General features: G+C 67.2%; 50 protein-coding genes and 6 tRNA genes (2 of these 56 only partly in view). 42 read left to right on the forward strand and 14 right to left on the reverse strand.

Annotated features, from left to right (window positions below; all coding sequences use genetic code 11):
* Nucleotides 1-679, forward strand: partial view of a bacteriohemerythrin gene (locus C8261_RS05215; protein ID WP_107492605.1) — the end only. It extends 923 nt beyond the left edge of the window; only the last 679 of its 1,602 coding nucleotides appear in the window; its start codon lies beyond the left edge, outside the window; its stop codon occupies nt 677-679.
* Here the strand turns inward: C8261_RS05215 and C8261_RS05220 are convergent, their stop codons facing one another.
* Complete coding sequence (locus C8261_RS05220) at nt 680-1,477, reverse strand: outer membrane protein assembly factor BamD (protein ID WP_107492606.1); 798 nt, start codon at nt 1,475-1,477, stop codon at nt 680-682.
* Between C8261_RS05220 and rluD the strand changes: the two genes are divergently transcribed.
* Nucleotides 1,464-2,447 (forward strand): 23S rRNA pseudouridine(1911/1915/1917) synthase RluD, encoded by a 984-nt coding sequence (gene rluD / locus C8261_RS05225; RefSeq protein ID WP_107492607.1) that lies wholly within the window; start codon nt 1,464-1,466, stop codon nt 2,445-2,447. The two genes, C8261_RS05220 and rluD, sit on opposite strands and share 14 nt — an antisense overlap.
* Complete coding sequence (gene pgeF, locus C8261_RS05230) at nt 2,444-3,199, forward strand: peptidoglycan editing factor PgeF (protein WP_107492608.1); 756 nt, start codon at nt 2,444-2,446, stop codon at nt 3,197-3,199. The genes rluD and pgeF overlap by 4 nt, the downstream gene beginning before the upstream one ends.
* Before the next feature lie 13 nt (nt 3,200-3,212).
* On the opposite strand, the gene C8261_RS05235 is transcribed toward pgeF, so the two are convergent.
* A complete protein-coding gene (locus C8261_RS05235) occupies nt 3,213-3,443 on the reverse strand; it encodes a hypothetical protein (RefSeq protein WP_107492609.1) in 231 nt (76 codons plus the stop codon).
* Between the two features lie 81 nt (nt 3,444-3,524).
* Here C8261_RS05235 and C8261_RS05240 point away from each other — a divergent pair, with 81 nt between their 5' ends.
* The 13 genes from C8261_RS05240 (at nt 3,525) to C8261_RS05300 (ending at nt 12,324) form a co-directional block, all read left to right on the forward strand.
* Nucleotides 3,525-5,267: a PHA/PHB synthase family protein gene (locus C8261_RS05240; protein ID WP_107492610.1), complete on the forward strand. Its 1,743-nt coding sequence runs from the start codon at nt 3,525-3,527 to the stop codon at nt 5,265-5,267.
* A gap of 105 nt (nt 5,268-5,372) precedes the next feature.
* Complete coding sequence (phbB, locus tag C8261_RS05245) at nt 5,373-6,113, forward strand: acetoacetyl-CoA reductase (RefSeq protein ID WP_107492611.1); 741 nt, start codon at nt 5,373-5,375, stop codon at nt 6,111-6,113.
* Nucleotides 6,114-6,327: 214 nt separating this feature from the next.
* Nucleotides 6,328-7,068: a beta-ketoacyl-ACP reductase gene (gene phbB, locus C8261_RS05250; RefSeq protein WP_107492612.1), complete on the forward strand. Its 741-nt coding sequence runs from the start codon at nt 6,328-6,330 to the stop codon at nt 7,066-7,068.
* A gap of 126 nt (nt 7,069-7,194) precedes the next feature.
* Nucleotides 7,195-7,776 (forward strand): polyhydroxyalkanoate synthesis repressor PhaR, encoded by a 582-nt coding sequence (gene phaR / locus C8261_RS05255; RefSeq protein WP_107492613.1) that lies wholly within the window; start codon nt 7,195-7,197, stop codon nt 7,774-7,776.
* A 74-nt stretch (nt 7,777-7,850) separates the two neighbouring features.
* Complete coding sequence (gene rimO, locus C8261_RS05260; protein WP_107492614.1) at nt 7,851-9,194, forward strand: 30S ribosomal protein S12 methylthiotransferase RimO; 1,344 nt, start codon at nt 7,851-7,853, stop codon at nt 9,192-9,194.
* Nucleotides 9,191-10,108, forward strand: coding sequence for a patatin-like phospholipase family protein (locus tag C8261_RS05265; RefSeq protein ID WP_107492615.1), 918 nt, complete (start codon nt 9,191-9,193; stop codon nt 10,106-10,108). Before rimO ends, C8261_RS05265 begins: the two co-directional genes overlap by 4 nt.
* A gap of 59 nt (nt 10,109-10,167) precedes the next feature.
* On the forward strand, nt 10,168-11,526 hold the full coding sequence (locus C8261_RS05270) for an FAD-binding oxidoreductase (RefSeq protein WP_107492679.1): 1,359 nt from the start codon (nt 10,168-10,170) through the stop codon (nt 11,524-11,526).
* A gap of 91 nt (nt 11,527-11,617) precedes the next feature.
* A tRNA-Ala gene (locus C8261_RS05275) sits at nt 11,618-11,693 on the forward strand.
* Between the two features lie 13 nt (nt 11,694-11,706).
* Nucleotides 11,707-11,782, forward strand: a tRNA-Glu gene (locus tag C8261_RS05280).
* A 64-nt stretch (nt 11,783-11,846) separates the two neighbouring features.
* Nucleotides 11,847-11,923 (forward strand) — tRNA-Asp (locus C8261_RS05285).
* Between the two features lie 101 nt (nt 11,924-12,024).
* Nucleotides 12,025-12,100 (forward strand) — tRNA-Ala (locus tag C8261_RS05290).
* A gap of 9 nt (nt 12,101-12,109) precedes the next feature.
* Nucleotides 12,110-12,185, forward strand: a tRNA-Glu gene (locus tag C8261_RS05295).
* Nucleotides 12,186-12,247: 62 nt separating this feature from the next.
* Nucleotides 12,248-12,324, forward strand: a tRNA-Asp gene (locus C8261_RS05300).
* A 34-nt stretch (nt 12,325-12,358) separates the two neighbouring features.
* Here the strand turns inward: C8261_RS05300 and C8261_RS05305 are convergent.
* The 4 genes from C8261_RS05305 to C8261_RS05320 all read right to left on the reverse strand — a co-directional run bounded on the left by C8261_RS05305 (nt 12,359) and on the right by C8261_RS05320 (nt 20,453).
* Nucleotides 12,359-12,961, reverse strand: coding sequence for a biliverdin-producing heme oxygenase (locus C8261_RS05305; RefSeq protein ID WP_107492616.1), 603 nt, complete (start codon nt 12,959-12,961; stop codon nt 12,359-12,361).
* A 6-nt stretch (nt 12,962-12,967) separates the two neighbouring features.
* Nucleotides 12,968-14,437: a GAF domain-containing protein gene (locus C8261_RS05310; RefSeq protein WP_107492617.1), complete on the reverse strand. Its 1,470-nt coding sequence runs from the start codon at nt 14,435-14,437 to the stop codon at nt 12,968-12,970.
* Between the two features lie 44 nt (nt 14,438-14,481).
* Nucleotides 14,482-19,008 (reverse strand): EAL domain-containing protein, encoded by a 4,527-nt coding sequence (locus tag C8261_RS05315; RefSeq protein ID WP_107492618.1) that lies wholly within the window; start codon nt 19,006-19,008, stop codon nt 14,482-14,484.
* A gap of 128 nt (nt 19,009-19,136) precedes the next feature.
* Nucleotides 19,137-20,453: a TAXI family TRAP transporter solute-binding subunit gene (locus C8261_RS05320; protein WP_107492619.1), complete on the reverse strand. Its 1,317-nt coding sequence runs from the start codon at nt 20,451-20,453 to the stop codon at nt 19,137-19,139.
* Between the two features lie 165 nt (nt 20,454-20,618).
* On the opposite strand from C8261_RS05320, the gene C8261_RS05325 reads away from it, so the two are divergent.
* Entirely contained in the window at nt 20,619-21,473 is an 855-nt protein-coding gene (locus C8261_RS05325) for a 3-hydroxybutyryl-CoA dehydrogenase (protein WP_107492620.1), read from the forward strand.
* Nucleotides 21,474-21,548: 75 nt separating this feature from the next.
* Here C8261_RS05325 and rho read toward each other — a convergent pair whose 3' ends face one another.
* Both rho and trxA read right to left on the reverse strand, forming a co-directional pair.
* Nucleotides 21,549-22,811 carry a transcription termination factor Rho gene (gene rho, locus C8261_RS05330; RefSeq protein WP_107492621.1) on the reverse strand — a complete coding sequence of 421 codons (1,263 nt, stop codon included), beginning with the start codon at nt 22,809-22,811 and terminating at the stop codon, nt 21,549-21,551.
* 148 nt (nt 22,812-22,959) lie between these two features.
* Nucleotides 22,960-23,286 carry a thioredoxin TrxA gene (gene trxA / locus C8261_RS05335; RefSeq protein WP_107492622.1) on the reverse strand — a complete coding sequence of 109 codons (327 nt, stop codon included), beginning with the start codon at nt 23,284-23,286 and terminating at the stop codon, nt 22,960-22,962.
* 500 nt (nt 23,287-23,786) lie between these two features.
* Here trxA and fdxA point away from each other — a divergent pair, with 500 nt between their 5' ends.
* From fdxA to C8261_RS05455, 24 genes are all read left to right on the forward strand, one after another.
* On the forward strand, nt 23,787-24,110 hold the full coding sequence (gene fdxA / locus C8261_RS05340) for a ferredoxin FdxA (protein WP_107492623.1): 324 nt from the start codon (nt 23,787-23,789) through the stop codon (nt 24,108-24,110).
* An 88-nt stretch (nt 24,111-24,198) separates the two neighbouring features.
* The gene (locus C8261_RS05345; protein WP_107492624.1) at nt 24,199-24,651 is read left to right on the forward strand and encodes a CBS domain-containing protein; all 453 of its coding nucleotides are present in this window, start codon (nt 24,199-24,201) and stop codon (nt 24,649-24,651) included.
* Nucleotides 24,652-24,846: 195 nt separating this feature from the next.
* A complete protein-coding gene (locus tag C8261_RS05350) occupies nt 24,847-26,526 on the forward strand; it encodes a long-chain-fatty-acid--CoA ligase (RefSeq protein ID WP_107492625.1) in 1,680 nt (559 codons plus the stop codon).
* Between the two features lie 282 nt (nt 26,527-26,808).
* Nucleotides 26,809-28,476 (forward strand): acetolactate synthase large subunit, encoded by a 1,668-nt coding sequence (gene ilvB / locus C8261_RS05355; RefSeq protein ID WP_107492626.1) that lies wholly within the window; start codon nt 26,809-26,811, stop codon nt 28,474-28,476.
* Between the two features lie 2 nt (nt 28,477-28,478).
* Complete coding sequence (gene ilvN / locus C8261_RS05360; protein ID WP_107492627.1) at nt 28,479-28,796, forward strand: acetolactate synthase small subunit; 318 nt, start codon at nt 28,479-28,481, stop codon at nt 28,794-28,796.
* A gap of 79 nt (nt 28,797-28,875) precedes the next feature.
* Nucleotides 28,876-30,006 carry a chorismate synthase gene (gene aroC, locus C8261_RS05365; protein WP_107492628.1) on the forward strand — a complete coding sequence of 377 codons (1,131 nt, stop codon included), beginning with the start codon at nt 28,876-28,878 and terminating at the stop codon, nt 30,004-30,006.
* 19 nt (nt 30,007-30,025) lie between these two features.
* A complete protein-coding gene (locus C8261_RS05370) occupies nt 30,026-31,192 on the forward strand; it encodes an MFS transporter (RefSeq protein WP_107492629.1) in 1,167 nt (388 codons plus the stop codon).
* Complete coding sequence (locus C8261_RS05375; RefSeq protein WP_107492630.1) at nt 31,192-32,013, forward strand: M48 family metallopeptidase; 822 nt, start codon at nt 31,192-31,194, stop codon at nt 32,011-32,013. Before C8261_RS05370 ends, C8261_RS05375 begins: the two co-directional genes overlap by 1 nt.
* A gap of 75 nt (nt 32,014-32,088) precedes the next feature.
* Entirely contained in the window at nt 32,089-33,495 is a 1,407-nt protein-coding gene (leuC, locus tag C8261_RS05380) for a 3-isopropylmalate dehydratase large subunit (protein WP_107492631.1), read from the forward strand.
* A gap of 22 nt (nt 33,496-33,517) precedes the next feature.
* On the forward strand, nt 33,518-34,156 hold the full coding sequence (leuD, locus tag C8261_RS05385) for a 3-isopropylmalate dehydratase small subunit (protein WP_107492632.1): 639 nt from the start codon (nt 33,518-33,520) through the stop codon (nt 34,154-34,156).
* A gap of 39 nt (nt 34,157-34,195) precedes the next feature.
* Entirely contained in the window at nt 34,196-35,248 is a 1,053-nt protein-coding gene (gene leuB / locus C8261_RS05390) for a 3-isopropylmalate dehydrogenase (RefSeq protein WP_107492633.1), read from the forward strand.
* A gap of 26 nt (nt 35,249-35,274) precedes the next feature.
* Complete coding sequence (asd, locus tag C8261_RS05395; protein ID WP_107492634.1) at nt 35,275-36,408, forward strand: aspartate-semialdehyde dehydrogenase; 1,134 nt, start codon at nt 35,275-35,277, stop codon at nt 36,406-36,408.
* Between the two features lie 203 nt (nt 36,409-36,611).
* Entirely contained in the window at nt 36,612-39,797 is a 3,186-nt protein-coding gene (locus C8261_RS05400; RefSeq protein ID WP_107492635.1) for a FimV/HubP family polar landmark protein, read from the forward strand.
* A gap of 110 nt (nt 39,798-39,907) precedes the next feature.
* Nucleotides 39,908-40,504: a CbiQ family ECF transporter T component gene (locus C8261_RS05405; protein ID WP_107492636.1), complete on the forward strand. Its 597-nt coding sequence runs from the start codon at nt 39,908-39,910 to the stop codon at nt 40,502-40,504.
* Nucleotides 40,498-41,295 carry a tRNA pseudouridine(38-40) synthase TruA gene (truA, locus tag C8261_RS05410; RefSeq protein ID WP_107492637.1) on the forward strand — a complete coding sequence of 266 codons (798 nt, stop codon included), beginning with the start codon at nt 40,498-40,500 and terminating at the stop codon, nt 41,293-41,295. Before C8261_RS05405 ends, truA begins: the two co-directional genes overlap by 7 nt.
* Nucleotides 41,296-41,919 carry a phosphoribosylanthranilate isomerase gene (locus C8261_RS05415; protein ID WP_107492638.1) on the forward strand — a complete coding sequence of 208 codons (624 nt, stop codon included), beginning with the start codon at nt 41,296-41,298 and terminating at the stop codon, nt 41,917-41,919.
* Nucleotides 41,906-43,117, forward strand: coding sequence for a tryptophan synthase subunit beta (trpB, locus tag C8261_RS05420; protein WP_107492639.1), 1,212 nt, complete (start codon nt 41,906-41,908; stop codon nt 43,115-43,117). The genes C8261_RS05415 and trpB overlap by 14 nt, the downstream gene beginning before the upstream one ends.
* 46 nt (nt 43,118-43,163) lie before the next feature.
* Entirely contained in the window at nt 43,164-43,979 is an 816-nt protein-coding gene (gene trpA, locus C8261_RS05425) for a tryptophan synthase subunit alpha (protein ID WP_107492680.1), read from the forward strand.
* Nucleotides 43,976-44,848 (forward strand): acetyl-CoA carboxylase, carboxyltransferase subunit beta, encoded by an 873-nt coding sequence (gene accD / locus C8261_RS05430; RefSeq protein WP_107492640.1) that lies wholly within the window; start codon nt 43,976-43,978, stop codon nt 44,846-44,848. The genes trpA and accD overlap by 4 nt, the downstream gene beginning before the upstream one ends.
* A gap of 21 nt (nt 44,849-44,869) precedes the next feature.
* Nucleotides 44,870-46,162, forward strand: coding sequence for a bifunctional tetrahydrofolate synthase/dihydrofolate synthase (gene folC / locus C8261_RS05435; protein ID WP_107492641.1), 1,293 nt, complete (start codon nt 44,870-44,872; stop codon nt 46,160-46,162).
* 12 nt (nt 46,163-46,174) lie between these two features.
* Nucleotides 46,175-46,870: an SPOR domain-containing protein gene (locus C8261_RS05440; RefSeq protein WP_107492642.1), complete on the forward strand. Its 696-nt coding sequence runs from the start codon at nt 46,175-46,177 to the stop codon at nt 46,868-46,870.
* A gap of 10 nt (nt 46,871-46,880) precedes the next feature.
* A complete protein-coding gene (locus C8261_RS05445; protein WP_107492643.1) occupies nt 46,881-47,372 on the forward strand; it encodes a CvpA family protein in 492 nt (163 codons plus the stop codon).
* 11 nt (nt 47,373-47,383) lie between these two features.
* A complete protein-coding gene (gene purF / locus C8261_RS05450) occupies nt 47,384-48,919 on the forward strand; it encodes an amidophosphoribosyltransferase (RefSeq protein ID WP_107492644.1) in 1,536 nt (511 codons plus the stop codon).
* 8 nt (nt 48,920-48,927) lie between these two features.
* Nucleotides 48,928-50,097, forward strand: coding sequence for an O-succinylhomoserine sulfhydrylase (locus C8261_RS05455; protein WP_107492645.1), 1,170 nt, complete (start codon nt 48,928-48,930; stop codon nt 50,095-50,097).
* A gap of 36 nt (nt 50,098-50,133) precedes the next feature.
* Here C8261_RS05455 and C8261_RS05460 read toward each other — a convergent pair whose 3' ends face one another.
* The 5 genes from C8261_RS05460 to C8261_RS05480 all read right to left on the reverse strand — a co-directional run bounded on the left by C8261_RS05460 (nt 50,134) and on the right by C8261_RS05480 (nt 54,559).
* On the reverse strand, nt 50,134-50,904 hold the full coding sequence (locus C8261_RS05460; RefSeq protein WP_107492646.1) for a UDP-2,3-diacylglucosamine diphosphatase: 771 nt from the start codon (nt 50,902-50,904) through the stop codon (nt 50,134-50,136).
* Nucleotides 50,904-51,398, reverse strand: a complete 495-nt coding sequence (locus tag C8261_RS05465) for a peptidylprolyl isomerase (RefSeq protein ID WP_107492647.1) — start codon at nt 51,396-51,398, stop codon at nt 50,904-50,906. Before C8261_RS05465 ends, C8261_RS05460 begins: the two co-directional genes overlap by 1 nt.
* A gap of 70 nt (nt 51,399-51,468) precedes the next feature.
* Nucleotides 51,469-52,044, reverse strand: a complete 576-nt coding sequence (locus C8261_RS05470) for a peptidylprolyl isomerase (protein ID WP_107492648.1) — start codon at nt 52,042-52,044, stop codon at nt 51,469-51,471.
* 29 nt (nt 52,045-52,073) lie between these two features.
* Nucleotides 52,074-53,318, reverse strand: a complete 1,245-nt coding sequence (locus C8261_RS05475) for a L,D-transpeptidase family protein (protein WP_235864843.1) — start codon at nt 53,316-53,318, stop codon at nt 52,074-52,076.
* Nucleotides 53,315-54,559, reverse strand: coding sequence for a YybH family protein (locus C8261_RS05480; protein ID WP_107492650.1), 1,245 nt, complete (start codon nt 54,557-54,559; stop codon nt 53,315-53,317). Before C8261_RS05480 ends, C8261_RS05475 begins: the two co-directional genes overlap by 4 nt.
* A gap of 205 nt (nt 54,560-54,764) precedes the next feature.
* Between C8261_RS05480 and cysS the strand changes: the two genes are divergently transcribed.
* Nucleotides 54,765-56,147, forward strand: coding sequence for a cysteine--tRNA ligase (gene cysS / locus C8261_RS05485; protein ID WP_107492651.1), 1,383 nt, complete (start codon nt 54,765-54,767; stop codon nt 56,145-56,147).
* A 48-nt stretch (nt 56,148-56,195) separates the two neighbouring features.
* Here the strand turns inward: cysS and C8261_RS05490 are convergent, their stop codons facing one another.
* Nucleotides 56,196-56,445, reverse strand: the final stretch of a protein-coding gene (locus C8261_RS05490; RefSeq protein WP_181358850.1) for an ABC transporter substrate-binding protein. The gene runs 887 nt beyond the window's last position; 250 of the gene's 1,137 nt are visible here — the last part of the coding sequence; its start codon lies off the right edge, out of view — the gene reads right to left on this strand; it ends in the stop codon at nt 56,196-56,198.

Raw genomic sequence — 56,445 nt, forward strand, 5'->3', positions numbered from 1 at the left:
CGGGCAGACCGTACTGTCGCGTCATGCGCTCTTTGCCGGGCTGGAGGAGGACGAACGGGTGGCCGTGGAGGCTGCCTCCCGCCTCATCCGCTGTCGCAAGGGTGAGGTGTTGTGCCGTCCCGGTGAGCCGGCGGCGGATCTGCACGTGGTGATCAGTGGCCAGGTCAGTCTGGTGCTGGGCAACACGCGCGGTGCCGAGAAGGTGCTGCGCATCGTCACCGCCGGCGAAGTGTTCGGCGAGGTCGAGGCGCTTACCGGCGCCTCCTGCCAGGCTGTCGCCCAGTGTGTCTCGCCAGCCGTGCTGCTGGCCATTCCGGTTGCCGTGCTGCGTGAACTGCACGCCCGCAGCACCCCCTTTGCCGCTGCCGCGCTGGCCCATCTTGGGCGCAGGGTCAACGAAGTGCTGGGGGAGATCGCCGCGCTGACCCTGAATACGGCGATGGAGCGCATCATCGATCTGCTCCTTGCACACGCGCGGATCAACGACCGCGGCGCGCTGGAGGCCCTGCTGCCGGCGCAGAAGCAGGTCATCGCCTCCTATCTGAACCTCACCCCGCCGACCCTGTCGCGGGCTTTCCAGCAACTCACCGACGCCGGCCTGATCTCCGTCAGCCGGCGCTACGTGAGCATCCCGGATCGCGACGCGCTGCTGCGCTACCGCGCCCAGGCCGCGGGCTGATCACCAGATCTGCCACCACGGCCGCTTGTCGGCCGGGCCGCCGGCGAGATAGACGCTGTCGGGGAAGTTGCTCAGCAGCACCCGGCTGGTGTCGTCGCGCAGGTCGTTCATGCCGAGGCGGTCGTAGCTCTGCATGAGCAGGAACAGCGCTTCCTCGACCGCCGGCGCCTGCGGGTAGTTGGCGATAGCCGCCTGCGCGCGGTTGATCGCCGCCACATAGGCACCGCGGTGGAAGTAGTAGCGCGCCACGTGCACTTCGTGCCCGGCCAGTGAATTGACCAGATACTGCATGCGCTGGCGGGAATCGTCGGCGTAGCGGCTGTCCGGGAAGCGCGTCACCAGCTCACGGAAGGTGTCGAAGGACTCGCGCGCGCCCTTCGGGTCGCGTTCGGAAAGATCCTGGTTGGCGAGGGCGCCGAGCAGGCCGAGATCCTCGTTGAAGGTCACCAGCCCCTTCAGGTAGTAGGCATAGTCGACGTGCGGATGGTTGGGGTGCAGGCGGATGAAGCGGTCCGCGGCAGCGAGCGCCAGCGCCGGTTCATTTGACTTGTAGTAGGCGTAGGCGATCTCGATCTGCGCCTGTTGCGCGAAGCGCCCGTAGGGGTAGCGTGCCTCCAGGGTCTCGAACAGCTTGATGGCGCGGTCGTAACCGCCTTCGGTCATCGACGCCTTCGCTTCCGAGTACAGCTTCTGGGCGTTCCAGCCCGCCGTCTCGTCGATCTGCTCGGGCAGCAGCCCGCAGCCGCCAAGCAGCAGGGCGCCAATAACCGCTAAACTGCGCAGGGTGAACCTAGCCATCGAAAGCTCTCGCGAAAGTGAACGCGCTGATTATAGCCCACAGGATGCCCGCCCTTTGCGCAGTGAATTGACGATACCCGACGACTGTGCCGGGCTGCGCCTCGACCAGGCGCTGGCGCGCCTGTTTCCGGAGCACTCGCGCAGCCGCCTGCAGGCCTGGATGAAGGACGGCCGGGTGGTCGTGGAGGGTGCGCAGGCCGACGCCAAGAGCAAGGTCCGTGGCGGCGAGCAGCTCAGCATCGAGGTGCCGGCGCTGCCCCAGGAGCAGGCCGAAGCCGCCGAGGACATCCCCTTGCGCGTGCTTGCCGAGGACGACGCCATCCTGGTGATCGACAAACCCGCCGGGCTGGTCGTCCATCCGGGCAGCGGCAACTGGCAGGGCACCCTGCTCAACGCGCTCCTCCATCACGCCCCGCAGTTGGCAGCAGTGCCGCGTGCGGGCATCGTGCACCGCCTCGACAAGGACACCTCCGGCCTGCTGGTGGTGGCCAAGACGCTGACCGCGCAGACCGATCTCATCCGTCAGTTGCAGGCGCGCACGGTGAGTCGCCGCTATCTGGCCCTGGCCCACGGCGTGGTGAGCGGCAGTGGCGTGGTGGATGCGCCCATCGGCCGCCACCCGGTGCAGCGCACGCGCATGGCGGTGGTCGGCGGTGGGCGCGAGGCGGTGACCCACTACACGGTGCGCGAGCGCCTGCCGGGGTGCACCCTGCTGGAGTGCCGTCTGGAAACCGGGCGCACCCATCAGATCCGCGTGCACATGGCGCATCTCGGCCATCCTCTGGTCGGCGACCCCGTGTATGGCCCGCGGCGCTGCGCCGATGCCCTGCTCGCGGCCTTTCCGCGTCAGGCCCTGCATGCCTGGCGGCTGGGCTTGATCCACCCGCTGAGCGGCGCCGAGATGAGCTGGGAGGCGCCACTGCCGGCCGACTTTGCGCGCCTGCTCGATGTTCTGCGGGGCGCCCGGTGAGTGCCGCGATTCCCCTGCTGCTGCCGGAATGGAGGGCGCCGGCAGGTGTACGGGCGTTCACCACCACCCGCGTCGGCGGCGTCAGTGCCGCGCCCTTCGACAGCTTCAATCTCGCCACCCATGTCGGCGACGCGCCGCAGGCGGTGGCGGAGAACCGCCGCCGCCTGCGCGCGCTGCTGCCGGCGGAACCGCTGTGGCTGGAGCAGGTGCATGGCTGCGCGGTGGCCGATGCGGCGTCGACGGCCCCAGCCCCGGTGGCCGATGCAGTGATTGCGCGGGCGCCCGGTGCGGTGTGTGCGGTGATGACCGCGGACTGCCTGCCGGTACTGCTGTGTGACGACGAGGGCAGTGTCGTCGCCGCTGCCCATGCCGGCTGGCGCGGGCTCTGCGAAGGCGTGCTGGAGGCCACCGTGGCACGCATGGCGGTACCGGCCGCAGGCCTGCAGGCCTGGCTGGGGCCGGCGATCGGGGCGCGCGCCTTCGAGGTCGGCGACGAGGTGCGCGCCGCCTTCCTCGTCCGTGACGGCGCCGCCGCGCAGGCCTTCAGCGCCGGCCCGGTGCCCGGCAAGTGGTTTGCCGACCTCTATCTGCTCGCCCGCCAGCGCCTTGCCGCTGCGGGTGTGCTGCGGGTCAGTGGCGGGCAGTGGTGCACCCACGCTGATCCCGCGCGCTTCTATTCCTTTCGCCGTGACGGTGCCTGCGGGCGCATGGCAACGCTGATCTGGCTGGCGGAGCAGCGCCGCGGGCGATAACTCCTGTGTCGGGCTATTGATCGGCGCCGGATTCGGCTCTATCGTTGTGCCTGTCCTGTGCCGATGCAGGCATGCTGCGCCGCGCGGCGGCGCGGCGGCGTGCGGGGGTGCCGAACAGCCACAGGTAGAGGGCCAGCGGGCCGATACCGAAGAACAGGAAGGTCAGCACGCCGCCGACTGCCGAGGGATTGGCGACGGCGACGATGATGGCTACGTAGAGCCAGGCGATGGCGATGATATACATGGGCGCCGATTCTAACCCTGATCGGCGCTGCAGACCGCCAGGGCATGCTGCCCGGCGGAGACGATGCCTGAGGAGGGCTTGATGTCGGAAAGCGGTGATCAAAAGCAGGGCGCCGGTGTTCAGGGCCTGGCCCAGCTTGGCCAGGCCATGGCGCAGAATTTCTTCCAGATGCTCGCCACCCAGCATGCGGCGATGCTCGATTCCAGCGGCAAGGCGGCGCCTGCGCTGCCGCTGCCCGATGGCGAGCGTCTGGCCAGTCTGCAGAAGGAGTTTGCCGAGCGTCACGCCGCCTTGTGGTCGTCGATGATGGCGCGCAAGCCTGGCGAGGAGGCTCCCGCGGTGGTGGCACCGGAGCCTGGCGACCGCCGCTTCAGCGCCCCTGAATGGTCGCAGAGCCCGGTTTTCGACTACATCCGCCAGGCCTACCTGCTCAATGCCGGCCTGCTGCGCAAGGTCGCCGACGACATGCCGATCGCCGACGGCCGTGCCAAGTCGCGCATCCAGTTTCTCACCCGCCAGTACATCGACGCCCTTGCGCCGACCAATTTCGCCGCCACCAATCCGGAGTTCATCAAGCTGGCGGTGGAGACCAAGGGCGAGAGCATCACCCAGGGCGTGCGCAACATGCTCGCCGATCTCGAGAAGGGACGCATCTCGATGACCGACGAGACGGTCTTCGAGGTCGGGCGCAATCTTGCCGTGACTCCCGGCGCAGTGATCTACGAGAACGACCTGATGCAGCTCATCCAGTACGCGCCGCTGACCGACAAGGTCGCCCAGGTGCCGCTGCTGATCGTGCCGCCGTGCATCAACAAGTTCTACATCATGGACCTGCAGCCGCACAACTCGCTGGTGCGCTACGTCGTCGAGCAGGGCTTCACGGTCTTCCTGGTGTCGTGGAAGAACCCCGGGCGCACCGAGGCCCACGCCACCTGGGACGAATACCTTGAAAAGGGTCCGCTGGCCGCGCTCGACGTGGTGCGCTCGGTGACCCGGGTCAAGAAGCCCAACGTGCTGGGCTTCTGCGTCGGCGGCACCATCCTCACCTCGGCGCTGGCAGTGGCACGCGGGCGTGGCGAGGATCCGGTCTCCAGCCTCACGCTGATGACCACCCTGCTGGACTTTGCCGATGCCGGCGAGCTCGGCTGCCTGGTCGACGAAGCCAGCGTCACCGCCCGCGAAGCGGCGATCGGCAAGGGCGGGCTGCTCAAGGGCCAGGAGCTGGCCAACGTCTTCTCCGCGCTGCGCGCCAACGATCTGGTGTGGCAGTACGTGGTCGGCAACTACCTGAAGGGCAAGAAGCCCGAGGCCTTCGACCTGCTGTACTGGAACTCCGACGCCACCAACCTGCCGGGGCCCTTCCTGACCTGGTACCTGCGCAACATGTACCTGGAGAACAATCTGCGCGTGCCCGGCCGGTTGAAGATGCTCGGAGTGAAGGTCGATCTCGGCAAGGTCGATGCGCCGGCCTACCTCATGGCAGCGCGCGAGGACCACATCGTGCCGTGGAAGAGTGCCTACCTGTCGCGCAACCTGCTCGGTGGCGATACCACCTTCGTGCTTGGCGCCAGCGGCCACATCGCCGGGGCGATCAACCCGGCGAGCAAGAACCGCCGCAGCTACTGGGTGAGCGAGGGCGGTGCCGCCGATCCCGACGAATGGCTCGACGGCGCCAGCGAACAACCCGGCAGCTGGTGGGTGCACTGGACCCAGTGGCTGCGTGCGTACGGCGGCAAGCAGGTCGCTGCGCGCGGGCGGCTGGGGAGCACGAAGTACGAAGCCATCGAACCGGCCCCCGGGCGCTACGTCAAGGCGCGCGCCTGAACGGCCGGATCGCCATCAGGCCGGCGGCAGTGGTCGGGGGGAAGCCGCCGTGCCTTCAGCAAGCCCTCCACAGAGACAGACAATACAACGGGAGAGGAGAAAAAGATGTCCAGAATCGCACTCGTGACCGGTGGCATGGGCGGCCTGGGGGAGGCCATCTGCATCAAGCTTGCGGCCCTCGGCTATCGTGTCGTCACCACCCATTCGCCGGGCAACACCAAGGCTGCCGAATGGCTGCAGACGATGAACAACATGGGCTACGGCTTCAAGGGCTATCCCTGCGACGTGGCCGATTTCGAATCCGCCAAGGCGTGCGTGGAGACCGTCACCCGTGAGGTGGGGCCGGTCGACGTGCTGGTCAACAATGCCGGCATCACCCGCGACATGACCTTCAAGAAGATGACCAAGGCAGATTGGGATGCGGTCATCGGCACCAACCTCGACAGCGTCTTCAACATGACCAAGCAGGTCATGGACGGCATGGTGCAGCGCAAGTGGGGGCGCGTCATCAACGTGTCCTCGGTGAACGGCCAGAAGGGCGCCTTCGGACAGACCAACTACTCCGCCGCGAAGGCCGGCATGCACGGTTTCACCAAGGCGCTGGCGCTGGAGGTGGCGCGCAGCGGGGTGACCGTCAACACCATCTCGCCGGGCTACATCGGCACCAAGATGGTGATGGCCATTCCGCAGGAGATCCTCGACTCCAAGATCCTGCCGCAGATTCCCACCGGGCGGCTCGGCAAGCCCGAGGAGATTGCCGGTCTGGTGGCCTATCTGGCCTCCGAGGAGGCCGCCTTCGTCACCGGCGCCAACATCTCCATCAACGGCGGCCAGCACATGTTCTGAGCCGCGTTGCAGCACCGCCACACAGGCGGCCGGCCCGCGTTTGCGGGCGGCCGCCTGTGTTCTTTTTTGCGACGCAACAAGCTGAAGCGAAAGTGTTTATAATCCAGCGCACGCGCCGGCTTGCAGCGGCGTCGCAGCGTTCTCGTGGAGGTGTCGCCGGGCGTGCCCGGCACTCACCGGAACTTCAAACCAACTGCAGCAAGAGGATTCGATAATGACTCAGAAAGTCGCACTCGTGACCGGCGCCATGGGCGGCCTCGGCACCGCCATTTGCCAGTCGCTGGCCAAGGATGGCATGAAGGTCGTCGCCAACTGCCTGCCGAACTTTCCGCAGAAGGACGAGTGGCTGGCCCAGCAGAAGGCCCTCGGTTTCGACTTCGTCGCCGCTGAAGGCGACGTATCGGACTACGATTCCTGCAAGGCCATGATCGAGAAGATCGAAGCCGAAGTCGGCCCCATCGACGTGCTGATCAACAACGCCGGCATCACCCGCGACAAGTTCTTCCCGAAGATGGAGAAGGGCCAGTGGGATGCGGTGATCAACACCAACCTCAACAGCCTCTTCAACGTCACCCACCACGTCTCGCCGAAGATGGCCGAGCGCGGCTGGGGCCGCATCGTCAACATCTCCTCGGTGAATGGCGTCAAGGGTCAGGCCGGTCAGACCAATTACTCCACCGCCAAGGCCGGCGTGCTCGGCTTCACCAAGGCGCTGGCGGCCGAACTGGCCACCAAGGGTGTCACCGTCAATGCCGTGGCCCCGGGCTACATCGGCACCGACATGGTGATGGCGATCCGCGACGACATCCGTCAGGGCATCATCGACACCGTGCCGATGAAGCGCCTCGGCAAGCCGGAAGAAATCGGCGCGCTGTGCGCCTACCTGTCCTCCGAGATGGCGGGCTACATCACCGGCGCCACCATCAACATCAACGGCGGTCTGCACATGTGCTGATGCCGCATCGGCGGCATCGCCGCGCCGGCGCACGACCCCGCCCTGTGGCGGGGTTTTTTATTGCGCAGCGCGGTATAATCGTGCCCAATTACAGTGCGGAACACCGCCCCGAGGAGATCGCTGAAAATGCCGGACAAAGTGCGTCTGATCAAGAAGTATCCCAATCGCCGCCTCTACGACACGCGGACCAGCTCCTACATCACCCTCACCGACGTCAAGGATCTGGTGCTGGAGAACGAGGATTTTCAGGTGGTCGACGCCAAGACCGGCGAGGATCTCACCCGCAGCATCCTGCTGCAGATCATCCTTGAGGAAGAGGCCGGCGGTGCGCCGATGTTCACCAGTGACCTGCTTGCCCACATGATCCGCTTCTATGGCAACGCCATGCAGGGGATGATGGGCAAGTACCTGGAGAACAACATCAAGGCCTTCACCGACATGCAGGCCAAGCTGCAGGAACAGGCGCGCAGCATCTATGGCGAGAACAGCCCGATGAACCAGGACCTGTGGGCGCAGTTCCTCAACTTCCAGGGGCCGGCCATGCAGAGCATGATGGGCGCCTACGTAGAACAGAGCAAGAAGATGTTCCAGCAGATGCAGGAACAGATCGAGAGCCAGACCCGCAACATCTTCACCGGCCTGCAGTTCCCCGGCTACAACGCTGAAGAGGGCGGCAAGGGCACCCCCGGCAAGGGCTCGGGCAACTGAGCGCCGGCGACGGCGCCCCTTGTGGGCGTCGCCGCCGCAGCACCGTGCCCGCCCGTCCATATCCCCGTCAGAGCATGAATACACAGATCAACCAGGACGCGCCGCGGGTCGGCTTCGTGTCGCTCGGCTGCCCGAAGGCCAGTTCCGACGCCGAGCACATCCTCACCCGCCTGCGTTCCGAAGGTTACGAAATCTCCCCCAGCTACGACGAGGCCGATCTCGTCGTCGTCAACACCTGCGGCTTCATCGACGCCGCAGTGGAAGAATCCCTCGAAGCCATCGGCGAGGCGCTCGCCGAGAACGGCAAGGTCATCGTCACCGGCTGTCTGGGCGCGCGCGACGACGTCGTGCTCGCCGCGCATCCGCAGGTGCTGGCGGTGACCGGCCCGCATGCCACCGAGGAAGTGATGCAGGCCGTGCACAAGCACCTGCCCAAGCCCCATCACCCCTTCATCGACCTCCTGCCGCCGCAGGGCGTGCGCCTGACGCCGCCGCACTACGCCTACCTGAAGATCTCCGAAGGCTGCAACCACCGCTGCACCTTCTGCATCATCCCGTCGCTGCGCGGCGATCTCGTCAGCCGGCCCATCCACGAGGTCATGCGCGAGGCCGAGACCCTCGCCGCAGCCGGCGTCAAGGAACTGCTGGTGATCTCCCAGGACACCAGCGCCTATGGCGTAGACGTCAAGTACCGCACCGGTTTCTGGGGCGGCAAGCCGGTCAGGACGCGCTTGCTGGACCTCGCCCGCGCGCTCGGCGAGCTGGGGATCTGGATCCGCATGCACTACGTCTACCCCTACCCCAGCGTGGACGAACTGATTCCGCTGATGGCCGAGGGCAAGATCCTGCCCTACCTCGACGTACCCTTCCAGCATGCCAGTCCGCGCATCCTGAAGGCGATGAAGCGTCCCGCGAATGCCGAGAACGTCCTCGAACGCGTACGCAAGTGGCGCAGCATCTGTCCCGAACTGACCATCCGGTCGACCTTCATCACCGGTTTCCCGGGCGAGACCGAGGACGATTTCGAGCAACTGCTGCAGTTCCTCGACGAGGCCCAGCTCGACCGCGTTGGCGCCTTCGCCTATTCCCCGGTGGAGGGCGCGGCGGCCAACGAACTGCCCGCTGCGGTGCCCGCCGAGGTGCGCGAGGAGCGCCGCATGCGCCTGATGTCCTTCCAGGAGGATATCTCCACCCAGCGCCTGGAGGCACGCATCGGCAGCGAGATGACCGTGCTGGTCGACGAGGTCGACGAAGACGGCGCGCTGGCGCGCTCGCCCGGTGACGCCCCGGAGATCGACGGTCTGGTGATCATTCCCGACGGCGAGGATCTCGAGGTCGGCGACTTCGTGCGCGTGCGCATCACCGACTGCGACATCCACGACCTCTACGCCGAACGGGTGGAGCAGGGCGGCGCATGATCGACCTCGCCATCGCCCGGAAGCAGAGCCGCAGCCCGCTGGTCGGTCTGGCGCTGGGCGGTGGTGCGGCGCGTGGCTGGGCCCACCTGGGCGTGATCGAGGCGCTTGAGGCCGAGGGCGTGGGCATCGACCTGGTGTGCGGCTGCTCGATCGGTGCGCTGGTCGGCGGTGCCTATGCCAGCGGACGTCACCGCGCCCTGCAGGCCTGGGCCGAGGGGCTCGACTGGCAGGCCGTGCTGGCGATGTTCGACATCGGCCTCAAGGGCGGGCTGATCCGTGGCGACAAGCTCATGCAGCATCTGGGTGGCAGCTACTTCGCCGAGCGCTTCGACGGCTTGCGCCTGCCCTTTGCCTGCGTTGCCACCGAGCTCGACACCGGCCGCGAGGTATGGCTGCGCGAAGGCAGCGTTGCCGACGCCGTGCGTGCCTCGATCGCCCTGCCGGGTCTGATCTCGCCGCAATTGCGCGACGGGCGGGTGCTGGTCGACGGCGGCCTGGTCAATCCGGTACCGGTGTCGTTGTGCCGGGCGCTGGGTGCCGAGGTGGTGATTGCCGTCGATGTCGGCACCGACCTGGTCGGTCGCAGCCGGCGTCGCAAGTCCGCCCACGACATTCCCGCCGACAACTGGGGACAGCGCCTGCTGGGCATGGTCGGGCTGGGCAATGGCGAGGCTGCGGCAGAGGCGGCCAGCCTGCCGTCGCTGGCCGCCATCCTCACCAACAGCATCAACATCATGCAGATGCGCATCGCCCGCAGCCGGCTCGCCGGCGACCCCGCGGAGGTGCTGATCACCCCGCGCGTCGCCCAGCTCAACCTGCTCGACTTCGATCACGCCAGCGAGGCCATCGCCGAAGGGCGGGCGGCGGTGGAGCGCGCCCTGCCGCAACTGCGCCACGCCCTCGGCAAGGAGTGAGGAGCTTGTCCGGCAGCGTGTTCCTGGACGATCTGGCGAACATCGTCGGTGCCGCCAACATGCTTACCGCAGCGGCCGCAGTGGAGCCCTACTGCAGCGACTGGCGCGGGCGCTATCACGGGCGCGCGCGCGCGGTGCTGCGGCCGGGCACGGTCGCGGAGGTCGCCGCGGTGGTGGCAGCGTGCAGCGCCGCGGGTGTCGCGGTGGTGCCGCAGGGCGGCAACACCGGTCTCTGCGGCGGCGCCACGCCGCTCGCCGACGGCGCCGCAGTGGTGGTGTCGCTGGCGCGCCTGAACCGCGTGCGGGCGGTCGATGGCGACAACGACACCATCGAGGTCGAGGCCGGCTGCACGCTGGCAGCGCTGCAGGATGCCGCAGCCGCAGCCGACCGCCTCTTTCCGCTCGCCCTGGCTTCGCAGGGCAGTTGCATGGTGGGCGGCAATCTGTCCACCAATGCCGGCGGCGTGCATGTGCTGCGTTACGGCAACATGCGCGAGCTGACCCTCGGGCTGGAGGTGGTCCTCCCCGACGGACGGGTGTGGGACGGTCTGCGCGGCTTGCGCAAGGACAATACCGGCTACGATCTGAAGCACCTCTTCATCGGTGCCGAAGGAACCCTGGGGATCATCACCGCAGCGGTGCTGAAGCTCTTTCCGCGCCCGCGCCGGCGTGCCGTAGCCTGGCTGGCGGTCGCCGATGCCGGGGCCGCGGTGGCTCTGCTCGGGCGTCTGCGTGCCACGGCCGGTGAGCGCTTGTGCGCCTTCGAACTGGTCGGCGCGAGCGCACTGGAACTGGTGCTGCGCCACATTCCCGGTGCCCGCCCGCCACTTGCCCGGCCCGCCCCGTGGTCGGTACTGGTCGAGCTCGCCGATGCCGACCCCGCTGCGGCGCTCGACGAGCAGCTCGCCGCCGTCCTCGGCGCCGCTCTCGAAGAGGGCCTGATCGGCGATGCCGCGCTGGCCGCCAGCCTCAGTCAGGCCGAAGCCTTGTGGGCGCTGCGCGAAAACATCTCGGAGGCCCAGAAGATCGAGGGCTTCAGCATCAAGCACGATATTTCCGTGCCGGTGAGCCGCATTCCGGCCTTTCTGGCTGCCGCCGACGCGGCCCTGCAGGAGCGCTGGGCGGGCGTGCGCATCGTCGCCTTCGGCCACCTCGGCGACGGCAACCTCCACTACAACCTTTCCCATGCCCAGGGCGAGGACAACTCCGCCCTGCTGGCGCGCAGCGCCGAGGTCAACCGCATCGTCCATGACCTCGTCGCCAGCTTTGGCGGCTCCATCTCCGCCGAGCACGGCATCGGCCAGCTCAAGCGCGGCGAACTGCCGCGCTACAAATCCGCGCTCGAGCTCGAACTGATGGGGCGCATCAAGCAGGCGCTCGATCCGCGGGGGCTGATGAATCCGGGCAAACTGTTGTGAGCGCAGGGCTTTTTTGCCGGGGGCGAAAAAACTTCCGGGAAGCGCTTTACAGCGTCAAAAGCTGTTCATATAATGCGCGCTCTTTCGCCACGGGGGTATAGCTCAGCTGGGAGAGCGCTTGCATGGCATGCAAGAGGTCAGCGGTTCGATCCCGCTTACCTCCACCAACGAAAGTAATAGGTCCCCATCGTCTAGAGGCCTAGGACACCGCCCTTTCACGGCGATAACCGGGGTTCGAATCCCCGTGGGGACGCCAGAACATGGCGAGCCTGCTGCAAGCAGGCAAGCAAACCGGCAGCGATGCCGGCGCAGGTCAGCGCGGAGTGGTAGTTCAGTCGGTTAGAATACCGGCCTGTCACGCCGGGGGTCGCGGGTTCGAGTCCCGTCCACTCCGCCAGTTTCACCCATGCAGGCAGGTCCGGCATGGCGCCGGAAGAGAAATCCTACGGCAAAAGCTTGCGGTGGCGTTTGCCGCTTGCTATAATCTTCGACTCTGTTGGGGGTATAGCTCAGCTGGGAGAGCGCTTGCATGGCATGCAAGAGGTCAGCGGTTCGATCCCGCTTACCTCCACCAATAGATTAGGTCCCCATCGTCTAGAGGCCTAGGACACCGCCCTTTCACGGCGATAACCGGGGTTCGAATCCCCGTGGGGACGCCAACATGGCGAGCCTGCTGCAAGCAGGCAAGCAAACCGGCAGCGATGCCGGCGCAGGTCAGCGCGGAGTGGTAGTTCAGTCGGTTAGAATACCGGCCTGTCACGCCGGGGGTCGCGGGTTCGAGTCCCGTCCACTCCGCCACCAAATGAAAACGGGAGCCTTCAGGCTCCCGTTTTCATTTCTGCTGCGCGTCCACCCCGTCCAGGTAGTCCACGTAGCTGTCGAACAGCGCCAGCGCGGCGGCGCAGGCGCGCGCGCTTCCCTGCGGGGCGGCCGTTTCCTGCGCGGCCCAGTGCCAGAATGCCGGCCAGCGCTGCGCGCCGTGCTCGGCGTGGGCATCGAAATAGCGCCGCGGCAGGGCGGGATGGCGGGCGGCAAGGTGGCGGGCGATGCTGCGCGCGCCGAGGGCGCTGCCCTCGACGACATACAGCATGCCGGCGGCGCTGGCGTCGTCGGCAGCGGCGCGGATGTGCGCAGGCTGGCCGACGCTGCCGCCGAGCTGGGCGAGATCCGCAGCGATGAGCTCGCAGCGGAAGGCGGCTGCCGGATCGTAGGCGGTGGTGGCGCGCAGGCGGGGGGCGAGGGCGTCCTGGGTGCCCTTGAGCAATCCATGCAGTGCGGCGAGGGCGGCGGCGTAGCGCTCCGCGGGCAGATCCCTGGCGGTGAGCGGCTGCAGGCGTGGATGGTGATCGAGGCGTTGATGCGCGGCCCGCGTTGCCGCACGCAAGGCGAGGGCGAGCGGTGGCAGCGCGGTTGCGGTGATGGGGCAGTTCACCATCCTGGACTACAGCCAGCGCAGCAGGTAGTTGCGGAACTTCGCCGCCACCATGCGCTCCTCGTTGCTCCACGGGCGGCTGTGGGCGCTGCGTACCTCGACCCATTTTTCGAACGAGCGCCGCGGCGAGAGCATCACTGCGCCGGCGTCTTCGGGCTCCGGTTTGTTGGGATTGCCTGCCCAGATGATCTGCGTCGGCTCCTCGGGGCGGAACCAGTAGAAGCGGATCAAGCCCGAGCGTGCGGAGTTGGCCTTGATTGCCATCATGCCGCTGGCGACGCTGAGAAGCACGGGCTGGTTGGGAAAGATGCTGCCGAGATGGTCGGTGGCGTACAGGGGTTCTTCCGGCCGCGACAGGAACCAGCTGTCGATCTGCGCCATCTGGTCGAGTGCCGGGGTGCTGCCGAACAGCGCCACCTCGTCGCCAATGGCCATTGCAAAGCCTTCGGCATCGATTGCCTGGCGCAGGGTTTCGCCACAGCTGTCGATGCCGTCGAGGGGGTTGTCGTGGCTGGCGATGCGCTCGAGGATGCTGTCCACGCGGCGGTCAAGGCGGTCGATGCTCTGCATCCGGCGCGCAGCGATGAAGGACGACAGGCCCAGCGCGTAGGCCGACGACAGTGCGGCGCAGGCCCGCCGCCGCCGGGCGCCGATGTATTTCGCCTGCAGATGATGGCAGGCCACCAGCCCCCAGAGCTGTCCAGCCACCCGCACGGGCAGCGAGAAGGAGGCGTGCACCCCCATGTTGGCCAGATACTGCAGGTGCACCGGAGAGACGCTGCGCAGGTCGGAGCGGCTCAGGTCGACGTCGTCCGCGGCGCGTGTGCGGCCCTGCAGGGCGACCGCGGCGGCGCGGGTGTCGGCGATCAGCCGCCAGTCGTTGATCAGGTACAGTCTGCGGGCGATGGCGGGGATGTCGCTGGCCGGAAAGCGCAGGCCGAGGTAGCTGCCCAGATCGGGGGTGGTCTGTTCGGCAATCACCTCGCCCGACCAGTCGTCGTGGAAGCGGTACAGCATCACCCGGTGAAAGCCGCTCAGCCTGGCGATGCCGGCCACCAGGGCATTGCCGTAGGCCTGCAGGTCAGCCTCGCTGGCGGGGATGCGCAGCATGCCCTGCTGCAGGGCGTGCAGATCAAGGTCGTCGGCAACGGGCTCCTCGCGCTCCAGCTCCACCGCCACGCCGTGCTCGGCACGCAGCAGGCGGGCTTCGATGCCGTCGGGCAGGGTGGTCTGACGGCTGGCGCCGTTTTCTGCTGGCAGGGCGGCGAGTTCGGCGCCCAGCCAGGGCAGGCTGGACGCAGGTTGCCCGCAGCATTGCGCGGGATCGAGGGCGAGGTAGTCGCGGATATTGGCGGCGGCATGGGTGATGAGGCCGTTGGCCGCGTCGATCCACAGCAGCGTGCCCCAGCCCTGGATGGCACCTGAGCGATGCAGTTGTTCGGCTTCGCAGCCGGCGAGCAGTTCCTGGTAGCGGTTCATGGTAGGAAGCGGGAGAGGTGGTTCGATATGCGGCAGGTGGGCGCTCAGCCCGCCGGGCGCCGTAACAGCCTGACGAAGTCGTCGGCTTCCAGCGGACGGTGGAAGAGAAAGCCCTGGGCGAAGACGCAGCCGGTGCTGCGCAGGAGATCGGCCTGGATCTCGTTTTCCACCCCTTCGGCGATCACCGCCAGCCCAAGCGACTGGGCCATGCGGATGATGGCGGTGGTGATGGCGCCGTCGTCACCGGCTTCACCGATGCCGTCGACGAAGCTGCGGTCGATCTTCAGTTCGTGAATGGGCAGGCGCTTGAGATAGGCCATCGACGAGTAACCGGTGCCGAAGTCGTCGATGCTGATGGTGATGCCGTGCTTTTCCAGTCCGGCGAGGAGCGCCTTGGTGGCATCGAAGGACTCCATGAAGACGCTCTCGGTGAGCTCGACGCACAGCAGGTCGGCGGGTACGCCGTGGCGGTCGAGGAGATCGAGGATGTGGCCGGCGAAGTTGTCGTCGCGCAACTGGTGGGCAGAGACGTTGACCGAGATGCGCGGCGGCTGCAGTCCCTCCTCACGCCAGGCGGCAATCTGGGTGATCACCATCTCGTTCACCAGGGTGCCGATGGCGCCGATCAGCCCGGCGCGCTCGGCGGCAGGGATGAACATCGCCGGCGAAACTTCGCCAAGATGGGGGTCGTGCCAGCGCAGCAGGGCTTCGGCGCCGACGATGTGGCCGCCGTCGAGTTCGACCTGCGGCTGGTAGACCACCCGGAAGCGGCGTCCGGCGATGGCCTGGCGCAGCCCCGTTTCGAGGGTCAGGCGCTGCAGTGCGACGACCTTCATCTCTTCGGCAAAGAACTGGTACTGGTTGCGGCCGCGTTCCTTGGCGCGGTACATCGCGGTGTCGGCGTTCTTCAGCAGGGTGCTGCTGTCTTCGCCGTCGGCAGGGAAGACGCTGATGCCGATGCTCGCCGAGACGAAGAGCTGGTGGTCGCGGATGGCGAACGAGGCAGAAAGGAAATCGACGATGCGGGTGGCGATGCGGTTGAGTTCGGCGATGTCGACCTCGGCCAGCAGGGCGACGAACTCGTCGCCACCGATGCGGGCGAGGGTGTCGGCATCGCGCACGCAGCGCTGCAGGCGCTGGGCGGCTTCCTTGAGGAGGAGGTCGCCGATGTCGTGGCCGAGGCTGTCGTTGATGTTCTTGAAGTTGTCGAGATCGATGAACAACACCGCGAGCTTGCGCTTGCGCCGCTGCATGGTGGAGATGCCGTGCTTGAGGCGGTCGAGCAGCAGGCTGCGGTTGGGCAGGCCGGTGAGCTCGTCGTGGGTGGCCATGTACTCGATGCGGCGCTGCGAACTCTTGATCGCGGTGATGTCGCTGAAGATCGCCACGTAGTTCTGCAGTCTGCCGTCCTGGCCATGGACGGCATTGATGGTCAGCCATTCGGGGTAGATCTCGCCGTTCTTGCGACGGTTGAAGATCTCCCCCTGCCACCAGCCCTGCTCGGACAGGCCCCGCCACATCGAATCGTAGAACTCCTTGCTGTGGCGTCCGGACTTGAGCAGGGCCGGGGTCTGGCCGATGGCCTCCTCGAAGGTGAAGCCGGTGATGTCGGTGAAGGCCTGGTTGACGGTGATGATGCGCGCCTCGGCATCGGTGATCGCGATGGCTTCCCCGGAGCGGTCGAAGACCTTGGCGGCCAGGCGCAGCTGCTCGTCGGCGTGGCGGCGGTGGGTGATGTCGGTGGCCTGTGTGCACACTGCGCGGATCACGCCGCTGGCGTCGAACACCGGAAAGCGCAGGAATTCGAACCACAGCTCGCGCGCGCCGAGTTGCACGCTTTCGGTGCTGGCAACGTTGTCCAGTTCCGCCATGGTCTGCAGGTCACCGCGGCGCAGGGCCTGCGCCAGGCGGGCGGGGAAGATCTGGGCGTCGCTGCGGCCGATCACCGCTTCGGCGTCAAGCCCGGTGAGCTCGACGAAGCGCTGATTGACGAACTGGTAACACCCGGCGGTGTCCTTGAGGGCGATGATCGAGGTCGAGTGGTTCATGATCGCCAGCAGGCGCTCCTGGCTTTCGCGCAGGCTCTCGGCGGCATGTATCAGTTCGGTCTGGTCGATCACCACCACCACCACGCCCTGGGCATTGCCGCCGTGACTGCTGGTCGGGGTGAGGTAGACCTGCAGGGTGCGGCCCTCATGGGTGGCGGTGAACTGTGCCGGGCGCTGCTCGGCGAGCACGCCGAGCAGGCGCTCTTCGAGGCTGTCCAGCGGCGGAGGCAGGCGCAACTGGCCGACGTGCTTGCCGGTCAGGCTCAGCGGCAGGGAAAAATCGCGTATTGCCGCGGCGTTGGCGCGTTTGGCCTGCAGTTCGGCATCGAACACCAGCACCGGGAACTCGAGCGTGTTGTACATGCTCTCGAAGTCGGCGTTGATCGCCGCCAGTTCGGCCGACTTGATCAGGCTCTCTTCATTGACGCTGATCAGTTCCTCGTTGGTGGCCTGCAACTCCTCGTTGGTGGCTTCGAGCTCTTCGTTGGTGGCCTGCAGTTCCTCGTTGGCGGCCTGCACCTCTTCGCTGAGGGCCTGCATTTCCTCGTTCGAGGAGGCCATCTCCTCGAGCATGGTCTGCAGGTGCTCGCGGGTGGCCTGCAGTTCGGCTTCGGTCTCGCCGGCTACGGGCAGGGCGCTGTCGGCGGCATCATCCTGGCCGTCCGCCGCGCTGTTTTCGAAGACCACGGCGAAGAGCGCGGGATCGCCACCGGCCGCGGGGATCACCCGCATCCGCCAGGCTTCGCCGCCGAGGCTGGCGATGCGGCGCCGGCGGCTGCAGGCTACGGCGCCCTTGCGCTGGGCGCGGTGCAGGGTGGTAAGCGCCTCCTGGCGCAGTTCGGAGACCACCATGCGGGTGAGGTTGAGTTCCGGCGTGCCGGAGGGGAACTCCATGAAGCGGCTGACGTTGCCGTGGCTGTGAAGGATCTGGCCGTTGCCATCGACCAGCATCCCGGCGCTGGCATAGTGGCGCGCCAGGATGGCGAGGAAGCTGCGTTCCGCGCTGGTGTCGGGGCGCACGGCATGTGCTGCACCGATGCTGCCGAGGTGGCCGCGCACCACGCGCCCGGGGATGCTGGCGGGTTGCTTGCCCTTGCGCGGCTTGTAGATGCGGTTGCGGCGGTCGAGGGGGGCGAACAGCTCCTCCTTCTGCGTCACCGTCTCAGAGCGCCCGAGAAAGAGCAGCCCCGGTTCGCGCAGCGCGTAGTGCAGCACACCGAGGACCTTGGCCTGCAGCGAGGCGTTGAAATAGATCATGACGTTGCGGCAGGAGACCAGGTCGACGCGCAGGAAGGGCGGGTCGGCGGTGACGTCCTGGCGGGCGAAGACCACGCAGTCGCGCAGGGCCTTGACCGGTTCGTAGCCGCGTTCGCAGGGCTGGAAGTACTTCTCCAGGTACTCGCGCGGCAGTTCCGCCAGCGCGGCGGCGCTGTAGCTGGCACTGCGGGCGAAGGCCAGGGCGTCGTTGTCGATGTCGGTGGCGAAGACCTGCAGGCGTCCGGCGAGGAAGCGCTCGCCCATCTGCTCGGCGGCGAGCATGGCGAGCGAGTAGGCCTCCTCGCCGGTGGCGCAGCCCACCGACCAGATGCGCACCTCGTCCTGCGCATCCTTGCCCGCGACGAGTTCGCGCAGATGGCGCTCAAGGGCGCGGAAGGCCTCGCGGTCGCGGAAGAACTCGGTTACCGAGATCAGGGTCTCGCGCGCCAGGGCATCGAGCTCCTCGGGATAGTTGCCGACGTGTTCGAGGTAGGCATCGAGTCCCTCGCAGTGGGTGGCGATGAGGCGGCGCTGCAGGCGTCTCAGCACGGTGGATAGCTTGTAGGCGGAGAAATCGATGCGGCAGCGCGCCTGGACGAGTTCGAAGATGCGTTCGAGCTCGGGCGGGCGCTCCTGCCAGACGGCGACATCGCGGGTCAGGTTGGGGCCGCGCATGAGGCGGAACAACTCGCTGCCGATCTGCTCGGGCGGCAGCACGTGGTCGACCACCCCCGATTCGATTGCCGACATCGGCATGCCTTCGTATTTCGCCGTTTCCGGCGCCTGCGCGAAGGTGATCCCGCCGGCGGCCTTGATGGCGCGCATGCCCGCAGCCCCGTCGGAGCCGGTGCCGGAGAGGACGATGCCGACCGCGCGGTCCTCGCCGTGTTCGGCCAGTGCCTGGAAGAGCAGGTTGATCGAGGGCTTGGGGGAGATCTCCGGTGAGGTGACGAGAAGGCGGAAGGCGCCCTTGCGGAACACCAGGTTGTGCCCCGGTGGAACGATGTGGATGTGGTCGGCAAGCGGCAGTTCGCCATCCTGAATCTCGCCCACCGGCATCGCCGTTTCGCGCCCGAGGATTTCCGCCATCATGCTGCGGTGGCGGGGCGACATGTGCTGGGCGATGACGTAGCTGTAACCGAGATCGGCGGGCAGGCCGCGGATCAGCAGGGTGAGGGCCTCCAGGCCGCCGGCGGATGCACCGATGGCGACGACCGTGGGCGTCGGGGTGCTGGTGTGCGGGTTGGTGCCGGGGGCGTCGGTCATCGTCCAGGGGGAGTAGTCAAGCGGGTATCGGGCCGGGCATTCGGCAGGCGCCTCCCAGCATAATCAAGGGCTGCCGCCGTGTCATGCATCAGATACGACTAATTGACTAGCAATGCGTGATTTTGTTCTCACCCGCCGGTGAGCTTGTGGGCGAGGCTGCGGCGCACCAGCTGGATGTGTTCGCGCAGGGTGTACAGCTCATTGGTGAAGGCCAGCGGCACGCGCTTGCGGTTGGCCTGGTCCTCGATGCGGTCGAGGCGGGCGAGATAGTCCTCGCCGCGCGCGGGCTCGAAGCTGTCGGCAATGTCGCGTTCGAGGAATTTCAGCTCGCCGTACAGGCGGTAGATGCGCGAACGCATGCGCCAGGCATAGAGGGCGGGGGCGATGCGCAGCAGGGGAATCAGCAGGGCGATGACCGGCAGCAGGGCGACGAGCAGGCGATCGACCAGTACCGCTATCCAGAACGGCAGGTAGCGCTGCAGCAGCGGCGGGCCGGAATCGAGGAAGCGGCGCGCAGTGGGGCTGTGGGGCAGTTCGTTGGTGCGCAGCTGGGGGTACTCGCCGATGCCCTGGAACAGCCCGGGCTGGCCGTGGATGTCGCGTGCGGCGAGCATCAGCAGGCTGACGATGGCGGGATGGAGATCGGCGCGGGCGACCAGGTTGGCGGTAGCGCCGAGCATGCGTACGTCGGCGGCCGGACGCACGCTGGCGAGATCGATGGCGCCGGCGGGCAGGGTCAGCGCGGTAAGGTGGGGCAGGCGGCGGACGTAGGCGTCGGCGTGGGCGAGGTCGAGCAGCGCGATCCCGGGGGCGTCGAGCAGGCGCCGGACGGCCGGCGCCTCCGGTGCGCCGACGACGAAGGCGGCGTCGATCTCGCCGGCGAGCAGGGCGTCGGCCGTGCTCTGGCTGTCGCTCATCAGCAGGTTTGCGGCATCGATGGGCACGCCGGCAAGCCCCAGCAGCTGCAGGGCGAGCAGCTGCGTGCCACTGCCCGCACTGCCCACCGCGATGCGGCGTCCTGCAAGGGCGTTGAGGCGGGTCGGTGCAGGGCTGGGGAGGCGGTGGAAGATCCATACCGGCTCGACGTACATGCTGCCGAGCAGCATCAGGTCGGTGGATTCGGGTTCGTTGGCGATGCCGCCCTGCACGAAGCCGAGGTCGATGTCCGTGCTGGTCTTCAGGATGCGCAGGTTGTCCACCGCCCCCGCCGAGGGGCGGATCAGCACCTCGACGCCGTCGCGTGCCAGCGCATCGCGGTAGTGTGCGGCGAACATTGCATAGGCACCGCCTTCGGCGCCAGCGCTGATGACCACGGTGCGCGGCGGCGCCGGACGGACGAAGTGGAACAGCAGCCAGAACGCCACGGCCAGCGCGGCAACGGTGCCGAGCAGGGCAAGGGTGAAGATCAGCCGGGATTGCTGGCGCAGCCATGCGTAAGGACTCATGGACGCAGGTTAGCCGCTGCCCGCGCGCCTGTCCATGCGTTGCCCCGCCCGTGCGCAGAGGGCTGGCGCAGCGTGGCCGCTTTGCGCTACAGTCCTTCTCCATACGCATCGGTATGGAGAACCCAGCCGCTGCGCTTGTCCGTCCATCAAGGGGAGAGAGTAGCAATGACTATCAGCAAGATCGGCGTGGTTGGCGCCGGCACCATGGGTAACGGCATCGCCCAGGCCTTCGCGGTAGCGGGATTTGCGGTGGTGATGAGCGACATTGCCGAAGCTGCCGTGCAGCGCGGCCTGGCCACGGTGGGGGCGAGCCTCGACCGTCTGATCAAGAAGGAGAAGATGACTGCGGACGAGAAGGCCGCCGCGCTGGCGCGCATTGCCACCACCACCGAGCTGGCCAGCCTCGGCGACTGCGACCTGATCATCGAGGCGGCTACCGAGAACCTCGACCTGAAGCTGAAGATCTTTGCCCAGATCGACGCCGTGGCCAAACCCGGGGCGATCATCGCCAGCAACACCTCGTCGATCTCCATCACCAAGCTGGCCGCAGCCACCGCGCGCGCCGGGCAGGTGATCGGCATGCACTTCTTCAACCCGGTGCCGATGATGGCACTGGTCGAGCTGATCCGTGGCCTGCAGACCTCCGACGACACCTATGCGGCGGTCGAGGCGGTGTCCCGGGCCATCGGCAAGACCCCGGTGCAGGTCAGGAACAGCCCGGGCTTCGTGGTCAATCGCATGCTCTGCCCGATGATCAACGAGGCCATCTTCGCGCTCGGCGAAGGTCTGGCCACGGCGGCCGAGATCGACGAGGCGATGAAGCTCGGCTGCAACCACCCCATCGGTCCGCTGGCGCTGTGCGACATGATCGGCCTGGACGTCGAGCTGGCGGTGATGCAGGTGCTCTTCGAGGGCTTCAAGGATCCCAAGTACCGTCCCGCACCGCTGCTGGTGGAGATGGTCGAGGCCGGCTACCTGGGCCGCAAGAGCGGCAAGGGCTTTTTCGACTACGGCAAGTAAGTGCGGCCGAGCAATCGGCCAGAAAACAAGAAAGCCACCCGCGGGTGGCTTTCTTTTCGACGCCCGTCGGGGCGTTCAGCGCCCGGAGCGCATGGCGTCGAAGAACTCGGCGTTGCTCTTGGTGGCCTTGACCTTGTCGAGGAGGAATTCCATCGCGTCGATGTCGTCCATGCCGTACAGCAGCTTGCGCAGGATCCACACCTTCTGCAGCGAGTCGGACTTCATCAGCAACTCTTCGCGGCGCGTGCCCGAGCGGTTGACGTTGATCGCCGGGTAGACGCGTTTCTCGGCCATGCGGCGGTCGAGGTGGAGCTCCATGTTGCCGGTGCCCTTGAATTCCTCGTAGATCACGTCGTCCATGCGGCTGCCAGTGTCGATCAGCGTGGTGGCGATGATGGTCAGCGAGCCGCCTTCCTCGATGTTGCGCGCGGCGCCGAAGAAGCGCTTCGGCTTCTGCAGTGCGTTGGCGTCCACGCCGCCGGTGAGTACCTTGCCGGAGGCCGGCTGCACGGTGTTGTAGGCGCGCGCCAGGCGGGTCAGCGAATCGAGCAGGATGACCACGTCGCACTTGTGCTCGACCAGGCGCTTGGCCTTCTCGATGACCATCTCGGCGACCTGCACGTGGCGGGTGGCCGGTTCGTCGAAGGTCGAGGCGACCACCTCGCCCTTCACCGAACGCTGCATCTCGGTGACTTCCTCGGGGCGTTCGTCGATCAGCAGCACGATCAGCGTGACGTCCGGGTGGTTGGCGGTGATGGCGTGGGCAATGTGCTGCAGCATCACCGTCTTGCCGCTCTTCGGCGGTGCCACCAGCAGGCCGCGCTGGCCCTTGCCGATCGGCGCGATCATGTCGATGACGCGGCTGGTGACGTTCTCCTCGCCGCGCATGTCGCGTTCGAGCTTCAGGCACTCGTTGGGATGCAGCGGGGTGAGGTTCTCGAAGAGGATCTTGTGCTTGCACTCTTCGGGCGGGCGGCCGTTGATCTTGTCGAGCTTGACCAGGGCGAAGTAGCGCTCGCCTTCCTTCGGGGTGCGGATCTCGCCCTCGATGGTGTCGCCGGTGTGCAGGTTGAAGCGGCGGATCTGCGACGGCGAGACATAGATGTCGTCGGTGCCGGCGAGATAGGAGGCTTCCGGCGAGCGCAGGAAGCCGAAGCCGTCGGAGAGTACCTCCAGGGCGCCGTCACCGTAGATCGGTTCGCCCTTCCTGGCACGGTTCTTCAGCAGTGCGAAGACCAGTTCCTGCTTGCGCAGGCGGTTGGCGCCCTCGATTTCGTTGGCGACGGCCATCTCCAGCAGCTGGCTGACGTGGAGAGCCTTTAACTCCGATAGGTGCATGGCAACGGGCGGGGTGGACGCGGCGGTGGGTGAATCGGGCGACACGGGCGCGGTTGCGGCGGTGTCATCGCGGCGCCGGGTGGAACGGCGGGGAGGCCGGGCGGCGCCGCTGGAGGGGGGCGGAAGGACTTCTTCCGCCGTCACGGGGTCAGATATTGCTGTCAATGAAGGCGGTCAGTTGAGATTTGGAAAGGGCGCCGACCTTGGTGGCTTCGACGTTGCCGGCCTTGAACAGCATCAGGGTGGGAATGCCGCGGATGCCGAACTTGGCCGGGGTGTCCGGGTTCTCGTCGATGTTGAGCTTGGCAACCTTGAGCTTGCCGGCGTATTCCTTGGCAACATCGTCGAGAATGGGGGCGATCATCTTGCACGGGCCGCACCATTCGGCCCAGTAGTCGACCAGCACGGGGGTTTGCGACTGCAGGACCTCGGACTCGAAATTGCCATCGGTCACGTAATGGATGTGCTCGCTCATGGTTCCTCGCAGGAAATGGGGGTGTATCGCGGATCGGGATCTTGGGGGCGTTGCCGGTCGGCTGCGCCGGAGGGGGCGGCAGGCGCACACCCCTCGGGAAGTTTTGCGAAACTTATGCGAAGCGGGGCCGCACGTCAAGAAAATCCGGGCGCTGAAGGCCTTGTGCGTGCCCGGACGTGGCAAAAATGCGATGGCCTGCTTAATATGGTGTGCGCAGACCGCCCGCAGAGGTGGTCCAATCATCCTAGAAACCGCAGTTGGACGTGTTCGAGTGTGCGTCTGGCGCGTCGTCTGGCAAGGCGCGACGACGCGGCATGGTTGCTCCCTGCAAGGAGGAGCAACGCAGCCAGGCGACGCGCCAGATGTGCAATCGGGCACGTAGCAGACTCACCCATCGGGTGACCGCCGTCGAAGGCGCGTCTCCCTGGCTTTGCGTGGCATTCAAGACCATTGGAAGCGATCAACTGCGGTTTCTAGGATCATACCGACGGAGAGCACTGATGACCTATGTGGTGACCGAGTCCTGTATCCGCTGCAAGTACACCGACTGCGTGGACGTGTGCCCGGTGGACTGTTTCCGCGAAGGGCCCAACTTCCTCGTCATCGACCCCGATGAGTGCATCGACTGCACGCTGTGCGTGGCCGAATGCCCGGTCGAGGCCATCTATGCCGAGGACGACGTGCCTGACGGGCAGCGTCATTTCATCGCCCTCAATGCCGAGCTGGCGCGCCAGTGGAAACCCATCGTGGAGCGCCGCGAGCCGCTTGCCGATGCCGACGAATGGGCGGCGGTGAAGGACAAGCTCGGTGAGCTGAAGCGCTGAGGGCAATGCCCGGCGGCTTCCCGCCGCCGGCGCAAATGCACTAATATGGCGCATCGATCAATCCGGGTTCATGCAAGAGGACTAACAGATGCTGGTCAGCGAAATTCTCGCCATCAAGGGCAAGGTGCTGTACACCATTGCGCCGGGGCGCAGTCTGGCTGAGGCGGTGGCGATCATGACCGAGCAGGACGTCGGCTCCCTGGTAGTCTTCGACCAGGGGCGCATGACCGGCATGCTCACCTTCCGTGAGGTGCTCGGTGCGGTCCATGGCGGCGGTGCCGACTGGCAGAAGAGCACCGTCGAGCAGGCCATGCTGCGCGATCCGCAGAGCGCCTCGCCGAACATGGAGATGGATGAACTGCGCCGCATGATGGTCGACCGCCGGCAGCGCTACCTGCCGGTGATGGACGAAGGCACGCTGCTCGGCGTGGTGTCCTTCCACGATGTTGCCAAGGCGGTGCTGGAAGAGCAGAGTTTCGAGAACCGCATGCTCAAGAATTACATTCGCAACTGGCCCGCAGAGGCTGGCGAACAGGCCTGAGAAGGCCGGCAGGCACACCCGCCGGGAGCCGCAGGGGGGCGTCCGGGCTGGGGTGTGGCGGATCGGGGCCTCCGAAGCCCGGTCCGGTTGGAAGACGGAGACGCCGGTGACGGTGGCTCCGTATCGCCTCGGGAGGGCGGTGCCATGGCTGCATGAGGCGGCCGGCATTCATTTCCAACACGAGGAGGAGACAACTTGGAAAAGGTCTGGCTGAACAGCTATCCCCCTGGGGTACCTGCGGAAATCGACATGAGCGAGTTTGCCTCGCTCGCCGATCTGTTCGAACAGGGGACGCGCAAGTTCGGGGCGCGCACTGCCTATGTCAACATGGGCAAGACCCTCAGCTACGCCGAGCTCGATGTGCTCAGCGAACGCTTTGCGGCCTTCCTGCAGGGCGAACTCGGCCTGCAGCGCGGCGCGCGGGTGGCGCTGATGATGCCCAATGTGCTGCAGTATCCAGTGGCCATGTTCGGCGCCCTGCGTGCCGGATGCACCGTGGTGAATGTCAATCCGCTGTATACCGCCCGTGAGCTTGAACACCAGTTGCGCGACTCCGGGGCCGACACCATCATCATCCTGGAGAACTTCGCCCATACCCTGCAGCAGGTGCTGACGCGGGTGCCGATGCGCACCGTGGTGGTCACCAGCCTGGGCGAACTGCTCGGCGGCGTGAAGGGTCTGCTGGTCGATTTTGTCGTCCGCCGGGTGCGCAGGATGGTGCCGGCGTGGCGCATCGACGGTCATCTGAGCTTTTCCGCGGCCCTGCGCCGCGGCGCCCGCCACCGTCTGCAGCGTCCGCAGCTGGGACACGGCGATCTGGCCTACCTGCAGTACACCGGGGGTACCACCGGCACTGCCAAGGGCGCCGAGCTCACCCACGGCAACATCATCGGCAACCTGCAGCAGGCCCACGCATGGATCGGCCCCTATGTGGAAGAGGGGCGCGAGGTGATCATCACCGCGCTGCCCCTCTACCACATCTTCTCGCTCACCGCGAACTGCCTGACCTTCTTCAAGCTCGGCGCCACCAACGTGCTGATCACCAATCCGCGCGACATCCCCGGCTTCGTCAAGGAGCTCGGCAAGCATCGCTTCACGGTCATCACCGGGGTGAATACGCTGTTCAACGCCCTGCTCAACAATCCCGACTTCGCCCGCCTCGACTTCTCCGCCTTCAAGCTCGCCCTCGGCGGCGGCATGGCCGTGCAGCAAGCGGTGGCGGAGAAGTGGCATCAGATCACCGGTCACGTCCTGCTGGAAGCCTACGGGCTCACCGAGACCTCGCCGGCAGTGACCATCAATCCGCTCGATCTGCCGGCCTTCAATCACACCATCGGGCTGCCGATCCCCTCCACCGAGATCAGCATCCGCGACGACGACGGCCGCGAGGTCGCCCTCGGGCAGCCCGGCGAACTGTGCGTGCGCGGTCCGCAGGTGATGCGCGGCTACTGGAAGCGCCCCGAGGACAGTGCGCGGGTCTTCACCGCCGATGGCTTCCTGCGCACCGGCGACGTCGCGGTGATGGACGAGCGCGGTTTCATCCGTCTGGTCGACCGCAAGAAGGACATGATCCTGGTGTCGGGCTTCAACGTCTATCCGAACGAGGTCGAGGACGTCGTCGCCAGCCATCCCGGGGTGCTGGAGGTGGCCGCCCTCGGCGTGCCCGACGAGCGCAGCGGCGAAGCGGTGAAGATCTTTGTCGTGCGCAAGGACCCCGCGCTTACCGAGCAGGCGCTGATCGCCCATTGCCGCGAGAACCTTACCGGCTACAAGGTGCCGCACCACGTCGAGTTCCGCGATGAGTTGCCGAAGTCCAACGTCGGCAAGATCCTGCGCCGCGCCCTGCGCGACGGCGGGCCTGCGGCTACGGCGTGAGCGGAGCCTGCTGCGGTGCAGAAAACGCTTGTAATCGATCGCCGTTCGTGTTTATATCGGCTCGCTTAGCTTCCTGAACGAACCATGATCCGCACCGCCTCCGTCCTCGCCGTAGTACTGTCCGTACGCGTAGTCGTAGGGGCAGGCATGCGCGCGTCGTAACGGGATCAGGGCACAACAGGCAGCAAACGAATCCAGACCCCCGCCGGCGCGCAAGCCCGGCGGGGGTTTTTCATTTCCGCTGCCGGTATCGTGGCCGCAAACCACTCCAAGGAGAGAACCATGTACCAGATGACCGGCGCCCAGTTGATCGTGCGCCTGCTCGAACGCCAGGGCGTGAAAACCGCCGCGGGCATCCCCGGCGGCGCCATTCTGCCGCTCTACGACGCGCTCTCGGGCAGTGAAATCATCCACCACGTCCTTGCCCGCCACGAGCAGGGGGCCGGCTTCATGGCCCAGGGCATGGCACGGGTGTCGGGGCGCCCGGAGGTCTGCTTCGCCTCCAGCGGTCCCGGGGCCACCAACCTGGTCACCGCCATTGCCGATGCCCGTCTCGACTCCATCCCGCTGGTGGCGATCACCGGCCAGGTGCCGCTGTCGATGATCGGTACCGATGCCTTCCAGGAGGTCGATATCTACGGCATGACGGTGCCGATCACCAAGCACAACTTCCTCGTGCGCTCGGTCGATGAACTGCTGGAGGTGATTCCCGCAGCCTTCCGCATCGCCATGTCCGGGCGTCCCGGGCCGGTGCTGGTGGACGTGCCCAAGGACGTGCAGAACCAGACCATCCGTTTCGCCGAGTTTCCGCCGGTGGCGACCCCGGAGCCGCTGCCGGCGCTCGACATGGCGGCGGTGGAGGAGGCCGCGCGGATGATCAATGCCGCCGAACAGCCGGTGCTCTACCTCGGCGGCGGGGTGATCCATGCCGGCGCGGCGCAGGCCGCGGTGGCCTTCGCCGAGCAGGCCGGCATGCCGACCACGATGACGCTGATGGCGCTGGGCGCGATGCCGGTCGATCATCCGCTGTCGATCGGCATGCTCGGCATGCATGCGGCGCGCTACACCAACTTCGTCCTTGAAGAGGCCGACCTGCTGGTCTGTGTCGGTGCGCGCTTCGACGACCGAGCCATCGGCAAGGCGGCGCAGTTCTGCCCGAAGGCGAAAATCGTCCATATCGACGTCGATCCTTCCGAACTGCACAAGATCAAGCAGGCTCACGTGGCCATCAACGGCGATGTCGGCGAGGTGCTCGAAGCCCTGTTGCCGCGCGTCAAGGCCGCGCTGCGCAAGCGCTGGCTGTCGCACGTCGAGAGTCTCAGGGCGCGCTTCCCGGTCGAGTGGGCGGGGCAGGACGATCCGCGCACCCATTACGGCCTGGTGCAGGCCGTCGCCGCGGCGCTCGACGACGAGGCAGTGATCACCACCGACGTCGGCCAGCACCAGATGTGGGTGGCACAGGCCTACCCCTTCCGCCGCCCGCGCCAGTGGCTGACCTCGGGGGGGCTGGGGACGATGGGCTTCGGCATGCCGGCGGCGATCGGCGCTGCGCTGGCCGATCGTTCGCGCACCGTGGTGTGCTTCTCCGGCGACGGCAGTTTCAAGATGAACATCCAGGAACTGGCCACGCTTGCCGAGGAGGGTCTGAACGTCAAGATCGTGCTGATGAACAACAACTCCCTTGGCCTGGTTTATCAGCAGCAGAACCTCTTTTACGGCAAGCGCGTGTTTGCCTCGAAGTACCGCGGTGCGCCGGACTTCCTCAAGATCGCCGAGGGCTTCGGCGTTGCCGGGGTCGACCTGGATACTGCCGCCAATCCGCGCGCGGCGCTGACGCAGGCGCTGCATGCGCCCGGCCCCTGCCTGATCCACGTCTCCATCGACCGCGAGGAGTTCGTCTACCCCATGGTGCCGCCGGGCGCCGCCAACACTGAAATGATCGGAGGCTGAGCATGATCGAACAAGTTGCCGAACCACTGCAGACGCAGACCGGCTATGCCAAGGTGGTGCTGGAGATCGACGTCAACAACCACCCCGGGGTGATGAGCCACATCTGCAATCTTTTTGCCCGCCGCGCCTTCAACATGGAGGGCATCCTGTGCATGCCGGTGTCCGACGGCCGGCGCAGCCGCATCTGGCTGCTGGTGTTCGAGGACCAGCGCCTGGAGCAGATGATCCGCCAGCTCGAGAAGCTCCAGGACGTCCTCGCGGTGCGCCGCCATGGCGCCGAGCACGAAGTCTTCGAGCGTCTGGAGGACTTCTTCCACTGAGGCTGGCAGCGGGGCAGGGTGGGGCGCTGTGCTAAACTCGGCGCCCTCCCGCCCGCATATTCTTCACAAGAGCGCACCGATGTCCGGCAATACCCTAGGCACGCTGTTCACCGTCACTTCGTTCGGCGAATCCCACGGCCCGGCCATCGGCTGCGTGGTCGATGGCTGTCCCCCGGGGCTGGCGCTCTGCGCTGCCGACATCCAGGCCGAACTCGATCTGCGCAAGCCGGGTACCTCGCGCCATGTCACCCAGCGCCGCGAGCCGGACGAGGTGGAGATCCTTTCCGGGGTGTTCGAAGGCCGTACTACCGGCACCCCGATCGGCTTGCTGATCCGCAATCAGGATCAGCGCAGCAAGGACTACGGCAATATCGCCGAGACCTTCCGCCCGGGGCACGCGGACTACCCCTACTGGCAGAAATACGGCATCCGCGACCATCGTGGCGGCGGGCGCTCGTCGGCGCGCGAGACCGCGGTACGCGTCGCCGCCGGCGCCATCGCGCGCAAGTGGCTGAAGGAGCGCTACGGCATCGTCATCCGCGGCTGGATGGCCCAGCTCGGCCCGATCGAGATTCCCTTCGTCTCCTGGGACGAGTTCGACCGCACCTTCTTCGTGCCCAATGCCGGTATCGTGGCGCAGCTGGAAACCTACATGGACGAGTTGCGCAAGTCGGGCGACTCCATCGGCGCGCGCATCAACGTGATGGCCAGCGGTGTGCCGGTGGGCTGGGGCGAGCCGGTGTATGACCGGCTGGACGCCGACATCGCCCACGCCATGATGGGCATCAATGCGGTGAAGGGTGTTGAGATCGGCGCCGGTTTTGCCAGCGTCACCCAGCGCGGCAGCGAGCATGGCGACGAACTGAGTCCCGATGGCTTCCTCTCCAACCACGCCGGTGGCGTGGTCGGCGGCATCTCCACCGGGCAGGACATCCTGGTCAGCATGGCGATCAAACCGACCTCCAGCATCCGCCTGGAACGCCGTTCGATCGACAAGGCGGGCGCACCCGCGGTGGTTGCCACCCATGGCCGCCACGACCCTTGCGTGGGCATCCGCGCCACCCCCATCGCCGAGGCCATGCTGGCCATCGTGTTGATGGACCATGCGCTGCGCCACCGCGCGCAGTGCGGCGACGTCGCCACGGCCACTCCGCAGATCGCCGGGCTGGCGCCTGACGGCGTGCAGTCCGTGCCTTCGCCGCGCGCCTGAGGCGCGCGACCCGCGCGGAATGCTGCCCTACTGGCGCCTGTCGGCCTATTACTTCTTCTATTTCGGTTTCGTCGGCGCCTTCTCGCCGTACTTCACCCTTTACCTGCAGTCGCTCAGCTTCAGCGCCACCGACATCGCCATCCTGATGTCGCTGATGCAGGTGATGCGCATCCTCGCCCCCAATCTGTGGGGCTGGCTGGCCGAACGCCTGGGCATGCCGGTGACCATCGTGCGCTTTTCCGCGGCCGCCAGTCTGGCCGGGTTCGCGCTGTTCTTCTTTACCGAGAGCTTTGCCGGCATCTTCGTCGCCATGGCGCTGATGTCCTTCTTCTGGAGCGCTTCGCTGCCGCTCATCGAGAGCGTCACCTTCGCCCACCTCGGCGGGCAGGGGCATCGCTACGGCAGCATCCGCGTGTGGGGCTCGGTGGGTTTCATCGCTGCGGTGCTGGGCATCGGCTACGCCCTCGACCATCTGCCCATCGCCTCCGTGCTGTGGATGACCGCGCTGGTGCTGGGCGGCATCATGCTGTGCGCGCTGTGGGTGCCCGATGCGGTGCGCGCACCACTGGCGCGCGTGCAGGCCAGCATGGGCGAGACCCTGCGCCGGCCGGAGGTGCGTGCCCTGCTCGGCGCCTGCTTCTTCATGTCGGCCGCGCATGGCGCGCTGTACGTGTTCTATTCCATTCATCTGGTCGATCACGGCTATGGCAAGGCGCTGGTGGGGTGGATGTGGACGCTGGGAGTGCTTGCCGAGATCGTCGTCTTCCTGTTCATGCCGCGCCTGATGCGGCGCTACACCCTGCGCGCCATCCTGCTCTTTGCCTTTGCCGCGGCGGTGCTGCGTTTCGTGCTCATTGGCTGGGGCGTGGACAGCCTCGCGGTGCTGGTCTTTGCCCAGCTCCTTCATGGCGCGACCTTCGGTGCCTATCACGCCGCGGCGATCGCGGCAGTGAACCTGTGGTTCCCGGGTAAGCTCCAATCCCGTGGGCAGGCCTTGTATGGCAGCATCTCGTTCGGTGCCGGCGGGATGCTGGGCGGCCTGCTGAGCGGATTGACCTGGGATGTCATCGGCCCGGCGTGGACCTATACCGTGGGCTCGCTGTTTGCGCTCGCCGGCTTGCTGTGGCTGTACCGGGGCTGGCACCCGGGTGTCGGCCCGAACGCCGCCGGCAAAGGAGAGGAGTGATGATCGCAAAGCTGTTCAGAGGCATGCTGCCGGCCGTGCTGGCGGTGGTGGTGACGGTGGGCTGCCAGACCGTGCAGACCACCGGGGGCGGGGCGGTGGGCGTGGAGCGCACGCAGACCATGATGGTGTCGGCACGCGAGGTCGAGCAGGCCTCCGCGCAGGCCTACCAGCAGATTCTCGCCGAGGCCCGCAAGCAGAACGCCCTCAATCGCGATGCCGCCCAGGTGCAGCGTGTGCGCCGCATCGCCAATCGGTTGATTGCCCAGACCGCAGTGTTCCGCAGTGATGCACCGGGGTGGCAGTGGGAGGTCAATGTGCTCAGCTCCGACGAGCTCAACGCCTGGTGCATGGCCGGTGGCAAGATTGCCATCTACACCGGGCTGATCGATCAGCTCAAGCTCAGCGACGACGAGATCGCCGCGGTGATGGGCCATGAGATCGCCCACGCGCTGCGTGAGCACGCCCGCGAGCGCATCTCCAAGTCGGTCGCCACCGGTATCGGCGTCTCGGTGCTGGGCGCGGTGCTGGGGGTCGGCCAGGCCGGGCAGAGCCTGCTCGGACAGGTCGCCACGGTGACCTTCGAATTGCCCAATTCCCGCCTCCACGAGACCGAGGCCGATCGCATCGGCGTTGAACTGGCCGCACGTGCAGGTTTTGACCCCCGTGCCGCGGTGACGCTGTGGAACAAGATGGCCAGTCGCTCCGCAGGGGCGCCGCCGCAGTGGCTGTCCACCCACCCCTCGCATGCGACCCGCCAGCGCGATCTCAATGACTATGCCGAACGGGTGATGCCGCTGTACCGTCAGGCCAGTGCGCGTTGAAGGCGCGCCGTCTGTTCAGGCTCGCAGCCTTTGTGAAATAATCGAAACCTTTTCCTTTTGCGTGGAATACATCGGATGGCACCCCAAACGCTGTACGAAAAGCTCTGGTCGAGTCACGTCGTTCACCAGGAGGCCGACGGCACGGCGCTGATCTACATCGATCGTCACCTCGTGCATGAAGTCACCAGTCCGCAGGCCTTCGAAGGCCTCAAGCTGGCCGGGCGCAAGCCGTGGCGGATCTCCTCGATCGTCGCCACCGCCGACCACAACACGCCCACCGACCACTGGGAGCAGGGCATCACCGACCCGGTGTCGCGCCAGCAGGTCGAGACCCTGGACGCCAACATCCGCGAAGTCGGCTCGCTGGTGTACTTCCCCTTCATGGACCAGCGCCAGGGCATCATCCACGTCATCGGGCCGGAAAACGGCACCACCCTGCCCGGCATGACCGTGGTGTGCGGCGATTCGCACACCTCCACGCATGGCGCCTTCGCCTGTCTGGCGCACGGCATCGGCACCTCCGAGGTCGAGCACGTGATGGCCACCCAGTGCCTGCTGCAGAAGAAGTCGAAGACCATGCTGGTGCGGGTCGACGGCGAACTGGGCCGAGGCGTCACCGCCAAGGACGTGGTGCTGGCCATCATCGGCCAGATCGGCACCGCCGGCGGCACCGGCTACGCCATCGAGTTCGGCGGCAGCGCGATCCGTTCGCTGTCCATGGAAGGCCGCATGACGGTGTGCAACATGGCCATCGAGGCCGGCGCGCGCGCCGGTCTGGTGGCGGTGGACGACACCACGCTCGATTACCTGCGCGACAAGCCCTACGCGCCCAAGGGTGCGCAATGGGATGCCGCGGCGGCCTACTGGCGCACCCTGAAGTCCGACGAGGGTGCGCAGTTCGACAAGGTAGTGGTGCTCGACGCCGCCACCATCGCGCCGCAGGTCACCTGGGGCACCTCCCCTGAGATGGTCACCACCATCGACGGGCGCGTGCCGGATCCGGCGCAGGTCGCCGACCCGGTCAAGCGCGAGGGCATCGAGCGCGCGCTCAAGTACATGGGCCTGGAAGCCAATACGCCGATGAGCGAGATCAAGGTCGACCAGGTTTTCATCGGCTCGTGCACCAATTCGCGCATCGAGGACCTGCGCGAGGCGGCTGCGGTGGCCAAGGGGCGCAGCAAGGCCGCCAACGTGCGTCGCGTGCTGGTGGTGCCGGGCTCCGGCCTGGTCAAGCGCCAGGCGGAGGCCGAAGGCCTGGACAAGGTCTTCATCGAAGCAGGCTTCGAGTGGCGCGAGCCGGGCTGTTCGATGTGTCTGGCGATGAACGCGGACCGCCTGGAGCCGGGCGAGCGCTGCGCGTCCACCTCGAACCGCAACTTCGAGGGCCGCCAGGGCGCCGGCGGGCGCACCCATCTGGTGAGCCCGGCGATGGCCGCCGCCGCCGCGGTGAGCGGCCATTTCGCCGACGTGCGCGCGCTGTAAGAACCGAGAGGAAAGCCAGAACATGAAACCGTTTACCGTGCTCGATGCCATCGTGGCGCCGCTCGACCGCGCCAACGTGGATACCGATGCGATCATCCCCAAGCAGTTCCTCAAGTCGATCAAGCGCAGCGGCTTCGGCCCCAACCTGTTCGACGAATGGCGCTATCTGGACGTCGGTCAGCCTGGCCGGGATTGCGCCAACCGGCCGAAGAACCCCGATTTCGTGCTCAACCAGGCACGCTATCAGGGTGCGCAGGTGCTGCTCGCACGCGACAACTTCGGCTGTGGCAGTTCGCGCGAACACGCCCCGTGGGCGCTGGAGGACTACGGCTTCCGCGTGATCATCGCGCCGAGCTTCGCCGACATCTTCTTCAACAACTGCTTCAAGAACGGCGTGCTGCCCATCGTGCTGCCGGCGGCAGTGGTGGATGAGCTGTTCCAGCAGTGCGAGGGCGCAGAAGGTTACCGCCTGAAGGTGGATCTGGCCGCACAGACCATCACCCGTCCGGACGGCCAGGCGATCGCCTTCGAGGTCGATCCCTTCCGCAAGGAATGCCTGCTCAACGGCTGGGACGACATCGGCCTGACCCTGCGCCACGCCGACAAGATCCGCGCCTTCGAAGACAGGCGCCGCGCCGAACACCCGTACTACTTCGCCTGACCGCGGTCGGGCGACCATCGAGAGAGCTGGAGAGACTGGATGAAGATTTGCGTACTGCCCGGTGACGGCATCGGCCCCGAGATCATGGCCGAGGCCGTGCGCGTCCTGCGCGCACTGGACCTGAAGTTCGAGATGGAAGAAGCCCTGCTGGGCGGCTGCGCGGTGGATGCCACCGGTAATCCCTATCCGGAGGCCACCTCGAAGCTCGCACGCGCAGCCGACGCGGTGCTGCTGGGCGCGGTGGGCGGTCCCAAGTGGGACGCGCTGCCGCGCGAGCAACGCCCGGAGCGCGGTCTGCTGGGCATCCGCAAGGAGCTCGGGCTGTTCGCCAACCTGCGTCCGGCCATCCTCTACCCGGAGCTGGCCAACGCCTCGTCGCTGAAGCCGGAGATCGTCGCCGGCCTGGACATCCTGATCGTGCGCGAGCTGACTGGCGACATCTACTTTGGCCAGCCGCGCGGCATCGAAGTGCGGGACGGCGAGCGTTACGGCTTCAACACCATGCACTACACCGAGTCGGAGATCCGCCGCATCGGCCGCGTGGCCTTCGAGGCTGCGCGCAAGCGCGACAGGCGCCTGTGCTCGGTGGACAAGATGAACGTGCTGGAAACCACCCAGCTGTGGCGCGACGTGATGAGCGAGCTGGCGGCGGAGTATCCGGACGTCGAGCTTTCCCATATGCTGGTCGACAACGCCGCGATGCAACTGGTGCGCGCGCCCAAGCAGTTCGACGTGATGGTCACCGGCAACATGTTCGGCGACATCCTGTCGGACGAGGCCTCCATGCTTACCGGCTCGATCGGCATGCTGCCCTCGGCCTCGCTGGACGAGAACAACAAGGGCCTGTACGAACCTTCGCACGGCTCCGCGCCGGACATCGCCGGCAAGGGTGTGGCCAATCCGCTGGCCACCATCCTGTCGGCGGCGATGATGCTGCGTTACACCTTCGCCCAGGAGGAAGCCGCGCAGCGTGTCGAGGGTGCGGTGAAGAAGGTGCTGGCGCAAGGTTTCCGTACCGGCGACATCTTCGAGCCGGGTACGCAGAAGGTCGGTACGCGGGAAATGGGCGACGCCGTGCTGGCGGCGCTGTAAGGTTCTAGGCATCAAGAGGAAGAGCGATGAACAAGGTTGGTCTGGTCGGTTGGCGCGGCATGGTCGGCTCCGTGCTGATGCAGCGCATGGTGGAAGAGGGCGACTTCGCCCATATCGAGCCGGTGTACTTCTCCACTTCCAACGCCGGCGGCAAGGCCCCGGCTTTCGGTGGCAAGGAAGCGAGCGAGCCGCTGCAGGACGCGATGAACGTCGAGGCACTGAAGGCCTGCGACATCGTCATTACCTGCCAGGGTGGCGACTACACCAAGGAGGTGTACCCGAAGCTGCGCGCCGCGGGCTGGGACGGCCACTGGATCGACGCCGCCTCCGCGCTGCGCATGACCGACGATGCGGTGATCATCCTCGACCCGGTCAACATGCACGTCATCAAGGACGCGCTCGCCAAGGGCGGCAAGAACTGGATCGGCGGCAACTGCACCGTTTCGCTGATGCTGATGGGCCTGGGCGGCCTGTTCAAGCACGACCTGGTCGAGTGGATCTCGGCGATGACCTACCAGGCCGCTTCCGGCGCCGGTGCGCAGAACATGCGCGAGCTGATCGCGCAGATGGGCGCCATCCACGCCTCGGTGGCCGACCTGCTGGCCGATCCGGCCTCGGCCATCCTCGACATCGACCGCAAGGTGGCGGACACCATCCGTTCCGACGCCTTCCCGAAGAAGAACTTCCGCAACACCCCGCTGGCCGGCAGCCTGATCCCGTGGATCGACGTGCCGGTCGAACACGGCCAGTCCAAGGAAGAGTGGAAGGGCGGCGCGGAGTGCAACAAGATCCTCGGCAAGCCGGCCTTCCGCAGCCCGGGCAGCATCCCCATCGACGGCCTGTGCGTGCGCATCGGAGCCATGCGCTGCCACTCGCAGGCGCTGACCATCAAGCTGAAGAAGGACGTGCCGCTCGACGAGGTCAGCGAGATCATCGCCAGCGCCAACGACTGGGTGAAGGTGGTGCCGAACGACCGCGAGACCACCGAACGCGAACTGTCGCCGGCCACGGTCACCGGCACGCTGTCGATCCCGGTCGGCCGCCTGCACAAGATGGCGATGGGGCCGGAGTATCTCGGCGCCTTCACCGTCGGCGACCAGTTGCTGTGGGGCGCGGCTGAGCCCTTGCGGCGCATGCTGCGCATCCTTCTGGAGCGCTGAATCGAGGTATCCCGCGGCGGCTCTGACGAGCTGCCGCGCTTGTTTCGGGGGGCGGATGTTTAGGGCTGGATAGGCTGTTTCATTATCCTTGCCGATTAAACAATTGCTGCGCGAAGTTAAAGAAGATGCTAGATTGCTAGCCCAAGTCCATGATGCTATGTTCTTTATAGCTCGGCATAGGCAAGGGAACGCGGTAGAAAACTATGAAAACTTTGCTCAAGGCATCCATGATCGCCACGGCGATCGCATCCATCCCCTCCGGCGCTTATGCGCTCGGGGCCGGGCCGATCAACGTTTTCAGCGCTCTCGGCCAGCCCCTGCGCGCCGAGGTGCCGCTTACCGCGACACCCCAGGAACTGCAGACCCTGTCGGCACGGATTGCGCCGCCTGAGGCCTTCCGGCAGGCCAATGTGCCCTACAGCGCAGCCGTCGCTGCGCTGCGGGTGAGCGTCGATACCAGCGGTTCGCGCCCGGTGGTGCGCATTTCCAGCGATCGCCCGCTCAGCGAACCCTTCGTTGATCTGCTGCTCGAATTCAACTCCTCCTCCGGGCGGCTGGTGCGTGAATACACCTTCCTGCTCGATCCGGTGGATGTGCTCGCGCCGCGCCCGGTCGCCGCCACCGTTGCCACGCCGCGCGCACCGGCCAGTGCGCCTGCTGCACCAGCCGCAACCGCCCCGCGCGCGCCGGCGGTTGCGCCGGGGGGCAGCTACCGTGTGCAGAGCGGTGATACGCTCAATCGCATCGCCGAGAACAATCGCCCGGCCGCCGCCAGCCTCGATCAGATGCTCGTCGCGCTGCTGCGCGAGAACCCCGAGGCCTTCGAGGGCGGCAACATCAACCGCATGCGCGCCGGTGCCATCCTGCGCATCCCCACGGCGGAGCAGACCCAGGCGCTCAGCCGCGCCGAGGCGCGCCGTGAGGTGGTCGCCCAGGCCGCCGACTTCGAGGCCTACCGCCAGCGTCTGGCCAGCGGAGTGCCGGCGCCGCGCGCCGCGGAGACGCCTGCGCCGATCTCTCAGGAAGCCGCTGGACGCATTACCCCGCGCGTCGAGGAAACCCGTCCGGATGCGCCGACCACCGACCGCGTCGAGGTTTCCCGTGCGCCGGCTGCCGACGCGGTTGGCGATGCCGCTCAGGCCGAACGCCTGCGTGCGCTGGAAGAGGATCTCATCGCCCGCGATCGCGCGCTTGCCGAGGCCAATGCCCGCCTTGGCGAGCTGGAACGCAGCATCCGCGACCTGCAGCGCCTGATCGAGCTGAAGAGCGAGCAGATGGCCCAGTTGCAGCAGGGCGTGCCGCCGGCTGAGCCGGTTGAGCCGGCCTCGCCGCTGGCGGCGCTCGACACTCCGGCCGAAGCCTCGCCGCAGGCGGCGGTCGAGGTGCCGCCTGCGCCGCCGCTTGAGGCCCCCCCCGCAGCCGTCGAGGAGCCCCCCGCAGCCGTCGAGGAAGCGCCTGTCGAACCCGCCGCGGTCGAGACGCCGGCCGCCGTCGAACCGGCAGCGGCGCCCGAACCCGCTGCGCGTCCGCAGCCGCAACGTCGTCCGCCGCCGCCTCCGCCCCCGCCGCCGCCGAGCTTTGCCGAAGAGTTCTTCGGCAACCCGCTCACCCTCGCCGGCATGGGTGGTGCGCTCGCCCTGCTGTTGGGTTACGGCGCCTACCGCTGGCGTCAGCGCCGCAAGGATGGCGAGCAGACCGAACAGCCCTCGCTGCTGATGACCGAGGCGCCCACCGGCCCCAACTCGGTGTTCGGTTCCACCGGTGGGCAGAGTGTGGATACCAGCAACAGCAGTGTGCTGCACACCGATTTCAGCCAGTCCGGGCTGTCCGCGATCGATGCCGACGAAGGTGTCGATCCGGTTGCCGAGGCCGATGTCTATATGGCCTACGGGCGCGATGCGCAGGCCGAGGAGATCCTCGTCGATGCGCTGAAGGCCGATCCCTCGCGTCTGGCGGTTTATCTCAAGCTGCTCGAAGTCTATGCTGCGCGCAAGAGCGTCCAGCAGTTCGAAACCACGGCGGCGGAACTGTATTCGCGCACCCAGGGCGAAGGTGCGGAGTGGAGCAAGGCTGCGGCGATGGGGCGTGAGCTCGATCCCGCCAATCCGCTGTATACCGGCGCGGCCGGCGATACCTCCGGCCCGGCGACCGAACCCGGCAGTGGCGCCGCGGTGGCGCCGGCGGCGGCTGCCGCTGCGGTGGCCGCGGGGATGGCGGCGATGGCCGCCGAGCAGGGCACTGCCGAGGAGCCCGCTGCAGCCGCCGGAGAGAACGCCGACTTCGCCGAGGACTCCCTCGGGGTGCTCGATTTCGATCTTCCCGACGTCGCGGTGGCGGATGTCGCTGCCGAGGCGCCGGAACTGCCTGCCGAGCCAGTTCAGGCCGATGCCGCTGAGCAGCCTGCCGAAGCTGCGGCGGCCGCACAGCTCAAGGATACCTGGGCAATGCCCGGTGGTCTGGCGCCCTTCCAGGATGAAGGCGGCGAGGCGGCTGCCGAAGCTGCCAGCGATGCCGCGGCGGTGGATACCAACGTCCTTGACTTCGACCTCGGTTTCGATAGCGAAGGCGAGGAGCCCGCCGCCGATGCCGCCGAGGGCGGGGAACCGGTCGAACAGGCCGCTGCGGTCGATGACGGTGCCGTGCTGGATTTCGATATCGATGCGCCCACGCCGGCTCTCGGAGTGACCGATACCACCGCTGCTTCGGTGGCGTCCACCATCGTCGGCACCGGTGACGATCTCGCCCGCCTGGAAGCGGCGATGGACGAAGCAGAGACGCCGACTCCGGCGGAAGCCGCGGCCGACATGTCGGCAACCGTGGTGCAGTCCGAATTCGGCAGTGGCGAGTTCGACATGTCGGCGACCATGGTCGAGTCCGACGGCACCTTCGGTGGCGGGCAGCCGGCCTCCGAGGATGTCATCGACCTCGAGCAGACCAGCTTCGACAATTCCCTGCTCGATTTCGACTTCGAGATCGACGCCCCGGCACCGTCCGCTCCCGAAGCGCCGGCCCTCGACCTGTCGAGCATCGACCTCAACCTCGAGGCCGCGAGCGGCGATGAGCCGGTCGTGCCGGATGCGCCGGCGGCACCTGCTGGCGCTGCGGTGGAAGAGGTAGCGGCCGCGCCTGCGGAAATCGATCTGCCCGAGCCGCCGGTGGCCGGTGCGGCGCACGTCGCGCCGGTGTCGGCGCCCGATTTCGGCGCTGCCGAGGACGAAGGCGGTGAGGAGATCGGCGGCCAGGAAGTCGAGACCAAGCTCGAGCTGGCGCGTGCCTACGACGAGATGGGCGACAAGGAAGGTGCCCGCGAACTGCTCGAGGAAGTGCTGCGTGAAGGCAGCGCCGATCAGCAGGAAGCTGCGCAGCAGTTGCTCGCCCGGCTCGACTGATGGACTCCCGGGCGGCTCTGCCGCCCGTGGCTGAGGAAGGCGGGCCTGCGGGCCCGCCGTTGTTTTTGTCCCCGGAGGCTGTCGGACTTGACGTGCATTGCGCTCCCATCATGCATGCCGGCCTGCTGATCCTGTTGTGGGTGCTGGGCGTCGGCGCCCTGCAGTACCTCGATCCTGCACCACTGCTCCTGGCCGTAGCCCTCTGCGCTGCGGCGGCGCTGGCGCTGGCGCGCGCGCGTACCTTGCGCCTGCTGCGCCGCGTGCGCGTGTTGCTGGCTGCGATCGTCGTGCTCTTTGCCGGGTTTACGCCTGGCGAAGCGGTGTTCATCCACTGGCCGGCGCTGAGCCCCAGCCGTGAAGGCCTGAGCCTTGCGCTGACGCACGCCAGCGCTCTGCTGGCGGTGGTGTGCTGCGTGGCGCTGCTGCTCGAACACCTTCCTGCCGACCGCCTGATCAGTGGCCTGTACGCCCTCTGCCGGCCGCTGGCGGTGTTCGGCCTGTCGGCAGAGCGCGTCGCGGTGCGCATGCTGCTGGTGCTGCGCTACGTCGATGCGCCGCAGGCCCGTGGCTGGCGCGAGTGGCTGAGTCTGGCGGACGACGATGCCGAGGCCGGTGTGCTGCACCTGCAGCGTGAACGGCTTGGCAGGCTGGACGTGCTGGTGCTCGCTGCGCTCGCCATTGCCGTGTGCGGATATCTGCTGTGGTGAGGGTGGCCCTGGGCGTCGAGTACGCCGGCGATGCCTTTCTCGGCTGGCAGAGCCAGCAGCACGGCCACACCGTGCAGGACGCCCTTGAAACCGCCCTGGCGCAGATCTGCGCCCATCCGGTGCGCCTGCACTGTGCCGGGCGGACCGATGCCGGGGTGCATGCCACTGCCCAGGTCGCCCATTTCGATACCTCCGCACGGCGTCCGCCCGGGGCCTGGGTGCGCGGCGTCAATGCACTGCTGCCGGCGGCGGTGGTGGTGCGCTGGGGGGTGGAGGTCGATGAGCACTTCCATGCCCGTTACTGTGCCAGCGGCCGGCGCTACCGCTACATCCTCCACAATGCCGCGGTGCGTCCTGCGCTGCTCGCCGGGCGGGTCGGCTGGTACCACCGTCCGCTCGATGTCGACGCGATGGCCGTCGCTGCAGCGCTGCTGGTCGGCGAGCACGATTTCAGCGCCTTTCGCGCCGCCGGCTGTCAGGCGCGCACGCCGGTGAGGCTGATGTACGACGCACGGGTCGTGCGCCATGGCGATTACGTGGTGTTCGACTTTCACGCCAACGGTTTTCTTCATCACATGATCCGCAACCTTGTCGGCACCCTGTGCTACATCGGCAACGGGCGCCGCCCGGTGGCGTGGATGGCGGAGCTGCTCGACAGCCGTGACCGCAGGCAGGCTGCGCCGACCTTTTCCGCCGACGGACTCTACCTGTGCGGGGTGGATTACCCGCCGAACTGGCCGCTGCCCGACGAAGGGCGTATCATCGCGCTGCCCCGGATTCCCCTCATCTGAATGTCCCGTACCCGCATCAAGATCTGCGGCCTGACCCGGCCGGAAGACGTACGCGCCGCCGTTGCCGCCGGCGCCGACGCGATCGGCTTCGTGTTCTATCCGCCCAGTCCCCGCCATGTCGACTTCGAGCGTGCTGCTGCGCTGGCAGCTTTGCTGCCGCCCTTCGTCACCGCGGTGGGTCTCTTCGTCAATGCCGAAGAGGCGTTCGTGCGCGCTGCAGTGCAGCGCGTGGCGCTGCAACTGCTGCAGTTTCACGGTGACGAGGACGAGGTGCAGTGCGCGCGTTACGGCCTGCCGTGGATCAAGGCCGCAAGGGTGCGCCCGGGGGTCGATCTGGTAGAATTCTCCGCTTCCCATCCGGGCGCGCGCGGGATCCTCCTCGACGCCTTCGTGGATGGCTATGGCGGTGGCGGCAAGGTCTTCGACTGGTCGCTGATCCCGGACGGCCTTGATCGTCCGCTGGTGCTCTCGGGCGGTCTCGATCCGGACAACGTCAGCGCCGCGGTGCGCCGGGTGCGCCCGTGGGCGGTGGATGTGTCCAGCGGCGTCGAGTCCGCCAAGGGTATCAAGGATGCTCGCCTGATCACCGCCTTCATCGCCGGAGTTCGCAATGCAGATGGCTGACACGCCTTACCCGTTTCCCGACGCCAGCGGCCACTTCGGCCCTTATGGCGGCGTGTTCGTTTCCGAGACGCTGATTCCCGCCCTCGACGAACTGCGCGCAGCCTACGCTGCCTGCCAGCGCGATCCGGCCTTCATGGCCGAGTTCGAGTACGAGCTCAAGCACTACGTCGGCCGCCCCAGCCCGATCTACCACGCCCGGCGCTGGTCCGAGCTGCTCGGCGGTGCGCAGATCTACCTCAAGCGCGAGGATCTCAACCATACCGGCGCGCACAAGGTGAACAACTGCATCGGCCAGGCCATGCTTGCCCGCAAGATGGGCAAGCCGCGCGTGATTGCGGAGACCGGTGCGGGCCAGCATGGCGTGGCCACCGCCACCGTGGCGGCACGTTACGGTATGGAATGCGTGGTGTACATGGGGGCCGAGGACGTCAAGCGCCAGGCCGCCAACGTATACCGCATGAAGCTGCTCGGTGCCACCGTGGTGCCGGTGGAGTCGGGTTCGAAGACCCTCAAGGACGCGCTCAATGAAGCCATGCGCGACTGGGTCACCAACGTGCACAACACCTTCTACATCATCGGCACGGTGGCCGGACCGCATCCCTATCCGATGATGGTGCGCGACTTCCAGGCGGTGATCGGCAAGGAGTGCATCGAGCAGATGCCGGAGATGGCCGGCCGTCAGCCGGACTACGTGATCGCCTGCGTGGGCGGTGGCTCCAACGCGATGGGCATCTTCCATCCCTATCTCGAACATCGCGAAGTGCGCCTGGTCGGTGTCGAGGCTGCCGGCGACGGGCTCGACAGCGGCCGCCATGCCGCCTCGCTGAGTGCCGGGCGTCCGGGCGTGTTGCACGGTAACCGCACCTATCTGCTGCAGGACGAGGACGGCCAGATCATCGAGACCCACTCGGTATCCGCCGGTCTCGACTACCCCGGTGTCGGTCCCGAGCATGCCTGGCTGAAGGACAGCGCACGCGCCGAGTACGTCGGCATCACCGATGCCGAGGCGCTGCAGGCCTTCCACGACCTGTGCCGTTTCGAAGGCATCATCCCGGCGCTGGAATCCTCGCATGCGCTGGCTTATGCGGCCAAGCTGGCGCCGCAACTGGGGCGCGACAAGGTCCTGCTGGTCAATCTTTCCGGGCGCGGCGACAAGGACATGCACACCGTCGCCGAGCGTTCCGGCATCCGTTTCTGATCCCACCGGGGCGCGCGCAGGCGCGCCCCGTCGCGTGAATACCGACATGTCGAAAATCCACACCACATTTGCGCGCCTGCAGGGCGAGGGGCGCAAGGCGCTGATTCCCTTCATCACCGCCGGCGACCCCGACGCGGACACCACGGTGCCGCTGATGCATGCGCTGGTCGAGGGTGGGGCGGACATCATCGAATTGGGCGTCCCCTTCTCCGACCCGATGGCCGACGGCCCGACCATCCAGCGTGCTTCCGAGCGCGCCCTCGCCAAGGGCATGAGCCTGCGCAAGGTGCTGGCGCTGGTGGCCGAGTTCCGCCGCCGCGATGCCGCCACGCCGGTGGTGCTGATGGGCTACGCCAATCCCATCGAGGCGATGGGCATCGATGCCTTTGCCGGCGCTGCCGCGGCCGCCGGTGTGGATGGCGTGCTGGTGGTCGATTACCCGCCGCAGGAATGTGCCGGGTTTGCCGCCACCCTCAAGGCCGCCGGCCTCGACCCCATCTTCCTGCTCGCGCCGACCTCCTCGGCGCAGCGTTTTGCCGAGGTGGCGCAGGCCGGCAGTGGCTACATCTACTACGTCTCGCTGAAGGGCGTGACCGGCTCGGCCAACATCGACATGGACGAGGTGGCGCGACGCATCCCGCAGATCCGCGCCGCGGTGGGCATGCCGGTGGGGGTGGGCTTCGGCATCCGCGATGCGGCTTCGGCACGGCGCATCGGCGAGGTGGCCGATGGTGTGGTGATCGGCAGCCGCATCATCGAGGAAATCGAGAACAGCCCGACGGACCAGGTCGTGGTCCGCGTGCGTGACTTCATCAAGGGCATCCGTGATGCCCTCGACCAGATCGGAGAACAGGCCCGATGAGCTGGCTGCAGAAACTGCTTCCCCCGAAGATCAAGCGTGCCGAGGTCAGTGCACGCAACAAGTCCATTCCCGAAGGCCTGTGGAGCAAGTGCACGGCCTGCGAGGCGGTGCTCTACCGCTCCGACCTGGAAAGCAACCTCAACGTCTGCCCGAAGTGCGGCCATCACCAGCGCATCCGCGCGCGTGCGCGCCTGGACATGCTGCTCGACGCCGAAGGGCGCTTCGAGATCGGTGCCGAGGTGGTGCCCGTCGATCCGCTCAAGTTCAAGGATTCGCGGCGCTATACCGAGCGCCTGTCGGCGGCCAACAAGGACACCGAGGAAGCCGACGCGATGGTGGTCATGCAGGGGGCGATCAACACCGTACCGGTGGTGGTGGCCTGCTTCGAGTTCGAATTCCTCGGCGGCTCCATGGGTTCGGTGGTCGGCGAGCGCTTCGTGCGCGGCGCGCAGGCCGCCTACGAGCAGCGCCTGCCCTTCATCTGCATCACCGCCACGGGCGGTGCGCGCATGCAGGAAGGGCTGTTCTCGCTGATGCAGATGTCCAAGACCACCGCCGCGGTGACCCGTCTGGCGCAGCGCAAGCTGCCCTTCATCACCCTGCTTACCGATCCCACCATGGGCGGCGTGTCGGCCAGCTTCGCCTTCATGGGCGACGTGGTGATCGCCGAGCCGGGTGCGCTGATCGGCTTCGCCGGGCCGCGGGTGATCGAGCAGACGGTGCGCGAGAAGCTGCCGGAGGGCTTCCAGCGCTCCGAGTTCCTTCTCGAGAAGGGGGCCATCGACCTCATCGTCGATCGTCGCCAGTTGCGTACCAAGCTCTCCGAACTGCTCACCCTGCTGACCCGCCAGCCGGCCGTCGAAGCCTGAGGCCGCCTTGCCGTGAGTGACATGCCGACCTCGGTCGACGACTGGCTGGCGCTGATCGAGGGGCGCCACGGCCAGGCCATCACCCTCGGCCTCGAACGCGTGGCGACGGTGCGCCGGGCGCTCGCTGTGCACAGCGAGGCGGTGATCGTCACCGTCGGGGGCACCAATGGCAAGGGCTCGACCTGCGCCATGCTGGAGGCCATCCTGATTGCCGCCGGCTACCGCGTCGGCTGCTATACCTCGCCCCACCTGCTGCGCTACCACGAGCGCGTCCGCATCGACGGCCGCGAGATCGACGACGACGCCCTGTGCGCCGCCTTTGCTGCCGTCGAGGCGGCGCGTGGCGACACCGCGCTGAGCTACTTCGAGCATGGCACGCTGGCGGCCTGGGCGGCTTTCTGTGCGCAACCGCTCGACGTCATCGTGCTCGAAGTCGGCCTCGGCGGCCGTCTCGATGCGGTCAACGTGTTCGATGCCGACTGCGCCATCGTTACCAGCGTGGCGCTCGATCACATGGACTACCTTGGCGACACCCGCGAGCAGATCGGCTTCGAGAAGGCGGGCATCTTCCGCGCCGGGCGTCCGGCGGTGTGCGGCGATCCGCAGCCGCCCGCCAGCCTCCTTGGGCATGCCGCGGGGATCGGTGCGCAGCTGTGGGTGAGCGGGCGTGATTTCGGCTTTGGTGGCGACCGCCAGCAATGGGGCTACTGGCGCTACGCGGCGCCGCCGGCCAGCGGCGCGCTGGTGCGTCGCGGCGGACTGGCCTATCCGGCGCTGCGCGGGGCCAACCAGTTGCTCAATGCTGCCGCCGTGCTGACGGCCCTCGAAGTGCTGCGCGAGCGTATTCCAGTGTCCATGCAGGCGGTGCGTCAGGGGCTGATGCTGGTAGAGGTCCCGGGGCGCTTCCAGGTGCTGCCGGGCAAGCCCGCGGTGGTTCTCGACGTCGCCCATAATCCTCAGGCCGCCGGCGTGCTCGCCGAGAATCTTGGCAGCATGGGCTTCTATCCCGATACCTGGGCGGTGCTCGGCATGCTTGCCGACAAGGACGTCGATGGTGTGCTGGCTCTGCTGCGCGAGCGTGTCGATCACTGGCTGCTGGCCTCTCTGCCGGGGCCGCGCGGGCTCAGCGCAGAAGCGCTCGCCGGGCGTTTGCGCGCGGCCGGCATCGACACCGACGTACGCTGTTTCGATTCACCGCGGGCGGCCTATGCGGCAGCGCGAACAAGCGCCGGCGAGGGTGATAGAATCGTCGCCTTTGGTTCCTTTCTGACCGTGGCCGACGTGCTGGCAGCGATTCGCGCGGAACGTCACTGAGCATATCGCGGCATGGATACAGACAACCTCGAGCTGCAGAAACGCTCGCGCAGGCGGCTGGTGGGTGCGGCCGCGCTGGCCCTGCTCGCCGCCATCGTCTTGCCGATGGTAATGGACGAGGAGCCCCTCAGCCCGGTACAGGACATCCAGATCACCATCCCCGAGCGTGACGGCGAACTGTCGCGACCGATCGGCGGCCGTGCGCCGCAGGCGGCCGAGGCCGAGATCGCGCCCCCGCCGCAGGAAGCCGCGCCCCCAGCTGCCGAGCGTGCTGCCGTGACGCCTGCCGCGCCGCCAGTGGCGGCCGTTGCGCCCGCCCCCGTCGTCATCACCCCCCCAACGCCTGGCTCGTCACCGCCTGCGCCCCCTGCGCCCGCCGCGGCGCAGGCCCCACGCCCTGCACAGCCTGCGCCGGCGACCCCGCCGGAAGACGAAAGCGCGCGCGTGCGTGCCATTCTGGAGGGCAGGGTGGCGGCGCCGGTGTCGTCGTCGGGGAGCTATGTGGTGCAGATTGCCGCCTTCGGCGATCCTGCCAATGCCGAGGCGCTTGCCGCAGATCTGAAGAAGAAGGGTTTTGTCGCCTACACCGAGAAGGCCGGCAACGTCACCCGCGTCCGCGTCGGTCCTTTCACCGCGCGCGGCGAGGCCGATGCCGCGGCGGGACGCTTGCGCGAACTGGGCCAGAATCCGGTGGTGACCGCGCGCTGAGCGGTGGGCGATGACGGTTTTCGATTACGTCTTTCTGGGTGTGCTGGCCCTCTCGGCGGCCATCGGCATGTGGCGTGGGCTGGTCAGCGAGGTGATGGCACTGGTGGCCTGGATGCTGGCGCTGTTTCTGGCCTGGCAGTATGCCGGCGAGGCCGCTGCGCTGCTCGACGGGGTGATCGTCGAGCCGGCCTGGCGGCAGGTGGCAGCATTTGCGCTGATCTTCGTGGTGGTGTTGCTGCTCTCCGCGTTGCTGCGCTTTCTGCTCCGTGAGTTGCTGCGTGCCATCGGCCTGGGGCCGGTGGACCGCTTCTTCGGTGCGATGTTCGGGCTGGTGCGTGGCCTCGCCATCGCATGGGTGGTAGTGTTGCTGGGTGGGCTGGTGGGAATGTCGCGTGAGCCGTGGTGGGCCAACGCCTTGTTCGCGCCCCCGCTCGAGACGGCGGTGATTGCCGCCAAGCCGTGGCTGCCGGATGCGGTGGCCGACAGAGTTCGTTTCAGATAGGCAGGTCTTCCATGTGCGGAATTCTCGGGGTGGTCGCCACCTCTGCGGTGAATCAGTTGCTCTACGATGGTCTGCAGGTGCTCCAGCACCGCGGCCAGGACGCGGCGGGCATCGCCACGTCAGAGGGCGGGCGTTTCCACATGCACAAGGGCTCCGGCCTCGTGCGCGACGTCTTCCGCACCCGCAACATGCGCAACCTCACCGGCAACTGGGGCATCGGCCACGTCCGCTATCCCACCGCCGGCTCGGCCTACAACGCTGCCGAGGCGCAACCCTTCTACGTCAACTCGCCGTTCGGCCTGCTGCTGGCGCATAACGGCAACCTGACCAACTCGGAAGAGCTCAAGCGCGAGATGTTCCTCGCCGATCTGCGCCACATCAACACCAATTCGGATTCCGAGGTGCTGCTCAACGTCCTCGCCCATGAGCTGCAGGCTGCCGCCAATGGTCTCAAGCTCGACGAGGATGCCGTCTTCCGCGCCGTCGCAGGCGTGCACAAGCGCTGCCGCGGTGCCTACGCTGCGGTGGTGATGATTGCCGGCTACGGCCTGCTGGCCTTCCGCGATCCCTACGGCATCCGTCCGCTGGTGGTGGGGCGCAACGACACCGCACAGGGCAGCGAATGGATGGTGGCCTCCGAGTCGGTGGCGCTGGACGTACTCGGCTTCAAGCTGCTGCGCGACGTCGCCCCGGGCGAGGCAGTTCTTGTCGATACCGAGGGCAATTTCAGGAGCCGCCAGTGCGCCGAACGCACCGTGGAGGCGCCGTGCATGTTCGAGTTCGTCTATCTGGCCCGCCCCGATTCGATCATCGACGGCGTCTCGGTGTACGAGTCGCGCGTCAAGATGGGCGAATTCCTTGCCGACAAGCTCAAGCGCACCTTGCCGCATGCGGCGATCGACGTGGTCATCCCGATTCCCGACTCCAGCCGGCCGGCAGCCATGGAGATGGCCCACAGGCTCGGGCTGCCGTACCGCGAGGGCTTCGTCAAGAACCGCTACATCGGCCGTACCTTCATCATGCCGGGGCAGGCCACGCGGCGCAAATCGGTGCGCCAGAAGCTCAATACCATTCCGCAGGAGTTCCGCGGCAAGAATGTGCTGCTGGTCGATGATTCCATCGTCCGCGGCACCACCAGCAAGGAGATCGTCAACATGGCCCGCGAGGCCGGTGCGGCGAAGGTGTTCATGGCCTCTGCGGCGCCCCCGGTGCGCTATGCCAACGTGTACGGCATCGACATGCCGACGCGCGCCGAACTCATCGCCAGCGACCGCGACGAGGCGCAGATCTGCGCCGAAATCGGTGCCGACGGGCTGATCTACCAGGACCTCGCCGACCTGCGTGCGGCGGTGCGGGCGGTGAATCCGTCGATCAACTTCTTCGAAACCTCGTGCTTCGACGGTTGCTACGTCACCGGCGACATTACCGCCGAGTACCTCGATGGCGTCGAGAACCAGCGTGGTGAAGAGAAACCCGCGCCTGCCGCGCACGACGACCACGAGGACGGCCAACTCGACCTCAACCTGGTTTCCGGCAACGACCACTGAGCGTGTCGATGGACGATTTCGACTTCGATACCCTGGGCGTGCGCGCCGGCATCGAGCGCAGCCAGTTCAACGAGCACAGCGAGGCGCTCTACCTCACCTCCAGCTTCGTCTTCGACAGCGCTGCACAGGCCGCCGCACGCTTCTCCGGGGAGGAGGCGGGCAACGTCTACGCGCGCTTCAGCAATCCCACCGTCACCGCCATGCAGCAACGCCTGGCGGCGCTGGAGGGCGCACCGGCCTGCGTCGCCACCGCCTCGGGGATGTCGGCCATCCTCTCGCTGGCGATGGCCACGCTGCAGGCCGGTGACCACATCATCGCCTCGCGCGGGCTGTTCGGTGCCACCCAGCAGCTCTTCGGCACCATCCTGGCCAAGTTCGGCATCGACACCAGCTTCGTGCCGACCACCGATCTGGCCGCCTATCAAGCTGCGCTGCGCCCGCGCACCCGTCTGGTGTTCATCGAGACGCCCTCCAATCCGCTCACCGAGGTCGTCGATATCGCCGCGCTCGCCGCCATCGCCCACGACGGCGGCGCCCTGCTGGCGGTGGACAACTGTTTCTGCACACCGGCCCTGCAGCGCCCGCTGGCCCTGGGCGCCGATGTCGTGGTGCATTCGGCAACCAAGTACCTCGACGGCCAGGGCAGGGTGCTCGGCGGCGCGGTGGCTGGGCGCGCCGATGTCGTCGACGAGGTGTACAAGTTCCTGCGCACGGCCGGGCCGAGCATCTCACCCTTCAATGCCTGGGTGATCCTCAAGGGTCTGGAGACGCTGCGCATCCGCATGGAGGCACAGTCCGCCGGCGCTCTTGCGCTGGCGCGCTGGCTGGAGGCGCAGCCGGGGGTGTTGCGGGTGCACTACCCGGGGCTGGCTTCCCATCCGCAGCACGGGCTGGCGCTGCGCCAGCAGAAGTGCGGCGGGGCGATCCTCAGCTTCGAGGTCGACGGCGGGCGCGAGCGTGCGTGGCGGGTGGTCGACGCCACCCGCATGATCTCCATCACCGCCAACCTTGGTGACACCAAGACCACCATCACCCATCCGGCGTCCACCACCCATGGCCGCATCAGCCCCGAGGCGCGCGCTGCCGCCGGCATCGGCGAAGGCTTGCTGCGCATCGCGGTGGGTCTTGAAGCGGTGGATGACCTGAAGGCCGACCTGGCGCGCGGGCTGGCCGCCTGAGGGCAGCGCCGGGCTTTCCGGGCTGCGCGCCCGGCGTCATGCGCCGGGACGGGAGATGGCGGGCAGATCGCTCTCGGTGAGGAAGTCCCTGCCGTCGAAGGCAAGGTAGCGCGCCTGTCCGTGCCAGTCGGCAAGCACCCGGCGCTCGCACAGGCGACCGTCGACCAGGTGTTCGTGACGGGCGGGGCGGTGAGTGTGGCCGTGTATCAGGGTGGGGTAGTCATGGCTGCGCAGCAAGGCTTCGACGGCGCTGCGGCTGACGTCCATGATGCTCATCGTCTTTTCCTTCTTGCCGGCCTCGCTGCGCCGCCGCAGGTCTTCGATGAAGGCCTTGCGCTCGGCCAGCGGACGGGCCAGGAAGGCAGCCTGCCAGGCGGGATCGCGGACCTGGCGGCGATAGGTCTGGTAGGCCAGATCGTCGGTACACAGCGCATCGCCGTGACTGAGCAAGACCCGGCGCCCGCCGAGGACGATGGGATGAGGGTCTTCGATCAGTGCCATGCCGGCCTGCGCAGCAAAGGCGGCGCCGAGGAGGAAATCGCGGTTGCCGGCCATGAAGTACACCCGCGTGCCGCTTGTGGCGAGCGCTCGCAGGGCAGCGGCGAGCTCGCGGTTGAGCGGGCTGGCGGCATCGTCGTCGCCTGCCCAGTACTCGAAGAGGTCGCCGAGGATGTACAGCGCGGGAACGCCGCGCGCCACGCCGCCGAGGAAGTCGAGCAGCGCGGCGGTGGTCTGCGGACGTTCCTCGGCCAGGTGCAGGTCGGAGATGAACAGGGCCTGCAGCGGGCCGGGGGCGTCCGCCGGCATCAGACCAGTTCGGCGCGCTCGATGATGACGTCGTCGACCGGGACGTCCTGGTGGAAGCCCTTCGAGCCGGTCTTCACGCTGCGGATCTGGTCGACCACTTCCATGCCCTCGCTGACGCGGCCGAACACGCAGTAGCCCCAGCCCTGCAGGTCGGGCGAACGGTAGTTGAGGAAGTCGTTGTCGGCGACGTTGATGAAGAACTGCGCGGTGGCCGAATGCGGGGCCTGGGTGCGCGCCATGGCAATGGTGCCGCGTTCGTTCTTGAGGCCGTTGTCGGCTTCGTTCTTGATCGCCTCGCCGGTGTCCTTCTGCTTCATGCCGGGCTCGAAGCCGCCGCCCTGGATCATGAAGCCGTCGATGACGCGGTGGAAGACAGTGTTGTCGTAATGCCCGGCCTTGACGTAGGCGAGGAAATTCTCGACCGTCACGGGGGCCTTCTCGGCGTCCAGTTCGAGGGTGATGACACCGAGGGAGGTGTGCAGCTTGACTGCCATGAGGGTGTTCTCCGGTTGGGGCGCGAATGCGCGGTGGCCCGCGACCCCGGGTGGGGTGCGGCGGGCGCGGTTACTGGGCCGCCGTGGGGGCGGCGTCGATGAGGGTCACCCGCTCGATGACGATGTGCTCGGCGGGGACGTTCTGGTGGAAGCCGAGGTTGCGTACCCGGCTCTTGCCGATGCGCTGCACGACGTCGAAACCGGCGGTGACCTTGCCGAACACCGCGTAGCCCCAGCCATCCGGCGAGGGGTAGTCGAGGCCGGCGTTGTCCACCAGGTTGATGAAGAACTGTGCGGTGGCCGAATGTGGAGCCTGGGTGCGCGCCATGGCGATGGTGCCGGCACGGTTCCGGAGGCCGTTGCGGGCCTCGTTCTCCACCGGCGCGCGGGTGGTCTTCTGCTGCATGCCGGCGTCGAAGCCGCCGCCCTGGATCATGAAGCCGTCGATGACGCGGTGGAACACCGTGCCTTCGTAGTGGCCGCTGCGCACGTACTCAAGGAAGTTGGCCACCGATTTGGGGGCCTTCTCGGCGTCCAGTTCGATGGTGATGGTCCCGGCGCTGGTGTGCATCTCGACCACCGGATTGGCGGCGCTGGCGGTGCCGAAGGTGAGACTGAGGGCGAGGAGGGCGAGGAGTTTCTTCATCGGTTCTGCCTGAGGTTGGAGGACAGGGTTCAGCCACGGCCTTCGTAGACGATCATCCAGCGGCCGTTCTCGTGCGTCCAGTACTGGCGCTTGCGCATGCGGTCGGAGAGGCCGTCGGAGCGGTAGTCCTGCTCGAAAGTGACCTCGACGAGGGTGCTTTCCGAGGGGTTGCGGAACATGCTGACGTTGCGCACTTCGACCTTGATCCACTCGCGGGCATTGGCGACGCGGCGCTTTTGCTGCACCCAGCCAGCGTAATCCTGGCGGTCGCTGCGGAACTCGGTGGAGTAGTGCGAGAGGTAGCGCTCGACATCGAGGCTCTCCCAGTCGCGGCGCCAGTTCTCGATGGCTTCGTTGAGGGCGCTGCGCTCGGCCTGCCAGTCGTCGAGCGACAGCCACTCGATGTCGTTGCTGATGATCACCGGGGTGAGGCCGGGCTGCACGTAGCTCGACAGGCTGGTGAAGTCCTGATTGGCGAGTACCACGCACCCCTCCGAGGAGCGTGGCGGGCGGGCATAGGTGTCGCTGGGCGAGCCGTGCAGCCAGATGCCGTAACCGGTGCGGCCCTGGCGGCGGTCCCAGGCGTTGGGGTAGTTGAGCGGGAAGGCGCCGCTGCCGTAGAGGTCGGGCAGGCGTGCGGCCTCGATGTGCGAGGTGACGTGGTAGACCCCCAGCGGAGTCTTGTTGTCACCCTCGAACTGCTTGCCGGCGCCGGCCTTGCCCTGGCTGACGTAGTAGTCGGCGACGAAGCGCGGTTTGCCGCCTTCGTTTCGGTATACGTAGAGGCGTGCGCGGCGGGTGTCGACCACGACTGCATGCTCCTGGTCGGGGGCCATCTGCAGCAGGTAGCGCGGCACGTAATTCTCCACGCTGGGGCGGTCGCGATAGGCCTGCAGGCGGGCGATGGCTTCCTCGCGCAGGTCCTGCAACTGCTCGGCGGTGCCGTTGGCGTTGCCGAAGGTGGCCAAGGGGCGCGCGCGGGCGAGCAGCAGGTCGCCGCGGATGAGGTGGGCGAGGCGGAAGTTGGGGTAAGCGCCGAGCAGGGTCTCGGTGCGCGCCAGCGCGGCGTCGAGGCGATTGGCCTCGATGTCGCCGAAAATCTGTTGCAGCGCTGCTTCCGGCCCGCCGTCGGAGATGCGCAGGTGATCGTCGGCAGCATAGGTGGCGGTGCCCAGCGCCAGGGTCGCTCCCAGGGCACAGGCGCGCAGCACGGCTGCGGCACGGGAAGTTGTCAGGGCAGGGCGGCGCAGGCCGTGGTCAGGCATACGGATCATCCTCCGACACGTTCGCTGACAATGCGCCAGTGCTGGCCACGGCGCACCAGTTCGAGGGTCTTGGTGGTGTTGGAATTGAAATTGGCGGAGCGGTAGCGCTGCAGGAAGCGCACCGTGGCGCGCTCCCCTTCGATGCTGACGCGCGGGTTGTCGACGCCGACGCTGATCTCGCCGCGCTTGCCGAGGCGTTCCCTGCGTTCGTTTTCCCAGACCGTCCGGCTGCGCCCGCGCGGGGTCTGGAAATCCCTGTCGTAGTAGGCCAGATAGGCCTTCACGTCCTTTGCCGACCAGGCTTCGGCCCAACTCATTACGGCGTCCAGGGCGGCGGCTTCGAGTGCGCTGGTGTCGGCGCTCGCCGGGGGCTGGGGGGGCGCCGGGGTTGGCGTTGCGGCGGGTACAGGGGCTGCCTGGGCGGGAGCGCTCTGCGCGGGGGCGCTGACCGGTGCTTGCGCTTGTGCTGTTGCTGCCGGTACTGCCGGTGCTGCTGGGGAAGCGGGAGGCTGTGCAGCGGCGGGTGGCGTCGGGCGCGGCGCTTGCGCTGCTGCCGCGGGGGCTGCGGGCGCAGTGGCGGCGCTGGCCGGCGGTGGCATTGCGGCCGCACTCGTCGTGCTGGCGGCCGGCGGTCGGGCAGCCGGCGCAGCCGCCGGCGCGGGGCGGGCGGCAGGCGTGCTCACCGGTGCCGCACTGGCAACCACCAGCGGTGCGCTGGGGGCCGGGCCGAGCTCGCGGATCAGCGCCAGCGGTGGCTGGGTAGTGGCGGCGCGGCGCGGCGCGGCGCGGCCGTTGTCGAGGGCCAGCGCACGTTCGTAGGCCTCATTGGCGAGCTGGGCATAGAGGTCGCCGAGATTGCTGTGTGCGGTGGCGTAGCTCGGGTGGGTGCGGATAGCGCGTTCGAGGGCATCGCGGGCCTTGTCGTAGTCGCGCTGGCCGGCGTACAGCACGGCGAGGTTGTTGTACGGCTCGGGGAGGTTCGGGTAGTCCTCGGTGAGCTTGCGGAACACCGCAATGGCGTCGTTCGGGCGCTTCAGTTCGGCGAGTGCGACACCTTGCAGGAAGCGCGCTTCGGCATTGCGCGGATTGGCGGCGACGAAACGCTCGACGCTGCTCAGCGCGCGGGCGGCCTGCCCTTGCTGCAGCAGGCTGCGGACGTCGCGCAGGGGGTCGGCGGCATGGATGGCCGGAGTGCTCAGGGCGAGTGCCAGGGCAAGTGCGCCCAAGGCGACAGAGGGACGGATTTTCATGTACGATAATGCGTTGATTTTCGAGGGATGTCCCTGCAGTTCAGCAGGCGATTCTACCAAACATCCCGGCTTTTCCCACAATCGGGTGGCGCGCGGGCGCCACGCGGCGTTTTCCCGGGCGGGTGCTTTTCGAGCCCGCTTTTTTGCGCTTTGTTCCCCGGGCGTGCCCAGGCGTCGTTAGAAGGACAGATTCGGACCTTTTTTCATGCTCAACATCCACAATACCCTCAGCCGCAGCAAGGAAGTCTTCACCCCCATCGAACCCGGCAAGGTCCGCATGTACGTGTGCGGGATGACGGTGTACGACTACTGCCACCTTGGGCATGCGCGGGTGATGGTGGTGTTCGACATGGTGGCGCGCTGGCTGCGTGCGAGCGGCTACGAGGTGATCTATGTGCGCAACATCACCGATATCGACGACAAGATCATCCGGCGTGCGGGTGAGAACGGCGAGAGCATCCGCAGCCTCACCGACCGCTTCATCGCTGCCATGCACGAGGACGCCGATGCCCTCGGCGTGCTGCGTCCCGACCACGAGCCGCGTGCCACCGAATACGTCGCGCAGATGCAGCAGATCATCGACAAGCTGCAGGCCAATGGCCTGGCCTACGTCGCCGCCAACCGCGACGTGTGCTATTCGGTGCGCAAGTTCAAGGGCTATGGCCGCCTCTCCGGCAAGTCGCTGGACGAGCTGCGCGCCGGCGAGCGCGTCGATGTCGCCGCCGACAAGCAGGATCCGCTCGACTTCGTGCTGTGGAAGCATGCGCGCGAGGACGAGCCCGACGAGGTGAAGTGGGATTCGCCCTGGGGTTGCGGCCGTCCGGGCTGGCACATCGAATGCTCGGCGATGAGTTCGCAGTTGCTCGGCGACCATTTCGACATCCACGGCGGCGGCCAGGATCTGCAGTTCCCTCATCACGAGAACGAGATCGCCCAGTCGGAGGGTGCGCACGGTCATGCCTTCGTCAATTACTGGATGCACAACGGCTTCGTGCGTGTCGACGACGAGAAGATGTCGAAATCGCTGGGCAACTTCTTCACCATCCGCGACGTGCTCAAGCAGTACGACCCCGAGGTGGTGCGCTTCTTCATCCTGCGCGCGCATTACCGCAGCCCGCTGAACTACTCCGACGCCCACCTGGAGGATGCGCGCAGCGCCCTGACGCGGCTGTATACCGCCCTGAAGAACGTGCCGCCGGCAGCCGGCGGCGTGCCCGACTGGGAGGAGCCGCATGCGCAGCGCTTCCGTGCGGCGATGAATGACGACTTCAATACCGCCGAGGCGGTGGCGGTGCTCTTCGAACTGGCCAACGAGGTCAACCGCGGTGCCGATGCGGGCTTGTCCGCCCAGTTGCAGGCGCTGGCCGCTGTGCTCGGCCTGCTCGGCCGTGAGCCGCAGGCCTTCCTGCAGGGCGGCAGCGCTGCGGCGGACGGCGACCTTGCAGGGATAGAGGCGCAGATTGCGGCGCGCATCGCGGCCAAGAAGGCGAAGAACTACGCCGAGGCCGACCGCATCCGTGCCGACCTGCTGGCCCGTGGCATCGTGCTGGAGGATTCCGCCCATGGTACGACCTGGCGGCGCGCCTGAGGGGCGTTCCGCGGGCAGCGAAGTGGGGCTGCCCGCAGTGCCGCGGCCTCAGCGGTTGAAGTTGCCGCGGCTGATGACGCTGAGGTCGACGAAATCAAGGGCGATGTGCTGGCGCGGACCGAAGCCCAGGCGCAGGCCGCCGACATCCCAGTTGCCCATGCCCTGCAGCGCGCTGGTGAATTTCTCGCGGCTGAGGTCGCGCCCGGCGCGACGCAATCCCTCGGTGAAGGTCTTGGCGGCGATGTAGCCCTCCAGCGCGGTGTAGGAGAAGGGCTGCTGGCTACGTTCGGCGAGACGA

Source organism: Pseudothauera lacus (genome assembly GCF_003034845.1).
GTDB lineage: Bacteria > Pseudomonadota > Gammaproteobacteria > Burkholderiales > Rhodocyclaceae > Pseudothauera > Pseudothauera lacus.

What these genes read in the sequence shown, in the direction of transcription:
- C8261_RS05220 (WP_107492606.1), bottom strand. Translation starts at nt 1,477, where the DNA reads ATGGCTAGGTTCACCCTGCGCAGTTTAGCGGTTATTGGCGCCCTGCTG.
- C8261_RS05320 (WP_107492619.1), bottom strand. Translation starts at nt 20,453, where the DNA reads ATGAGTCCTTACGCATGGCTGCGCCAGCAATCCCGGCTGATCTTCACC.
- C8261_RS05315 (WP_107492618.1), bottom strand. Translation starts at nt 19,008, where the DNA reads ATGACCGACGCCCCCGGCACCAACCCGCACACCAGCACCCCGACGCCC.
- accD (WP_107492640.1), top strand. Translation starts at nt 43,976, where the DNA reads ATGAGCTGGCTGCAGAAACTGCTTCCCCCGAAGATCAAGCGTGCCGAG.
- C8261_RS05445 (WP_107492643.1), top strand. Translation starts at nt 46,881, where the DNA reads ATGACGGTTTTCGATTACGTCTTTCTGGGTGTGCTGGCCCTCTCGGCG.
- fdxA (WP_107492623.1), top strand. Translation starts at nt 23,787, where the DNA reads ATGACCTATGTGGTGACCGAGTCCTGTATCCGCTGCAAGTACACCGAC.
- C8261_RS05405 (WP_107492636.1), top strand. Translation starts at nt 39,908, where the DNA reads ATGCATGCCGGCCTGCTGATCCTGTTGTGGGTGCTGGGCGTCGGCGCC.
- C8261_RS05345 (WP_107492624.1), top strand. Translation starts at nt 24,199, where the DNA reads ATGCTGGTCAGCGAAATTCTCGCCATCAAGGGCAAGGTGCTGTACACC.
- C8261_RS05310 (WP_107492617.1), bottom strand. Translation starts at nt 14,437, where the DNA reads ATGAACCGCTACCAGGAACTGCTCGCCGGCTGCGAAGCCGAACAACTG.
- C8261_RS05455 (WP_107492645.1), top strand. Translation starts at nt 48,928, where the DNA reads ATGGACGATTTCGACTTCGATACCCTGGGCGTGCGCGCCGGCATCGAG.
- phbB (WP_107492612.1), top strand. Translation starts at nt 6,328, where the DNA reads ATGACTCAGAAAGTCGCACTCGTGACCGGCGCCATGGGCGGCCTCGGC.
- C8261_RS05400 (WP_107492635.1), top strand. Translation starts at nt 36,612, where the DNA reads ATGAAAACTTTGCTCAAGGCATCCATGATCGCCACGGCGATCGCATCC.
- asd (WP_107492634.1), top strand. Translation starts at nt 35,275, where the DNA reads ATGAACAAGGTTGGTCTGGTCGGTTGGCGCGGCATGGTCGGCTCCGTG.
- C8261_RS05440 (WP_107492642.1), top strand. Translation starts at nt 46,175, where the DNA reads ATGGATACAGACAACCTCGAGCTGCAGAAACGCTCGCGCAGGCGGCTG.
- trpB (WP_107492639.1), top strand. Translation starts at nt 41,906, where the DNA reads ATGCAGATGGCTGACACGCCTTACCCGTTTCCCGACGCCAGCGGCCAC.
- C8261_RS05370 (WP_107492629.1), top strand. Translation starts at nt 30,026, where the DNA reads ATGCTGCCCTACTGGCGCCTGTCGGCCTATTACTTCTTCTATTTCGGT.
- rimO (WP_107492614.1), top strand. Translation starts at nt 7,851, where the DNA reads ATGAATACACAGATCAACCAGGACGCGCCGCGGGTCGGCTTCGTGTCG.
- C8261_RS05470 (WP_107492648.1), bottom strand. Translation starts at nt 52,044, where the DNA reads ATGAAGAAACTCCTCGCCCTCCTCGCCCTCAGTCTCACCTTCGGCACC.
- purF (WP_107492644.1), top strand. Translation starts at nt 47,384, where the DNA reads ATGTGCGGAATTCTCGGGGTGGTCGCCACCTCTGCGGTGAATCAGTTG.
- C8261_RS05480 (WP_107492650.1), bottom strand. Translation starts at nt 54,559, where the DNA reads ATGAAAATCCGTCCCTCTGTCGCCTTGGGCGCACTTGCCCTGGCACTC.
- trxA (WP_107492622.1), bottom strand. Translation starts at nt 23,286, where the DNA reads ATGAGCGAGCACATCCATTACGTGACCGATGGCAATTTCGAGTCCGAG.
- cysS (WP_107492651.1), top strand. Translation starts at nt 54,765, where the DNA reads ATGCTCAACATCCACAATACCCTCAGCCGCAGCAAGGAAGTCTTCACC.
- ilvB (WP_107492626.1), top strand. Translation starts at nt 26,809, where the DNA reads ATGTACCAGATGACCGGCGCCCAGTTGATCGTGCGCCTGCTCGAACGC.
- C8261_RS05375 (WP_107492630.1), top strand. Translation starts at nt 31,192, where the DNA reads ATGATCGCAAAGCTGTTCAGAGGCATGCTGCCGGCCGTGCTGGCGGTG.
- C8261_RS05465 (WP_107492647.1), bottom strand. Translation starts at nt 51,398, where the DNA reads ATGGCAGTCAAGCTGCACACCTCCCTCGGTGTCATCACCCTCGAACTG.
- C8261_RS05265 (WP_107492615.1), top strand. Translation starts at nt 9,191, where the DNA reads ATGATCGACCTCGCCATCGCCCGGAAGCAGAGCCGCAGCCCGCTGGTC.
- C8261_RS05325 (WP_107492620.1), top strand. Translation starts at nt 20,619, where the DNA reads ATGACTATCAGCAAGATCGGCGTGGTTGGCGCCGGCACCATGGGTAAC.
- leuC (WP_107492631.1), top strand. Translation starts at nt 32,089, where the DNA reads ATGGCACCCCAAACGCTGTACGAAAAGCTCTGGTCGAGTCACGTCGTT.
- aroC (WP_107492628.1), top strand. Translation starts at nt 28,876, where the DNA reads ATGTCCGGCAATACCCTAGGCACGCTGTTCACCGTCACTTCGTTCGGC.
- folC (WP_107492641.1), top strand. Translation starts at nt 44,870, where the DNA reads ATGCCGACCTCGGTCGACGACTGGCTGGCGCTGATCGAGGGGCGCCAC.
- leuD (WP_107492632.1), top strand. Translation starts at nt 33,518, where the DNA reads ATGAAACCGTTTACCGTGCTCGATGCCATCGTGGCGCCGCTCGACCGC.
- C8261_RS05460 (WP_107492646.1), bottom strand. Translation starts at nt 50,904, where the DNA reads ATGCCGGCGGACGCCCCCGGCCCGCTGCAGGCCCTGTTCATCTCCGAC.
- C8261_RS05475 (WP_235864843.1), bottom strand. Translation starts at nt 53,318, where the DNA reads ATGATCCGTATGCCTGACCACGGCCTGCGCCGCCCTGCCCTGACAACT.
- phbB (WP_107492611.1), top strand. Translation starts at nt 5,373, where the DNA reads ATGTCCAGAATCGCACTCGTGACCGGTGGCATGGGCGGCCTGGGGGAG.
- C8261_RS05270 (WP_107492679.1), top strand. Translation starts at nt 10,168, where the DNA reads ATGCTTACCGCAGCGGCCGCAGTGGAGCCCTACTGCAGCGACTGGCGC.
- ilvN (WP_107492627.1), top strand. Translation starts at nt 28,479, where the DNA reads ATGATCGAACAAGTTGCCGAACCACTGCAGACGCAGACCGGCTATGCC.
- leuB (WP_107492633.1), top strand. Translation starts at nt 34,196, where the DNA reads ATGAAGATTTGCGTACTGCCCGGTGACGGCATCGGCCCCGAGATCATG.
- trpA (WP_107492680.1), top strand. Translation starts at nt 43,164, where the DNA reads ATGTCGAAAATCCACACCACATTTGCGCGCCTGCAGGGCGAGGGGCGC.
- phaR (WP_107492613.1), top strand. Translation starts at nt 7,195, where the DNA reads ATGCCGGACAAAGTGCGTCTGATCAAGAAGTATCCCAATCGCCGCCTC.
- C8261_RS05235 (WP_107492609.1), bottom strand. Translation starts at nt 3,443, where the DNA reads ATGTATATCATCGCCATCGCCTGGCTCTACGTAGCCATCATCGTCGCC.
- rho (WP_107492621.1), bottom strand. Translation starts at nt 22,811, where the DNA reads ATGCACCTATCGGAGTTAAAGGCTCTCCACGTCAGCCAGCTGCTGGAG.
- C8261_RS05415 (WP_107492638.1), top strand. Translation starts at nt 41,296, where the DNA reads ATGTCCCGTACCCGCATCAAGATCTGCGGCCTGACCCGGCCGGAAGAC.
- C8261_RS05305 (WP_107492616.1), bottom strand. Translation starts at nt 12,961, where the DNA reads ATGGTGAACTGCCCCATCACCGCAACCGCGCTGCCACCGCTCGCCCTC.
- C8261_RS05240 (WP_107492610.1), top strand. Translation starts at nt 3,525, where the DNA reads ATGTCGGAAAGCGGTGATCAAAAGCAGGGCGCCGGTGTTCAGGGCCTG.